We start from the raw sequence: 57,671 nt of genomic DNA on the forward strand, positions 1-57,671 counted from the left end.
AGGCCATGGGCAGCGTCAATTTTGTGGATTTGACAAAGGTGCCTGATGTCGTCACCAATACATTGGCGATGCTGGCACGAAACACCGCACATCTTGCCAATCTTCTCAAAACCAATGCATATCCAGGTGAAAAAACCGAGGCATAACCGGCTTGTTGCTTTTCGCATCGGCAGATGGGGTTTCGTGTGGCTTACCAGAAACCTTGTCTTGCTAATGCGAAGCCAGTTGATACTGTACCGAAGCTGACCATTGCATGTTCTGGCTGATCTTGTGGAGAATGGATAAGTGAATGCGGACGAAGAACACCATCTGGTAGCCGCCAGATTAGCTGCCATCGTTGATAGTTCATTTGATGCAATCATCAGCAAGGATCTAAACAGTATCATTACGAGCTGGAACCCGGCGGCCGAGCACTTTTTCGGCTACAAGGCGGAAGAGGTCATCGGCAAGAGCATTCGCATTCTCATCCCCGAGAGTCATCAGAGCGAAGAAGACGAGATAATCTCCCGTGTCCGGGCTGGTGAGGTGGTTGAAAGCTTCGAAACTCTTCGTGTCAGAAAAGACGGCTCGTTCATTCCCGTCTCGCTCACTGTTTCACCCATCAAGGACGAGAATGGTAGGATTGTCGGCGCTTCAAAAATCGCGCGTGACATCACTGTTTCGCGGGACAATGAGCGGCGCATTCGGCTTTTGCTTCGCGAAGTCAATCATCGCGTGAAGAACCAGTATGCGGTCATGATGTCCATCATTCGTGAAACCGCAAAGCGAACGCAGAGCGTTGAGGAGTTTCAACGCCAGATAAATGAACGCATAGCATCGCTCGCCAGCTCGCATGACGTTCTGGTTTCAACGGATTGGAAAGGCGGCGATCTGAGAACGCTGATCAATGATCAGCTGAAACCGTTTAAACATGATGGGCTCATAACCGTTGACGGGCCTCAATTAATCCTCGCAGCGCCCGCAGTCTTGCATATAGGAATGGCCATGCACGAGCTGGCGACGAACTCAGCAAAATACGGCGTCCTCGCATCCTCGCAGGGCAAGATCACTATTTCCTGGGCGATTGAGGGCAGCGTCGACGAAGAGCTTTTAAAACTCCGTTGGGACGAAACCAACAATGCGCCCACTGTTAAAGTCGAACAGAAATCCGGCTTTGGATATGTTGTATTGCAGCGTGCCACGCCGCTGGCGCTGCGTGGCACTGCTCAAATTACGGTGAATGACGAACGCCGCATGTGGGAGCTGGTCGCCCCGCTGAAGGAATGCGTTTCGGATATGGTAGACAACGAACTTTAGACCCTACGGGGCGGCGATCAACTCCACTCGGCTCCCCACTCCTGAACCATATGGTCAGGCCCCACTTGCTTGAATTGGCGGATCGGAACCTGATAATCGACAGCGCGGATCGGGCTCTTCAATTCATCATTGACCAACCGCTTTTTGCCGGCGCGCCGGCTTGGATCAGCCATGGGCACCGCAGAGAGCAACCTGCGTGTATAGGGATGCTGCGGATTGCCGAACACGCTTGCACGCGTTCCGATCTCCACAATCTCGCCAAGATACATCACTGCCACGCGGTGACTTATGCGTTCAACCACGGCCATATCATGTGAAATGAACAGGAAGGCCAGTTTCAACCTTTCCTGCAGGTCCAGCATCAGATTGATCACCTGTGCCTTGATGGAAACATCGAGCGCGGAAACCGCCTCATCGGCAATGATGAGCTGCGGTCCCAAAGACAGGGCGCGGGCGATGCATATGCGCTGGCGCTGGCCGCCGGAGAATTCATGCGGGTAGCGGTCATAGACATCGCCGCTCATGCCGACGCTCTTCAAAAGCTCGCTCACGCGTTCGCGCGCACGTTTCGGCGTTTCGGTGCCATGGGCAATCATTGGTTCGGCTATGCTCTCGCCGATGCGCATACGCGGATTAAGGCTGGCATAGGGGTCCTGAAAGATCATCTGCATGCGCTTGCGCATGTCGCGGAACGAGGATTTTTCGATATTCAGAATGTCATCCCCGGCAAGCCGGATCGAGCCGCTTGTCGGCGCGGTCAGCCGTACAATCGAGCGGCCAGTTGTTGACTTGCCGCAGCCGGACTCGCCAACCAGAGCAAGGGTTTCGCCGGGATATATATTGAACGAGACATTCTCGACCGCATGCACGCGGCCAGCCAGCCCACGCAAGACGCCTTTGCGGATGTCAAAATATTTGGTCAGGTTTTTTACTTCTAGAATTGGCTTTGTAGCCTCAACCGTATCAATGCCCTCTGGCGGCTCAGCTGCAATACCTGTCTGCTGATCGACCAGGGGAAAGCGAAGCGGCCGTGTCTTGCCGATCATGGAGCCAAGCTTCGGCACGGCAGACAAAAGCGAGCGCGTATAGGCATGCTGCGGATTGGCAAAAATATCGGCGGTATCGCCGCTTTCGACAACATCGCCGCGTAACATCACGATAGTGCGGTCGGCGATTTCGGCAACCACACCCATATCATGCGTTATGAAGAGGACGGCCATTCCATCCTCATCCTGCAAGTCCCGGATGAGTTCGAGAATTTGAGCCTGAATGGTCACATCCAGCGCGGTGGTAGGCTCATCCGCAATCAGCAGTTTCGGCTTGCAGGCGAGCGCCATGGCAATCATGACGCGCTGGCGCATGCCGCCGGACAGCCGGTGCGGATAATCATTAGCGCGCGATTTTGCAGAAGGGATGCGCACACGATCCAAAAGCCGGATGACTTCAGCCTCGGCTTGGGTCAGGCTCATATTGCGGTGGCGCATCAAGGCTTCAGCGATCTGAAATCCAATGGTCAGGCTTGGATTGAGGCTGGTCATCGGCTCCTGAAAGATCATGGCAATTTCGTTGCCGCGCACATTGCGCATCTCCCGCTCCGGCAGGTCCAGAAGCGATCGCCCTGCCAGTGTAATATTGCCCTCGACCTTGCTGTTGCCACCCGGCAGCAGTCGCATGATCGACAATGCGGTCATGCTTTTGCCCGAACCGGATTCGCCGACGATAGCCACCGTCGTCCTCGGCGCGATGTCAAATGAGATGTCGCGAATGACCGGCGTCCACGCCCCATCATTGTAAAAGGAGGTACGCAGCTTGGTGACGGAAAGAATGGGAGGGGTCATTTTGTATCTCTCGTCTGAAGCTTAGAAAAGAACACTGGCAAGGAAGCGAAGGCAGATCAGCAGAAGGAAAATGCCAAAGGCCATTTCCAGCTTTGACTTGGACCAGGAATGCGCAAGCCTCACTCCGATCGGGGCAGTCAGAACCGTGGTCGGGATGAAAAGGGCAAGCCCCAGCAGCGAAACATAGCCGATGGCAATGGGGAATTGCAGGGCGACGACATCTGGAAACTCCGACGCGCGCGGCCAGCCTGCATACATATAGCCAAGCGTTCCGGGAATTGAGATCAATATGCCGAGGCCTGATGATGTCGCCACCGCCTGATGAATAGGGCGGCCATAGAACGTCATGAACAAATTTGACAATTGTCCGCCGCCAATACCCATGAGTGATGAGAGAACGCCAATCAAAAGCCCGTAAAAGCGCATGAGCCAGCCAGCCGGAAGGTCATCGGCAAGACGCCATTTATCATTGCCGAACAGCAGGCGGATCGCCGAAGCGCCTGCAACCACCACAAAGACGATCTTGAAAAGATCGGCGGGAGCATAGCGCGCGATAAAACTGCCAAGAACCACGCCGAGCACGACCGGAACAGCCCATTTGCCAAGGATTGTCATATCCACGGCGCCCTTGGCCTTATGGGCATAAAAGGAGCGCAGCGAGGTCGGGATGATGATGGCCAGAGACGTGCCGATGCATAGCGGCATGCGGACTTCTTCCGGTACTTCCATGAAACGGAACAATTCATAGAGAACCGGAACGGCAACCGCCCCGCCACCGACACCGAACAGACCGGCAAGCAGGCCGGTCACTGCGCCGGCAACCAGTAGTCCGACCACCAGCAAAGACAACTCAAAAACAGGAATACCGAACATATTGTTTCCTTAACTGGAGACCGCCAAGTTTCGACGCCGGAACGCCGATGTTTCAGCGCCCGATTGCATAAGCCTGCATGAGGCGCGGCGTTGCGGCTGCCCGCAAAATGCCATCCGGGTCCCGCTCGGCGGCGGTCAACCGCCCGACCGACCATTGGGGAACAATTTCGACATCGTGGCCACGTGCTTTGAGCGCATCGATTGTTTCCCGGCCAAAGCTCTCCTCAACGACAAGGCGGCCCGGGATTGCCTCGCGCGGATAGAAGGAGGAGGGGAAATGCATGGTATGGAACAAGGGCAGGTCAATACTTTCCTGCAAATTGAGGCCGTGATGGACCCGGCGCAGGAACATTGCCAATTGCCACTGGTCCTGCTGATCGCCGCCCGGCGTTCCGAAAACCAGACGCGGCTTTCCTTCATAAAGCGCCAGCGATGGCGTCAATGTGGTGCGGGGACGTTTAAGCGGGGCCATGCTGGCTGGCAAGCCCGGTTCTAACCAAAACATCTGCGCCCGCGTATTGAGCGCAAAGCCAAGCTCGGGAATAACTGGTGATGATTGCAGCCAACCACCCGACGGCGTGGCGGAAACCATATTGCCCCATTTGTCGATGACATCGATATGAACAGTGTCGCCGCGCTTTTCAGTGCGCAAATGCGCCATTGTCGGCTCGCCCGCGCCCGGTGCAATATCACCGCTGGCACCGGCATAGCGAACTTGTGACATTGCCGTCTTGAGCTGTGCCTCAAAACCCGGAATCGTGCCGGGCCGCAATTCCATCGATGCTTCATTGGTGATGAGCGCACGCCGCTGATCGCTATATGCATCAGACAGAAGCGCTTCCATTGGAACATCCACGAAGTCCGGATCGCCGTAATAAACCTCCCGGTCAGCGAAGGCGAGTTTCATGGCCTCGGTTACGGTATGTATGAATTCGGGGCTGTCCGGCTTCATGGCGGCAATATCAAGCTTTTTGAGCAGCGCCAATGTTTGGAGGAATACCGGGCCTTGTCCCCAAGGGCCTGTCTTGGCAACAGTCCAGCCGTGGTAATCATAGGTCAGCGGAGTTTCATAGGTAGCGCTCCAGCCTGCCATGTCCTCGCCGGTCAAAAGACCCTTATGGCGGCGACCGCTGGTATCCATGGCTTCGGTCTGGCGGCAGAAGCGATCGATCGCCTCAGCGACAAAACCACGATAAAATGCATCGCGCGCTTTCTCTATCGTGGCTTCACGATTTCCGCCTGCTGCTTCAGCCTCATCGACAATGCGTTGATAGCTATCGGCAAGGACAGGATTGCAAAACAGTTTCTTGGCTTCAGGAGCTATACCGCCGGGCAGCCAGGTTGCCGCTGAAGTTGGCCATTCCTTGGCGAAGAAATCGGCATTGTCCTTGATGGTGTTGGCAACGCGCGGAAGCAGCGGATGCCCGTGCCGGGCATAATGGATCGCAGGTTCCATCACATCCCGCAGTTTCATGGAGCCGTGATCACGCAGAAGAACCATCCATGCGTCAAACGCGCCGGGCACAACGGCGGCCAAAAGTCCGGAACCAGGGACGAGATCAAGATCCAGCGCCTTGTAAGCTTCGATGGTTGCCGCTTGCGGCGTCACGCCTTGCCCGCAAAGGACTTCCGTCTTTTGTGTCTGCGCAGAGTAAAGAATGATAGGCACTTCACCGGAAGGCCCGACAAGATGGGGCTCTACAATCTGCAACACAAAGCCAGCGGCTACCGCAGCATCGAAGGCATTGCCGCCGCGTTCCAGCATGGCCATTCCCGCTGCCGAGGCGAGCCAATGCGTCGAGGTCACAACACCAAAGGTGCCCAAAATTTCCGGTCTCGTCGTAAACATATGTGTCGTTCCTGCTCTGTATAGATATTCAGTATTCGCGCGGGTCGATTGCGTCGCGCAGGCCATCACCAAGAAGGTTGAAGCCCAAAACGGCGAGGAAGATTGCAGCCCCCGGCCATAGCGACATCCAGGGTGCCTGCGAGATGAAGTTCTTGGCGGTATTCAGCATTGAACCCCAGGAAGGATTGGGTGGCTGCTGGCCAAGGCCGAGAAAAGACAGGCTGGCTTCTGCGATAATAGCCGCCGCGATCGTCAGCGTCGCCTGCACAATGACGGGAGGAATTGAGTTCGGCAGGATATAGCGCAGGATGATGCGTGGATGCCGCAGGCCGATGACCTGCGCTGCCTCCACATATTCCTCCGCCTTGACCGATAGAACCTGTCCTCTTGTGAGGCGGGCAAAGATCGGCGCGGCTGACAGGCCAATGGCGATCATGGCGTTGGTCAGGCTGGCACCCAGAAATGCGGCCAGTGAAATCGCAAAAATGAGGAAGGGGATGGCCAGCATTGCATCGACCAGACGCGAAATAACGCCATCGATCCAGCCGCCGAAATATCCGGCAAGCAGGCCAAAGGGCACGCCGACAATGACCGCAATCACGACCGATACACCGCCCGCCATCAAGGATGCGCGTGCGCCATAGATCATGCGCGAGAAAATATCGCGTCCAAGCTCATCCGTCCCAAGCCAGAATTGCGCGGAAGGCGGCTTGCGTATCGTTGTGAAGCTCGTCTGAAAAGGATCATAGGGAGCAATCAGGGGCGCAAAGATCGCGAGCACCACGAAGATGCCGACAATAATGGCCCCGGCAACGGCTGCCTTGTTGCGCGTGAATTTGGACAATTGGCGGCTGAAAGAGCTGCTGCGATGGGAAGTGACGGCACTCATGATGCATCTCTCAGGCGTGGATTGACAACGATATAGAGAATGTCCGCGAGAAGGTTCATCAGGATGAAGCCGACGGCCGTGCAAAGCACCACGCCTTGCACCACGGCATAATCACGGGTGAAGACGGCATCAACGATCAGTTTGCCGAAGCCGGGAATGGTGAATATCTGTTCGGTCAAAACAGCGCCCGCGAGCAATTCACCAAACAGCAGCGTCGATAGGGTGATGATCGGAACGAGCGCGTTTTTCAGCGCATGGCGCAGGATCACTGTCTTTTCATTGAGCCCCTTGGCTCGCGCCGTCCGCACATAGTCGGAGCGCAATACACCGAGCATGGCGGATCGGGTGTGGCGCATGAGAACACCGGCAAGTCCGGTTCCCAGAACAAAGGCCGGCATTATCATGGTGCGCAGGTTCTGGCCGAGATCTTCCAGCGGCGAGGTGTAGCCGGAAGCCGGAAGCAATTGCCATTGCACCGATACCAGCAAAATGAGCATGAGGCCAAGCCAGAAATTGGGAATTGAAAGGCCGGACAACGCCACGACATTGATTGCATAGTCCGTGGCCGTGCCCTTGCGTATCGCAGAAATAATGCCTGCGGGCACGCCGATTATAAAGGCTATGACCATGGCAAATGCGGCCAGCTGGATAGTGACAGGAAGTTTCTGCGCAATCAGACTAAGGACGGGCTGCTCGGTGCGCAAAGAAATTCCAAGATCGCCCCGCAGGATTTGTCCAAGCCAGGCGACATATTGGACGGGGATCGGATCATTGAGACGATATTTCTCCTGCAGATAGGCTATCGTTTGCGGATCCCGGTCCTCGCCTGCCATGGTGAGGATTGGATCGCCGGGTAGAAGCTTCTGCATACCGAATACTATAATGGACACGAGAAGCAGCGTGGGCAGGACGACGATGCATCGTCTGAAAACAATCTCGATCATGGGGCAACACTTTAAAACTGGAAACGGGAAGGCAAGGGAGCGGCCGCGGATGGGCCGCCCCAGGCCATGAAGATCAACCTTCGGTTGAAACGCCCTTCAGGCGGATCATGCCATCAGGATAGGCCGTGAAACCCTTTACATTGGCACGTGCCGCAAATGGCCATGGCTGGTAATAAAGGTAGACGATGGGCAGTTCGTCCTGGGTAATCTCCTGGACCTGATCATAAAGTGCCTTCCGCTTGACCGGGTCGGTCAGGCTGCGGGCTTCTTCAAGCAGCGCATCCACTTTCTCACTGCAAAAATGAGCGTCATTGAGATTGCCCTTGCAGCTTACAAATGCGTGGATATTACCATCCGGATCGGCGCGACCTGACCAGCCGCTCTGACCGGCTTCAAAGGAGCCGTCCTTCAGCGCCGATTGCAGCGCGGCAAATTCTGTGGGACGCAGCGAGATATCAAAACCGACCTCGGCCGACATCGCCTGAATCAGCTCATAGATTTGCTGCGAGGCGGTGTTATTGCCGAAAGCGATCTCCAGCTTGACGCGCTCATGACCAGCTTCGGCGAGCAAAGCCTTGGCCTTGGCCACATCGCGCTGGCGGCTTTCGAACTTCTTGTCATAGGCAAAGCTGGTTGGTGGAAATGGCTGATAGGCAGGCTGGAAGATGCCCTGACCGACGACCTCGTTGATGACGTTGCGATCGATAGACAGTTCAAAAGCCTGACGAATGCGTTTGTCATGACCGATCGGAAACGTATCCTTGTCGCCCTTCTTCATGTTGAAGGTCAAAGCCTGATAGCCGGTTCCGGTGACTGGATAAAATGCCAGATTGGAATCGCCCTTTACGGCTTCGATATCAGAAGGGGCAATACGCTCGATAAGATCAAGATCGCCCGAGCGCAGATTTGCCAGGCGCACTGTCGAGTCCGAGATCGGAATGAAGGTCAGCTTGTCATATTTGTAATTTGCCGCGTCCCAATAATCCGGGAATTTCTGAAGAACGATGCGGTCATTCTGAATGCGCTCGACGAACTTGTAAGGACCCGAGCAAACAGGGTTTTCGCCAAAATCGCCACCCTCGAAAGCTTTGGGTGACAGGATCATGCCCGCACGATCCGAGAGCTGCGACAGCAGCGATGCGTCCGGCTTGACCAGGTGGATCACGAGCGTTGTCGCATCGACCGCATCAACCGAAGCGATGGAGGCGACTTCACTCTTGCGCAGTGATTCCGGCAGCGTCTTCGCCCGTTCGAGATTGGCTTTTACAGCGGCGGCGTCAATTGTTGTGCCATCATGAAATTTGCCATTGTCGCGCAGCTTGACGGTAAGCGCCTTGCCGTCTTCCGACCAGGACCATTCCTTGGCGAGTTGAGGCTGGATCTCCAGCTTTTCGTTAATGTCGAAAAGCTTGTCGCACATCGAGGTGAAGACGATGCGCCCGACGAAAGTGCGGGCGCGGTGCGGATCCAGAATATCCGCATCATCCTGCAGACCTATGCGCAGGTCGGCAGCAAAGGCTGCGGAGGCCGAACCAACAATGGCGGCGGTTAAAAGGAGTTTCTTGATGCAGTTCATTGGATTCCCTCTGTAGTTGAACTTTTTTTACTGCTGATTTTATCATTGGGCGCTACGTCCCAAACTGGCGCCACGCTGTCTGTAAGCTGCATGGCTTCAATGACTGCGCTGCGAATGGAGAGCAGGTGCTTGCGCATGGCAGCCTCTGCCTCGGCAGGGTCGAACCGGCGGATAGCCTCGATCACCGCGTCGTGCTGCTCTACTGAAAGGGTTGTGCGACCCGAGGACCGGGTCCGTTCACGAAAGTGACGCCAGGCATCGTTCTGGCGAATCTGGTCGATCATTCCCATGAAGAGAATGAAAAGTTGATTGCCCGCAGATTCCGCGATCTTGCGATGGAACGCGCCGTCCCAAAGCTCCCAGGAATCAATGTCGGTGGCATCTTTTGCCTTGGATGCGAGCCTTTCCAGCTGCTGTATAAGAACGGGTGTGGCCTTCGTGGCAGCGATGCGTGCGAGAACCGGCTCGATTTCAATGCGCACCTCCATCACCTCAAGCGGATTGGTAAATTCTGCCAGATTGCTGACCCGCAGCGTGCTTGAGACCTGTTGGGAACCGGCAAAAGTTCCTTTGCCCTGCTGACGCCAGATAAGGCCTTCATCTTCCAGAACCTCAAGCGCTCGGCGAAGAGCGCGCCGTCCCACACCGATTTCCTCGGCCAATTCACGCTCCGGTGGAAGGCGCAATTCGCCACCCAGCGGAACAGAACTCAGCAATATGCGCAGACGCTCAAGGGCGTGCCCGGAATTTGCAGCAGGTTTGGCACGAACGGGCATGGGAAACCTTCAGAAGCGGATCAATATGAAGAATGGTTCACAAATGTGAGACGCATGCCTTGGTGTATAAATGAGAATATAAAGCGCGTCTCCAAGGCTTGTCGCACTTTCCCCTAAAATTTAGCCTATTTAACAATAAACAGCGACGCAACCAATTTCTTTTATGGTTCACTTTATTTGCGGCAATAGGGTTAAGGTAGGTCAAACCAAGATTTGTTCGCCGCGAAAGAACTGCCGGAATGGTATAGATTCGAGCAGCGGCTTTGCTCCCAACCAAGACGCGCCCGCTCAACGCGATGCTCTGGCTTGTCAATCATATTGGTGCCAATCCCTCTTAAAATTGTCGACAATATCGTTGACAAAGAGAAATCCTTATGGCCCTATGCTTTCAATAAATCGCGGTCAAGCTTGCAAAAGGCACTCGCGGAAGAGGGAAACATTGATGATGCGAATGCGAAAATCCATTCTGATGGCGGTGACATCAATCCTGTTATTGGGAACAGCCGCAGAGGCGGCGACGCTTAAATGGGCTGGGCAGCGGGACATATTCTCCCTGGATCCCTATTCCTATGGCTCGACCTCAAATCTCGCCTTTCTGAACCATATTTACGAAGGTCTGGTGCGTTACACGCCGGAATTTGAAGTCGTTCCGGCATTGGCCACGGAGTGGCAGCTGATCGACAATAAATATTGGCGTTTCAAGCTGCGCCAAGGCGTAAAGTTTCATGATGGTTCGGATTTTGACGCCGATGACGTCATTGCCTCGCTCAAGCGGGTCAGCGCGCCATCATCGCCCTTGAGAGGAAATATCCCGCTCTATGCCGGCTCGAAGAAGGTCGACCAGTACACGGTCGATATCGAGGTTTCAGCGCCATCGCAGTTGTTTCTCAATGATATGACAAACATCTTCATGTTCGACGCGAAATGGCTTGCGGATAATAAGAGCGAGCAGCCCACCGATGTCGGCGCTAAGGTTGAAGGTTATACAACCTACCACGCCAATGGCACCGGGCCTTTCAAGCTGGAAAGCCGCGTGCCGGACAGCAAGACGACGCTCGTCGTGAATGAAGGCTGGTGGGACGAGAAGAAGCACAATCTCGATCGCATTGAATTCACCCCGATCACTTCAGCGGCAACGCGTGTCGCAGCGCTATTATCCGGCGAGGTCGATCTGGTGGATGCGGCCCCCATTCAGGATATCAGCCGCCTTGAAGCAACGCAGGGCATAAAGGTCGACAAGCGCTCCGATTTGCGCACGATTTCGATTGCCTTTAACCGCCGCGAAAAATTGACCGATGGCCGCGACAATCCATTCAATGATTTGCGGGTCCGGCAGGCATTTGATCACGCCATTGACCGGAACCTGATCAACAAGAAGGTCATGCGCGGACTGGCGCATCCGGCAGGCGTTTTGGTTGCACCCGAGATCCCCGGTTATGATGCCACGCTTGACGTGCCTGCAACCTATGATCCGGAATTGTCCCGCAAGCTCCTTGCCGAAGCCGGGCAGACTGATCTGGCCTTTACCTATCTTTGCATGAATGACGAAAGCGTGAACGAGGAGGACGTTTGCTCAGGTGTCGTCAACATGTTGAGCCGGGCAGGATTCAAGCCAACGCTCGATATAGGACCGCGTGCTGTGCAGACGCCCAAGCGTTCGAGCGGCAAGTCCGATGTTTATATGGTCGGCTGGGCAAATGAGCCTACGCTTGATGCCTATTCAATATTGGTTCAGGTGCTTTCCACCCGCAACGGCGCCGATGGCGTGGCGAATTACGGTGGCTGGTCCTATCCCGAACTCGACAAAATGGTGAAAGACGCCGCCTTGGAGCAGGACCGGGAAAAGCGGCTGGCAATTGAAACTGCGGCACTGAAATTCGCCAAGGATCAGGCAATCATGATCCCTTTGCATCAGCAGCCAATGGCATGGGCCACAGGCAGCAAGATTGAGAGTGTCGTAATCCGGGCTGATAACAAGCCACGGCACTGGCTGACGCGCATGAGCGAGTAATTGGTAGCGCTTCGGCGCTATCCGATAAGCAAGGGAAGACCTCCGTTCAAGGGGGCGACCAACATCCAGAAGCGGAGCACAACCAGAATGTTTAAGCAACTAGGCCTAGCGGCCACGGTGGCATTGACCCTCATTTTACCCAGTCATGCCGAAACTTTGAAATGGGGCGCGCCCCGTGATATCTACTCGCTCGATCCCTATTCCTACGGGGATAGTTATACGATCGCCTTCCTGAACCATGTTTATGAAGGCCTCGTCAGATATGACGCGAAATTGCAGATTGAGCCTGCTCTTGCGACCTCATGGGAAGTTGTCTCGGATAATGTCTGGCGCTTTCATCTGCGTCAGGGCGTCAAGTTCCACAATGGCGCAACGTTTACATCTGCGGATGTGCTGGCCTCGTTGACACGCGTGAGCGACAAGACATCGCCGCTTCGCGGTAATCTGCCGGCCTATAAAGCAGCCAAGGTAGTTGATGACTATACGATCGATATTGAATTGACGGGGCCTTACCCGCTGCTCCTTAACGATCTTACCAATATTCACATTTTCGATGAGACTTGGCTGACCGACAACAATTCGCTGAAGCCAACCGATGTGGGTGCGAAGCTGGAAGGCTATGCAACCTACCATGCGAATGGAACCGGACCCTTCGTCGTCGAGAGCCGGGTGCCCGACAGCAAGACCATTCTGGTGAAGAATACGCAATGGTGGGACAAGTCCGACGCCAATGTCGACCGCATCGAATTTACACCCATCGTTTCGGCAGCAACCCGCGTTGCGGCGCTGCTTTCAGAAGAGATCAATTTCACGGACAATGCTCCATCGCAGGATATTCCGCGCCTTGCTGCTCAGCCAAACCTTAAAGTCATGGAGCGCACCGATCTTCGGACCGTGATGATCGGTTTCAACCGCAAGGCCAAGCTCGACAATGGCACGGAGAACAAGTTCAACGATCTGCGCGTGCGTCAGGCATTTGCTCATGCGCTCGATCCGCAACTGATCCAGAAGCGTATCATGCGCGGCAAGTCCAGAACTGCCGGAGCAATCATTGCACCGGAAATTCCAGGCTATACGGAAGCGCTCGACAAGCCGGTGGCATTTGATCCGGAACTGTCCAAGAAGCTACTGGCAGAAGCTGGCGCGACCGATTTACCCTTTACCTTCGTTTGCACCACGGATGCCTATGTCAATGAGGAAGAACTGTGCCAGGGCATGATCAATATGCTCAGTCGCGGTGGTTTCAAGCCTCAGCTTGATATTGCGCCAGCAGCCGCACAAACGCCAAAACGCGCAAATGGCAAGGCGGATGTTTACCTGATCGGCTGGGCAAATGAGCCAATGCTCGACAGCTATTCCATCCTGCTTCAGATGATCCAGACAAAGACGGATAATGCCGGGGTCTTCAATTGGGGTGGATGGTCTTATCCTGAAATCGACAAGCTGATCGTCCAGGCGTCGACCGAGATGGACAGGACCAAGCGGTTGGAACTCCAGACCAAGGCCCTGCAAATGGTCAAGGATGAGATCATCATGCTTCCTCTCCATCAGCAGCCCATGGCTTGGGTAATGACGGGCAAGGTCGATAGCATCGTTCAGCTGGCGGACAATAAACCTCGCCATTGGCTGACACATATTGCCAAATAAGTCTGGCGGTCGGCTTCGTTAGTTGCGAGGCGGACGGATTAGGGAGCGCACTATATGCTGGTTTTTATTGTGAGGCGTTTAGGAAACGCAATTCTGGTTATGCTCGCAGTAGCCATGCTCGCCTTCCTGATTTTCCGGCTCGCAGGTGATCCGGTTGAGTTGATGGCGAACGAACAGATGACGCAGGCAGACAGGAACGAGCTGCGCGAGCGGCTTGGTCTTAATGATGGTTTGCCAACGCAATATGTTCGCTTCGTCGTCAATGCAGCGCAGGGCAATTTCGGAATCTCCTACCGCAACGGACAGGATGTTCTGACACTGATTGCGGACCGTTTTCCAGCAACGCTTGAGCTTGTGCTGGTGGCAACATTGATATCGCTTGTTCTTGGAATACCACTTGGCGTGCTCACCGCAATCAAGCGCGGCAAGTGGTATACTGAAGGATTGCAGTTCATTTCCATTGTAGGCGTGTCGTTACCGAGCTTTGTTGTCGGTATCCTGCTTATTCTGGTCTTCTCGGTCAGTCTGGGCTGGCTGCCCGCTTTCGGTCGCGGCGACGTGGTCAAGCTTGGCTGGTGGTCGACGGGGCTTCTTACTCCATCGGGGCGTCTGGCACTTATCCTGCCTTCAATCGCGCTGTCGCTTTACCAGATTACACTCATCATGCGGCTGGTGCGCGCCGAAATGCTGGAAGTGCTGCGTTCTGACTTTGTAAAGTTTGCACGGGCGAGGGGTATCCCCCGTTGGCGGATCTATTTCCGGCACGCCTTGAGAAACTGCCTGATGCCCGTCGTCACCATGACCGCCATGAATATTGGTTCATTGATTGCTTTTGCCCTGATCACCGAGACCGTGTTCCAGTGGCCGGGAATGGGTATGCTGTTTATTCAGGCGGTGACATTCATCGATATACCGGTCATGGCCGCATATCTGTGCATCATTTCTTTCATTTTCGTTGTTCTGAACATGCTGGTGGATATTGCTTATGCAGTGATCGATCCCCGCTTGCGCAGCACACGCTAGAGCAGAGACCGGATCAATGACCATTGATGCAACCAAGCCACCCAAATTGCCAAGACCGGCGCGACCGCCTTTGCACAAGCGCATTCGCAACAGTGACCTGTGGTGGTCGTTCAAGCATAGCAAGGTTGCGATTGTGGGCGCGGTCATATTGGCAGTGCTCATTCTGACAGCGGTTTTCGCGCCGCTGATCGCCATGCAAAATCCCTATGATGGTGCGCAGCTCGACATGTGGAAAGCAGAGCTTCCACCCTATTGGCAGGAAGGTGGCGAGTGGCCCTATCTGCTGGGAACCGATACGCAGGGCCGCGACATGCTTTCGGCAATTTTATACGGGACGCGCATTTCCATTTTCATCGGCATAGCATCCGTGGCGCTCTCCTTGCTGATCGGCATGAGTGCGGGTCTGGTAGCCGGTTATTTCGAGGGTTTCATAGACAATCTTCTGATGCGCATAGGGGACATAACGCTGTCCATTCCTACTATTCTAGTTGCCATACTGGTTTCGACAGTGGTGAGGCAGATGTTGCCAGCGGACCTTCGCGAGATGGGCGCCTCAGCCGTGCTGGTATTTGCGATAGCTCTGTCGGCTTGGGTGCAATATGCGCGAACCGTACGCGCCCAGACGATTGTGGAATGCGGCAAGGACTATGTGCATGCGGCACGGCTGATCAAGGTTCCTGCGCGCAGGATCATGGGCAAACATATTCTCCCAAATACGCTCACGCCCGTGCTCGTCGCCGCCACCTTGAATTTCGGCATGGCCATTTTGACGGAAGCCACGCTGTCCTTTCTGGGTATCGGCATGCCGCCAAGCCAGCCTTCACTCGGAACTTTGATCCGTATCGGCAATCAGTTTCTGTTTTCCGGTTCGTGGTGGATCGTGCTCTTCCCGGTGCTTCAGCTGTGCCTGCTCGTCGTTGCAGTTAATCTGATCGGCGATTGGCTGCGTGACGCCCTGAATCCAAAATTGAGGTAGATGATTTATGACCGATTTGCTGCTGCGCAATGTGCGACCCATGGCTGGCGAGACCTGCGATATCCTTATCGAGAACGGTGAAATTTCCGGTTTCGGTCGTTTCGAGCCCAAGCCTGGCATGGCGGTGGAAGATGGGGGCAACTCTATCGTTATCCCCGGACTTATCGATGCGCATACACATCTCGACAAGACCACATGGGGCATGCCCTGGCATGTGAACAATCGCGCGGCGATCCTGCGCGAGCGTATCGACTTTGAGCGGGAAAACCGCAGCGATATCGGGATTGACCCGCATCGCCAATCCATGCGCCACGCGATCGGACTGGCGGCCCATGGCGCCACCCATATTCGCAGCCATGTGGATATCGACCTTACTCATGGGCTTTCAATTGTCGAAGGCGTTTGGGAAACCCGCGAAAAACTGCGCGATATTATCGATATCGAGATTGTCGCATTTCCGCAGTCCGGCCTTATGGTCATGCCCGGAACGAAGGAACTGCTTGACGAAGCGCTTGCGCAGGGCTGTGAAGTTCTGGGCGGCATCGACCCATGCGGCATTGACCGCGATCCCAAGGGGCAGCTGGACACAATATTTGCTCTGGCCGTCAAGCATCAGCGGCCAATCGATATCCACCTCCATGAGACAGGCGATCTTGGCGCCTTCACGATGGAGCTGATTTTCGAGCGTATCCGTGCCAATGGCATGCAGGGAAAAGTGGCCATAAGTCATGCTTTCGCGCTCGGCATGAATGATTATCTGCGCGTCAGCAAACTGATTGATGAGCTAGCCGCGCTGGATGTGGCAATCCTTACAACCGGCGCGCCATCGGCGGCAGTGCCATCCGTCATGAGGCTCAAGGAAGCAGGCGTTCGGGTTGGCGGCGGATGCGATGGCATTCGTGATACATGGGGGCCTTGGGGTCAGCCTGATATGCTCGACCGTGCCAAGATCATCGGCATGAAAAACGGAATGCGGAAAGATCACGAGTTGGAGCATGTCCTGCACATTGTCTCGCAGGGTGGTGCTGATGTCATGCGGATCGAAGGATATGGCCTGAACATTGGATGCAATGCGGACATGACATTGCTTACGGGCGAGACGCTTGCCCATGCTGTTGTTGACGTGGCGCCGCGTCCATTGGTTATCAAGCGCGGGCGCGTGACAGCCCGCGCCGGTCAAGCCATTGTGGATATGCCATGACAGGAAATCTGGATAGTTTGCAACTCGGCGTCAGGTCGGCAGGCAGGACATTGCTGACCGCCGATTGGGTGCTTGGTCACAGCGATGGCACTCATCGCCTGTTCCGCAAGGGAGAGGTTGTGTTCGAAGATGGCAAGGTGCTTTTCGTCGGCCATAATTTTGCGGGCGAGGTGGCTCGCCGCGCTGATTTTGGAAAGGCTTTGATTAGCCCCGGTCTTATCGATCTCGACGCCTTGTCCGATTTGGATACGACTATTCTGGGTATCGACAACCATCCCGGTTGGGCGAAGGGCCGTGTCTGGCCGCGATCCTATGTTGAAGCCGGCCCCTATGAAATGTACACCCCGGAGGAACTGGCTTTTCAAAAGCGGTTTGCCTTTGGACAATTGCTTTTGAACGGCATAACGACGGCGGCTCCCATCGCTTCGCTTTTTTATCGTGAATGGGGCGAGACAGTTGCCGAATTTGAAGCGGCAGCGGATGCAGCGGAGGAAATGGGTCTGCGGGTCTATCTCAGCCCTGCCTATCGTGCTGGCGGCATGGTGCTGGAAAGTCCGGGCCAGATCATTCCCGTCTTTGATGAAGAACGCGGGCTACGCGGTTTGGACGATGCAGTGCGATTTATCGCAGAGCATTCGGGGCGGGGCGGCGATCTTGTGCGCGGCATGCTTGCGCCGGATCGGGTGGAAACCTGTACAATAGAATTGCTCAAGCGCACGGACGCTGCTGCGCAGGAACTTGGCTGCAAGATACGCCTGCATATGGCGCAGGGCATAATGGAAGTTGAAACAGTGCGGGCGCTGCATGGCACGACGGCACCCATTTGGCTTGCCAAGCATGGATTGCTGAGTGAGCGGCTGATTGCGCCGCATGCGACCAACGCAACTGAAGAAGACTTGCGCCTCTATGCGGAAAACAATGTTTCCATCGTTCATTGCCCGCTGGTTTCAGCGCGTGGCGGAAACACGCTCAATTCCTTCTCTGCCTGCCGCAGCCGAGGCATCAATATCGCAATGGGTACCGATACGGCCCCGGCGGATATGTTGATGAATCTGCTGGTCGGTTTGATAACCTCCCGCATCAATGATGGCGTGCCGGACCGCGTGCGTTCTGCTGATCTTTTTGATGCGGCGACCCTTGGCGGGGCAAAGGCATTGGGCAGAACGGATCTTGGCCAGCTATCGCCGGGGTCGCGGGCGGATATTGCGGTGTTTGGCCTTGATGATGTGATCATGACACCGGCAATTGATCCGATCACAACGCTTGTCACAGGCGGATCAGGCAAGGTGACACGCGCGACGTTTGTCGACGGACGACTTTCAATGCTTGGCGGCAAGGTTGCCGGTATCGACATGGAATCCGCGCAGATACAGGCGCAGGAACAGTTTGACCGCCTTGTCGCAAAATATCCGGAACGAAGCTGGGCGCATCCGCCGCTATCCGAGATATTTCCTTCCAGCTATCCAGTGGAGAGCAACGCAAATGGGTGAAGCAGCCGGTCAACTCATTCTTGACGTTCGTAACCTCAGGGTGGAATTTCCCGGCCGCCATGGCACGGTCACCGCGCTTTCGGATGTCAGCCTCGACATAAGGGCTGGCGAAATCCTTGGTGTGGTAGGCGAGTCCGGCGCAGGGAAGTCGATGGCCGGTCTGTCCATATTGGGACTGCTGGAACGGCCCGGCCATATTAGCGGCGGCGAAATCTGGCTCGAACAACGGCGGATCGACACGCTCGACGATTATGAGATGGAGAAGATTCGGGGGCGCAAGATTGGCGCGATCTTTCAGGACCCGCTGACCTCGCTCAATCCTCTGTTCACGGTCGGCGCGCAGTTGACCGAAACAATCCGTCAACATCTGGATATGTACAAGGCACAGGCGAAAGCACGGGCGATTGAACTGCTGGGCGAGGTGGGCATTCCTTCACCTTCCGAGCGTGTCGATCATTATCCGCATCAGTTTTCCGGCGGCATGCGGCAAAGAGTGGTTATTGCCTTGGCGCTTGCCGCATCGCCCCGGCTGATCATTGCCGACGAACCGACAACGGCGCTTGATGTTTCCATTCAGGCGCAGATCATTTCCCTGTTGCGCCGACTGTGCAAGGAAAAGCAAACCGCGATCATGCTTGTCACCCACGATATGGGCGTCATTGCTGAAGCCGCGGACCGGGTAGCGGTCATGTATGCGGGGCGGCTGATCGAGGTCGGTCCGGTGGAACAGGTGCTGCACGCGTCCAAACATCCCTATACGCGCGGCCTTATGGCCTCCATTCCGGCGCTTGCTGCCCGGGTCGAACGGCTCAACCAGATCGATGGCTCCATGCCACGGCTTGATGCCATTCCTGATGGCTGCGCCTTTAACACACGCTGCAAATCGGCTGGTCCGCGCTGTACCCGCGAGCAGCCGGTTCTGATTCCGGCCGGTGCTGGTGCGAGCGCCTGTTGGCTGAATGCGGGAGGAGTTGCATAATGGATATTCAACAAAAAATGCCGGCCTTTACCGCAGAGCGCCTTGTCAAAACATTCGATGTTTCCGCGCCATGGCTCAGCCGGGTTCTGGAGAGGAAACCGCGTCAATATCTTCATGCCGTCAATGATATCAGCTTTACCGTGCCTGCCGGCGGATGCCTGAGCATTGTCGGCGAAAGCGGTTGCGGCAAATCCACCGTTGCGCGCCTTGTTACGGGACTGCACCGGCCAACCAGCGGCGCGCTTCGCTTTGCACCCGGAGCGCAGGGCGCGCCTCTTTCCGTGCAGATGATTTTCCAAGACCCGTTTGCATCGCTCAATCCGCGTTGGCGCGTCAAGAACATTGTCGCCGAGCCCCTGCGTGAATTGAAACTGCTGAAGACACGGGCAGAGATTGCGGATCGCGTTGAGGAATTGCTTCAGATTGTCGGCCTGTCGATCTCCGATGGCGAAAAGTTTCCACATGAGTTTTCGGGCGGACAGCGACAACGCATATCGATTGCGCGCGCGCTCGCCAGCGAACCGGAATTTCTCGTATGCGATGAACCGACTTCTGCACTCGATGTGTCTGTTCAGGCCCAAGTTCTCAACCTCATGCGCAAATTGCAGGACGAACTTGGCCTGACTTATCTTTTCATCAGCCACGATATGAGTGTCGTCCGGCACATGTCGGATCGCATTGCCGTTATGTATCTCGGCCGGATCGTGGAAGAGGGTGATACGGAAAAGCTTTTCGCCGACCCCCGCCATCCCTATACGCAGCTTCTGCTGCAAACGATCCCGAATGTGCAGAACCCGAACAGAAACCGCGCACCCGCCAGCGGTGAAGTGCCAAGCCCGCTCAAGCCGCCTTCAGGCTGCACATTTCATCCGCGCTGTCCGATTGCAACAAAGCGATGCTCAGTGGAAATTCCCGAAGTGCGCATGTTGAGCAATGGTACCCGCATTGCCTGTCATCTGGTCGATGAACGCGAAGCCGCCGTGGCGCTATGAGACAGGGTATTTATGCCAGGGCGGACTTCAGATCATGAGGCTGGTCGCGAATCTCGCTCAGGTCAAGCTCGGTTTCGACATGTTCCAGATGATGCTCCATAAGCTTTGTCGCAGTCTCTGGATCGCCACGGGCAATCGCTTCGACAATATCCGCGTGCTCGTCCGGGCCGCAATTGAAGCGATTGGTATTGCGGTAGACCGCCGTAATCAGCGAGCTTCTGGAAATCAGATCGCGCATCGTAGCAAAGAGGAAGTCGGAACTGGCAACTTCGGCAAGCAGCAAGTGAAAGCCGCCGGACAATTTGATAATATCGGTCGTGATGTTCTGGGCGTTGGCGGTTCTTTCCTTGGCAACGTGGGTTCGCAGTCTTGTGACATTGGCCTTGGAGATGGATTTGCAAAGCCGGTCTACGATGCACCTTTCGACCGCTCTTCGTACGAAGAATACGTCGCGTGCTTCCTCGACGGATGGCTGGCAAACGAAGGCACCGCGATTGGGGATGATTGTCACAAGGCCATCACGCTCCAGCGCGGCAAGAGCCTGGCGGACGCGTGCGCGACTGACATCAAAAATCGCTGCGAGCTGGCCTTCTTTAAGCTGGACGCCTGGACGAAGCCGCCGCTCGGCGATGGAAAGCCAGACACGTTCAACAATATCCTGTGCAGAAACCCCTGTTTGTTCAGTCATTTGCGCGCCTCCTCTTGAACACAGACATTCGCGATCAAACGAAAAATGTCAACTTATTTTGTCTGCATAATTGTAGACAATTACTACTAGAAATTGTACACGATAATTATAGAGAGGGGAGGTTGCAATGCAGTTTGACTTTACAACATTGGAACCGGACAGCCGGTATCGTCTGTTGACCAACTTTATCGGTCCACGGCCAATTGCATTGGTCACCACCCGCTCGCAAGCGGGGCACAGCAATGCGGCTCCGATGAGCTTCTTCAATGTTTTCTCCCATGATCCGGCTATCGTGGTTCTTGGTGTGCAACCGCGCCAATCGGGTGAAGAAAAAGACACCATGATCAATATTCGCCGCACCGGCGAGTTCGTCGTCAATATGGTTGATATGACCATTGCCCAGCAAATGCTTGTTTGCGGCTTGGGCTTTGACAGCGAGATCGATGAATTGGAAATGGCGGGCCTTCAGGCAGAAAAATGCGCCAAGCTCGATGCCAATTATGTGGCCACCGCCCCATGCTCACTAGAATGCCGTGTGGAACGCCTGATCGAATATCCGCGCCGCGTGCTCATTCTGGGCGAGGTGGTTCACATGCATGTCCGCCGCGATTGTCTCGACGCCGAAGGGCGTTATGTCAATCCTGAAGTCTATCAGCCCATCGCCCGCCTTCACGCTGATAATTACATCACATCTGACCGACAGTTCGTTCTCGAACCCCCGTCAATCTCTGATTTCATTAAATCCCGGCGCGGCTGACGCGGTGAAGGAACTGAACCATGCATATTCATCTGATTAATCCAAATTCAACGGCCTCCATGACTGCCCAGGTGCTTGAGAGCGCAATGCGGGTTGCCAACCCGACAACACGCGTGACTGCCGTCAATCCGCTGGATACACCCGTCAGCATCGAGGGCGGCACAGACGAGGCAATGGCGGTTCCGAGCATGTTGTCGGAAATTGTCAAAGGCGAAGCGCAGGGTGTCGACGCCTATGTCATCGCGTGTTTTGATGATCCGGGGCTGCATGCGGCACGGGAAATTGCGCGTGGTCCTGTTGTTGGCATTTGTCAGGCTGCGGTGCAGGTGGCAATGACGATCAGCCGCCGATTTACAGTCATTACCACCTTGCCCCGCTCCATCCCCATCATTGAAGATCTCGTTTCAGCCTATGGCGCTGATCGCCATTGCCGCAATGTTCGTGCAATCGACCTGCCGGTGCTTGGGGTGGACAGTGATCCTGCCGAGGCAGAGCGGCTTTTGACCATCCAGATTCATAAGGCGAAGCTGGAAGATCGCGCCGAAGCGATTGTGCTTGGCTGTGCCGGAATGTCAGCCTTGTGCGAGCGGCTAAGCACTGCGACCGGTCTTACCGTCATTGATGGCGTGACCGCTGCGGTCAAGCTCGCCGAAGCATTGGTGGGGGCGGGATATGCGACCTCGAAAGTAAACGCCTATGACTTTCCCCGGATCAAAACACCATCTCCAGCCAAGATTGTCGAGCAAGCCTTGACCAGGTGATGAATTGCTCATTGTTGACAATATATCGATAAAATGATGATATAAAGTCATTAAAAGAGGGCAGATATGATGGCCGGGCCGCAGGATAATGATGACGCAGAGAAAGAGCAATTTGCGACAGCACTGCCAAAGCATCTCAAGCCTGTAACGTCAATCGGCCCCATCGTGTCTTCGGCACATCTTGCCGATGGCGGTTCCCCTGGTCTTTCCGAAGTAGAATATGGTTTGATCCTCGCTTCCCATGCCTTTTCGCGCTGGATGGTTCGATGCATGGCCGCTGCCGGACTGCCGGGGCTTTCAGCAACAGAGATTCTCATACTCCATTCGGTACGCCATCGAGACCGGGAAAAGAAGTTGGCGGACATTTGCCTGGTGCTCGATATTGAAGACACCCATGTCGCCACATACGCCATTCGCAAACTGGAAGCGGCCGGCTTGGTCAGCACCGGTAAAATTGCCAAAGAAAAAACTATCAGGATTACGGAAAAAGGCTCCGACGCCTGCGCGCGTTATGCCCAGATACGGGAACGCTTATTTGTAGCGTCAACGATCAATGCGCGCCCTGCAGAAGAAACCCTTTCGGAGATAGCCGCAGTTCTGCGTTTCCTTTCAGGCGCCTATGATCAGGCATCGCGCGCTGCCACCACGCTGTAATGCTTCCTGTTTTGCGGCGGACGAATCTGATCCGGCCGGGTTGATGAAAAAGGTCGTAACCGGTCGCCCGCGTGTTTTGCCCGAATGGATGACCCGGCCCACGACCAACTCCTCATCGATCAATCTGCGAAGAAGCAACCCAATCGATACGGGATGCAATGACAATCGGTCGGCCAGTTGTTGGCGGGTAAGGCCATCGCTGCTTTCCAGAGCCTTCAAGCATTCCAGAAACCGGCCATGATGCAGGGTATTTGCTACTCTCAATAGTCTTCTCGTTACATTGATGAATCACAGGGAAGGGCGGAAAGGAGGCATCAGTGCCTTACAACGCGTTCCCGCTTTCGGGTCAGGCATCGTTCGGACAAGTTAAACGCTTGTCTGTGAAGTCCATGTGACAGGCCGCCAAATTCGCGGCGCTTCAGACGCGCAAAACACCCTGCCGGACCTTTAAAAAAGCGGAACCTGTGCCAATCCCCAAAAAGTATACCACTACTGTCCACTTATAGTTGCAAACTCAACCGGCTTGTCTTAACGAAAAGATGAGTGGAAGAGTCAAGATTACATTGCGCTTCCAGTGGACGTGGAAAAGGCGGGCAGTGCCCGCAAGACGTGAATGATAAAGGGTCCTAGATGACTGATATGAACGATAAGACGGGATGCGGCTGGCTCGCATCAACCGCCCTTGGCAGCGTGCTGCTGCTGGCATCCGGTGGTATGGTGCAGGCACAAACGACGAATGCGGCACCCGGAACGCAACCGACGGCCAATGGCTCCATCACGCTGGATACGATCGTCATTGATGGCAGCGCCGAAGGCGTCAACGGCATTATCGAATCCGATGGTTATGTGGCTAAGTCTGGCCGAACCGCGACAAAAACCGATACGCCCGTGGCGCAGGCACCGGTTTCACTTTCCACAGTCACCCAGAAGCAGTTGCAGGACATCAAGCCGCAAAATCTCGTCGAAGCGCTGAATTATACGCCCGGTGTACGCGGCGGCCTTTTCGGCGCTGAACCGAGATTCGATGCTTTCAAGATTCGCGGCATGGATCTGACCTATACGGGTGTATTTCGCGATGGTTTGCGCCAGATCAGCAGTCCCAATGGGCTGTTCCGGCTCGAACCCTATGGTTTGGAGGCGATCACGACCTTGAAGGGGCCGGCAGCTTCAATCTATGGAGCGAGCAGTTCGGGCGGGATCGTGGATGTTGTTTCGAAACGACCGACAGAAGAAAGACTGCGCGAGGTCGAGATCCAATATGGTTCCTATGGCCGGGTGCAGGGTGCCTTTGATTTTTCAGGGCCGGTCAATGCGGACAATACGCTTCTCTACCGCCTGACTGGCGTTGCCCGTGACGCGCGAAATGAGATCGATGCGGTCAAGGACGACCGGCTGTTCATAGCGCCTGCTTTGACATGGCAACCGGATGACGGCACGAAACTGACCGTTCTGGGCGAATATATGGATAGCACGACCGGTGGAACGTGGGGCTACATCAATAAATATGGTCCGGGCGGCACTTCCATAGGCGCGACGCCTGAATATGGCGGCGATGCCCGGTTCAATGATTTCAGCCAGAAGCAATGGCGCATAGGCTATGAGCTGGAACAGGCACTCAGCGATTCGGTGACACTTCACCATAAGCTGCGCTACTCGGACCTTTCCATGCGTCAGGAATGGGTCTTCGAGAATTTTCCCGGTCTTGGCTATGAGAACAATAGTGGCCTCGCGACCGACACTTATCTGAAGAGCGATTTCGACACCGGAGCGCTCGAGCATCAACTGGTTACCGGTATTGACTACAGCTATATGAAATATACCGCCCGGCAGGGCAGCGGGCCGGATAACTTCACCGACGATCATACCTATGTTCCGGAAATCACCTATGAGGAGATGCAGCGGCAGCGGTCCGTCGGCATTTATGCCCAGGACCAGATCGCTTATGATGCCTGGCGGCTGACAGCCGGAGTGCGCCATGACTGGGTGGACAGCGAATATACACCCGGCGGCGACAGCTATGCACGCGACGACAGTGAAACAACCGCACGTGTCGCGCTTGCCTATGTCACACCATTCGGGCTGACGCCCTATGTCAGCTATGGCACATCATTCGTGGCCAATCCCGGCGTGATCCAAACCGTCGGAAGCGTTGCACAGCAGGCGCGCCCGACATTGGGCGAGCAGGTGGAAGTCGGCGTAAAATATGCCGTGCCCGACACCAATATCCTGCTGACCGCTGCGGTGTTCAACATCGACCAGAAGAATGCCACGGTTTACGAAACTTCGTCGGGCACCAATCTCCTCAGGCAGCTTGATCTCAAGTCCCGCGGCTTCGAGCTTGAGGCGACAGCGTCGATGGATAATGGGCTGAGCTTCATCGCCGCCTATTCCTATAATGATGTCGAGATAACCCGGCTGACGCCGGAGACGGAGGGCAAGACTCTTAATTCCTCCCCCTATCACACAGCCTCGCTTTGGGTGAATTACGACTTCCAGGATGGGCCGCTGGACGGGCTCGGAGTGGGGGCAGGCGTGCGCTATGTCGGTTCGAGTTTCGGCGATAATGTCCATACGCCGGTGCTCGACAACAAGGACCGAACCTTTGTCGATGCCTCCATCCGTTATGATTTCGGCAAGCTGGATTCAGCCCTCGAAAATGTTCGCCTGCAGGTCAATGCGACCAATCTCCTCAATGAGGTCAAGCAAATCTGCACCACCGGTTTCTGCTATTTCGATGAAGGCAGGAAGGTTGTTGCCAGCATGCGGTATCGTTTCTGATGGCGAAATTATCCAATCCTTCTCCGGTACTGGTCTTTGTTGCAGTTGGCGGCCTTTATGTGGCGCAGAGCGTTATTGGCGGGTTGACGATGCTGGGACTCCCGGCGGTGTTGCGGGACCAGGGTCTGCCGCTTGACCAGATCGGACTTTTATATCTGACGGTCCTGCCATGGGCGTTAAAATTCCTCTGGTCACACTATGTAGAGCGATACAGACTGCCGCCGGTCGGGCGCAATCGATCGCAATTGATCGTGCTCGTCGGAGGACTCCTCTGTGCGGCCGGTCTTGCCGCCATGGGGTTGATCGGACCTTCACCGTTGATGCCGGTATTGTTCTGCCTGACATTCATTGCCTTCATAACCTCAACCGTGGACATAGCCTGCGATGGCTATGCGGTGGAATCGCTGGCAAAGGAACATCATGGCTGGGGAAACGCCGCCCAGGTTGGCGGCGCCTATCTCGGTTCCGCAATCGGAGCAGGGCTGTTTCTCGTTCTCGTTGACAGGATGGGCTGGAGCCCAGCGGTATATCTTATGGCGCTTGGGGTGCTTGTTCTCGGCCTGCCTTTCATTTTCGGGCCACCCGCGCGTTCGGTCGTCGAGATTCGCGATCATGCTCCGTCATTGATGGTGGCGCTGCGACGCCCGCAGATTAGAAAGGGCCTTCTGATCGCGGCGATTTACGTTGCCGCACAGAAATGGGGACTATCCATGCTTGGTCCCTTCCTCATCGATTATGGTTTCGATCTTGCGACGATAGGAGTTTTGAATGGCCTTGGGAGCATGCTGGTTGGTTTCGGCGGGGCTCTTCTTGGCGGCGCGCTCGTCCGACTATGGGGAGCAAGCTTTGTGCTGATCCTGACGATCCTCGTGCAGGCCGCTCTGCTTTTCGCCTTCGCTTTCTTCAATTTCGATGGCACCGCATCAAAGCCCGTTATCATCGCGGTTGCCATTGCCAGTTCCTCCGGCGTGATGTCGGTCGGTTTCGTTGCCCTCTATTCGCAGTTCATGGGCTGGTCTGATCCGAAACAGGCCGGCGTCGACTTTACGCTTTTCCAGTGCATGGACGGGATGGTCAGTATGGTAGGAGGCCTCGGTGCCGGTTGGATCGCCGAGCATCTGGGCTATACGGTCTTCTTTTCGATCGCAGCGGGGATTGCCGTCGCTTCTGCTCCGGCCATATTCTGGCTGATGAGCAAAAGCGACGTGGCTATTCCAAGGCTCGCCTTCAAGTCGTCCGGGTCGACGTGATGGCCAATTCTGTCTCGTAGTCAAAGAGGTGGAGATTGTCCGCAGAAATATGCAGGCGGACTTTCTCACCTTTGCCGTTTCCGGGTCTGCCGCTATGGGCCATGATTACCGGCTGGTCAGCAACATCGAGGACGACGAAAGTCATGCTGCCGGTGGATTCGATACCGGTTACAACGGCATCAATTTCCACATCGTTAGAACCGGCCTGAAGCGAGAGATGTTCGGGTCGCATACCGACCCATAACTTCCGGCCCGCCTCGATATGGAAGTTTGACTGGATAGACTGCTTGCTATCCTTGTTGAAGACGATCTTGCCATCAGCCTCTGCCGTCGCCGGCAGGAAATTCATGGCGGGCGAACCGATGAACCCGGCAACAAATTTATTGCCAGGGTGATCGTAAAGATCCAGAGGGCTGCCTTGCTGTTCGACCACGCCGGAGCGCATCACCACAACATGATCGGCCATTGTCATTGCCTCGACCTGATCGTGGGTGACGTAGACAGATGTCGCCTGCAGCCGCTCATGGAGCTTGCGGATTTCCCCGCGCATATGGACCCGCAATGCGGCATCAAGATTGGAAAGCGGTTCGTCGAACAGAAAGACCTTCGGATTGCGAACGATGGCCCGGCCCATGGCTACGCGTTGCCGTTGTCCTCCCGACAGCGCCTTGGGCAAACGATCCAGAAGACCGCCAAGCCCCAAAGTATCGGCGGCAGCGCGTGTCCGCTCCGAAATTTCATCCTTCGGGCGGCGTTTCAGGCGCATCGAATAGTTCATGTTGCGCTCGACATCCATATGCGGATAGAGCGCGTATGACTGGAACACCATGGCGACATCGCGTTCGCGCGGCGGTTTGCCGACAACGCTGGTTCCAGCAATGCGCACATCGCCGGAGCTGATCTTTTCAAGCCCCGCCAGGGTGCGCAGCAATGTCGACTTGCCGCAGCCGGATGGCCCGACCAAGGCGACGAACGAACCTTGCTTTATGGCAATATTGATGTCCTTGAGTGCATGAAACCCGACATAATGCTTGTTCAGGTGGTCGATCTCGATCTGGAGCATGGTGGTTGACCTCACTTGAGCGCGCCGGCGGTGAGACCGCTGACGATACGTCGTTGCAACAGCATGAATGCGATAAGGATCGGCGTCACATAGATGGCCGCATATGTCATGATGCCGTTCCAGTCATTGGCCTCCGGACCCATGAAGGTCTGCAAACCCACGGTCGCAGTCTGTAGCTCATTCTTGGCGATCAGCGAGCGCGCATAGACATATTCACCAAAGGATTGCAGGAAGATCAGCACGGAGGTGATCAGGATACCGTTGCGGGCCAATGGCAGCATGATGCGGAAGAAGGCACCGATGCGCGATGACCCGTCGACGAGCGCGGCTTCTTCCAGTTCTCGTGGTACCTGCACGAAGGTTGCGCGGCACAGCACGATATAAAGAGGTAGCATCTTGGCGGTCTGCGCAAGAATGACTGCAAATCTTGGACTGGCGAGAAGCCCGATCTGGTTGAACATCACGAATATGGGCGTCACCATCAAGGATGAGGGCAGGACCTGCATCATCAGGATCGCAAACAGAGCCAGATCCATCCAGATATTGCGTACCCGGGACAGCACATAGGCGCAGCCCGTTCCAAGCATTGTAACGAGAAACGTCACGCCCATGGCGATCAAAAGGGAATTCCAGATATAGCGGCCCATATCACGGCTCTTCCAGACATTCAGGAAGTTCCATTGCGGATCGCTCGGCCAGAAGGTTGGCGGATAGCGGAAGATTTCCGTACCGCCTTTCAGCGCTGTCAGATACATCCAGTAGAGCGGGAAGAGATAGATCGCCGTTATAAACAGGCCAATGAGGAGGAGGATCGTGCGTTTCATCTTTCCGTCCTAATAGCTGTGTTCGTGACGGGTGGAGCGGACATAGACTGCCGCTACGATGATGACGAAAATGATCATGAGGACGGAGACGGCGCTGCCGAGCGAGATTTCATAGGTCTGGAAGGAAAGCTGCCAGGACCAATATTGCGCGACATTGGAACTGTCTGCGGGGCCGCCCTGCGTTAGTGCCGCGATCAGGTCGAATTGTTGCAATGTGAAAATGACACCGAGAGAAATGACTGCGCCGAGCTGGGCACGCATCAGCGGCAATGTGATGGATCGGAACCGCTCGAAAGGTCCCGCGCCATCAAGTTCGGCGGCCTCGTAGACATCACGCGGTATGCTTGCAAGCCCCACCGAAAGCAGCAGCATGTTGAATGGGATACCGAGCCAGACATTGGCAATAATAACGGCATAGAGAGTGACATCCGGGTCGGAAAGCCAGAAGATGCGCTCATCCGCAAGCCCCAGCGCGGTTAGCGCATAGTTGATGACGCCGAAGTCACCAGCGAAAAGCCATTTCCAGATGGCACCGACGACGAGCGCCGGCATGATCCATCCGGCAAGAAACAAGCCGCGCAGATAGGTAGCACCGGGAAAATCCTGCTGGAAGAAGAGGGCGAGGCCGAACCCGATGGATAATTGGAAAACAATCGACAGCACCACAAATTTCAGAGTGTTCCAGAAGACAGAACCGGCGATGGGCTGCGAGAAAATATCGTAATAATTTTGCAGGCCGACAAAAGGCCGATTGAAGGACGTGATCGTGAACATGTCCACGGTCTGCAGCGACATGATAATATTGTAGATGATCGGAAAAGCCGAGAAGGTGATCAGATAAATGAGGGCTAGCCCGAGCAGCAGGATATCAAAACCGCTGCCGTCCCGGATGGTTCTCATAATGCCTTGCATAGCGTCCTCCGCTCGCCGCCGAACAAATAGGCTTCGCTCTTTCGCATGAAGGAAAAAGCGAAGCGCAATTTATCAGTTCAAAATACTGTCGATCTGGGTTTGCGCAGTATCGAGCGCCGTCTTTGCATCGCTTTTCTTGGTCAGCGATGACTGGATTGCAGTGTAGATGGCCTTGGAAATCTTTGGCCATTCAGGGTGCGGTCCGCGATTGCGAGCATATTTCATGCTCTCTTCGAAGACCCCGTAAATCGCAGGCGTATTGGGATTGTTGGACTTGATATTTGCTGCCGGCAGAAAGCCGAAACGGTTCCAGACATCGGGCATTTTGCCATAGAGGAATTCGAGGAGAATGAATGCTTCTTTCGGATGATCGCTATTGGCAAGGATGACATTGTCGCCTTCACCCAATGCAGATGCGCGTGTGGCGCCTTCCTGCGGGACCGGGAGCAATGCCGCCCGATAGTCAAACTTGGCGTCGCGGCTCATGCGCGGCAATTCCCATGGGCCAGAGATCGCCATGGCCGCGTTGCCGGAATTGAATGTGCCGGTCGAGTCATATTGGCTGCGGATCAGCGTATCCGGCGAGGCAAGTTTTTCATCAAGCAGCTTGCCCCAAAAGTCGAGAACCTTGACGCCGCCTTCAGTATTCACCTTGTTGTAGTCGCCGCCCGCCATTTGCAACCAAGGCAGAAACTGGAACGTGCCTTCCTCGGTGGCCACGGCCGAAAATGCCAGACCGTAGACGTTCTTGGCCGGGTCGCTCAGCTTCTTGGCTGCATCGTAAAGCTCATCCCACGTTTTCGGCGGATTATCGGGATCAAGCCCCTTGGCCTTGAACATGTCGGCATTGTAATAGAGCGCGATTGTATTTGCGCCGCGCGGCACACCATAGATTTTCCCGTCCCAGCTGACCGAGGAAAGCGGCCCGGGGAAAATATCCTCCTTCTTGATGACTTTCGATTCATCAAGCATCGGCGTGAGATCCAGCAGCAGACCGCGGGAGGCAAAGAGAGCAACCTCGGGATTGTCGATATAGGTCACGTCCGGAGACTCGCCCGTTGCCGTTGCCCGCGCCAGATCATTGACCATGTCGCGGAACTGGACTGTCTTGACGTTCAGCTTGATATCGGGATGGGATTTTTCAAACTCATCCTTCACCAGATACATATACTGGTCCGGACGGTCGATGGTCCATACATCCAGCGTTACCGGCTCGGCCCCGGCTGCGCCGGTCATAAGCAGGGATGCAGCTGTTATCCATTTTAGAATAGGCTTCATTGCTTCCTCCTCTTGGGGTTGGTCCGGCTTCCCTGCTTCTCAATGGCAGGGTTGGCCAGTCGAATTCAGGGATTGGCGATATATGAACCGCCACGGCTCTGTTTCAGATAATTGAGCGAATGGACCTGGCCGGTCATTTCCAGCGCATCGCGATATACGGGATCATGCCAGCCTTCGATGTCGATGGAACCCGACCAGCCGGCCAGGCGCAATTCGGAAATGACGTCCACCCAATTTGTGTCGCCGAAACCCGGCGAGCGCATGAAGACGAATTTTTCCTTGCCGAAAATGCCGTGCTCACGAATGACTTCCCAGCGGATCGTCGCATCCTTGCCGTGCACATGAAATATCTTCGATGCCCATTTGCGGATTTGCGGCAATGGGTCGATCAGATAGACCATCTGGTGGCAGGGCTCCCATTCAAGTCCGATATTTTCCGCGGGCACTTCGTTGAAAATCATTTCCCACGCATCAGGATTATGGGCGATATTCCAGTCACCACTTGCCCAATTGCCATCCATGGCGCAGTTTTCAAAGGCGATCCTAACGCCTTTATCGGCTGCTCGCCTGGCAAGCTCAGACCAGACCCGCTTATATTGCGGCAGGCTTTCCTCAATCGGCTTTCCACGAATACGACCCGTAAATCCGGCAATGGTCGTTGCGCCGAAATGATGGGCATTATCGATCAATGCCTCCCAGCCCTTGAGCGTTTCCCGGTCTATTTCCGTATCTTCCAGCGGATTGCCAAACATGCCCAGCGTTGAAATGGTAACATCGGCATCACCGATGGCGTCTTTCAATTGCGCCGCCAGCGTTGGCAGGTCCTTGTTCATGACTTGCCAGAAAAACGGTTCGATACTCTCAAAACCATGCGGCAAGATATTTTTCACATAGGCCGCAGGGTCGGGCGCATTGCCCTTGATCATTGTACCGATGCGAATGGCTGTTGCTGGATTACTCAATTCTCATATTCCTTCAGAACGTAATTTCGACGCGCCGCCCGGACTCGGCGCTATCGATAGCGCCGAAGACCATGGCAAGGCTTTTGATATTCTCTTTTCCGGCGGTTTCCGGTCGCGGGCCACCGCGGGTCGCCGCGATGAAATCCTGCATCACTCCGAGGTGACCGCCGACGCGATCAGACGTATCGAGGGGAGGTATCTCGACTGCGGTCACCCCGGAAAACAGGCCGTCTTTGCCGGAGGTGACGGCTTCGGCCCGTATGTCATCATGTCCATCCCAGACAATTGATCCTTTGCTGCCAATGATGCGCCAGGCACTTTCCCAGCTTGTGCGCATGCCATCGGCGCACCAACTGCCGCGATAGGTGAAAACGGCTCCATTGGAGAATTCAAAGATTGCGGCAGCGGACGATCCCTGAGCGTACCAGGAATTGCTGGGCTCCCATTCGCGCGCATAGACCGCATCGGCGGCGTCATCGGCAAGAAAGCGTGCTGCGTCGAAAGTATGGATTGCCATGTCAAGAAACAGGACATGGCGCATTTCCTCGCGGAAGCCGCCAAAATGGGGAGCAAGAAAGAAGTCGCAATGAAGGCTTGTCACTTCGCCAATAGCGCCGGATTGGATCAACCGGCGGATGCGGCGAATTTGCGCGAGATATCGCCTGTTCTGCACGATGGCATGGATGCGCCCGGCGGCCTCGGCGCGATGAACGAGATCGCGTGCCTCGTCCATGGTTTCCGCCATGGGTTTTTCGGAAAGCACGTGGCAACCGGCTGCAAGTCCCGCTGCTACGGTGGCATGACGGGCGGCCGGAACAACAATGTCGAAAAGCAAATCGGGTTTGGTGCGCGCAAGCGTGGCTGCCAGATCGCTGGATGCATTTGCCGAGGTCAGGCCAAATTCTGCGATACGTGCTTGCGCACGCTCTGCAGCAAGATCCACCACGCCGACGATCTCAATGTCGCCGATGGTGCGAACCGCCTCGAACCACGCTTTGCTCATGGCTCCGCAACCGACTAAAACGGCACTTTGCATTCCTGCTCCTCCCTACAGAAACTCGCCATAAACCGAGAAAATCGGTTGTAAAACGCTTCCGTAAACGTTTACGATCTAAGAATGACGAATTATTTTTGTCAATCCCTTATTTCGGTGTTTTATGTGGGAAGGAACCTCACATCGAATCGTTGGTGGAGTAAATTTGACATTTGCATCCGGTGCGTCTGCAGGCACTTGCGCCAATGTCAGGCTCGCAAACTTCACCGAAAAATATATGCCTGCCAGGGGTCTTGTTAATTTCTTTAGCCGGGAGAAAAGCGTGAGCATTCGGGACCTTGCCCGCCATCTGAATATTTCCATCGGGACGGTCTCGCGCGCGCTGAACGGCAAGAGCGATGTCAATCCGGAAACCCGTCAGCGCGTGCTTCAAGCTGCCAAGACGCTTGGCTATGTGCCGAACCAATCCGGACGCAGCCTGCGGCAGGGCACGACGAACACAATCGGATTCATGATCGAATCGACGGTTGAAACAGTGGAAATCGGCGATAGCTTCTTTTTCATGCCGGTATTTGGAGGCGTGCAATCGGTGTTCCGGCGGCATCAGCTCGATCTTGTCGCGCTGTTATGCGGGACAGATGAAGATCCGGGCGTTTATCTCAACCGGGTGGTCGGACGGCGCTTCGTCGATGGCTTGATCATATCGGCAACGATGCGGGAGGACCCGCGCATCCCATTTCTGCTGGAGCGGAAGATTCCATTTGTGGCGCTGGGGCGCAGCGCTGCCGACGGCTCATTTCCGTGGATCGATCTTGATTTTGAGGGCACGGCCATCACCGCAGTTACGCGTTTGGTGGGCTTTGGACACAAGCGCATCGCCGTTGGCGTTCCCAATAGCGATGTCAATCTTGGCCATGTATTTCTGAGCGGCTACAGGCAAGGGCTGGCAAAGGGCGGCATCGAGTTCAATCCGGATCTGGTTCTGGCCGCGCCCAGCAATGAGGAAGGCGGCTATCAGGTCGCCTGCGCTATGCTTGAGCAAAAACCCATGCCGACAGCCGTCGTTCTGGTCAATGAAAACATGGCGATAGGGCTCTACCGGCGCTTTTACGAGATGGGTATTCATCCGGGGCGGGATATTGCTGTCATAGGATTTCGCGAAAGTACGCAAAGCCGCTTTCTATCGCCAACGCTGACCTGTTTCCGCCTGTCGCTTCGCGATCTTGGCATCAAGCTGGCCGAAACATTGCTTTCGACAATGCCTGCTTTTGAAGACAATTATCCCGCGGTCAAATCTGGCATCATATGGCCAATGGAACTGGTGGTTGGAGAAAGTGACCGCCCAGCGCCGTAAGGTTCGTCACGCGATCTGAGAGCCAACCATTTTGTCAGGCAGCTCTAGGTTCCTTGCGCTTCTGCTTGCGTATGCGGGACTGATATTTGGTTCCCACGCGCAGCAGCTTTTGAAATGTGGGGCATTGCAAATGTGACGGGGCGGAGCATTCTGCCACGTGGCGCATGATCCCCGCCAAAGCCTTTATCTCCTGCGCCTTTTTATCCAGAGCATCGGCGCGCGTTCGCAATTCGTCACGCGGGATCGCAAGTTCGCTGTTGCGGCCCAGAATATCTGCCACATCACTAAGCAGAAATCCCGCTGTGCGGGCCATATTGATCAGAGCAAGCCGCTTGAGCACGTCCGGCTCATATTGGCGTCGCAATCCGTGTCTGGCTACGGAAGCGATAAGGCCCTGTTCCTCATAATATCGTAGCGTCGAGGCGGGCAATCCGCTTGCGCTGGCAACCTCGCCAATGTCGAGAAATTTCATGCTTGACCTCAAGTTGACTTGAATTCGTATGATGCGCGTTCCTGATTAAAAAGACAATGGAGACGATAAAAATGCAGCTGACAAATGAACTTGAAGAACGGCCGATCCGCCGCGATCCGCGCGCTGTGGCCTTGATGTTGGTTGCATCGCTTACAGTGATGACCGCCGCCACGATCAGCCCCGCCTTGCCCGGTCTTGAAACGCAGTTTGCGGGGGATGAAACTTACAGCTTTTTGATCCGCCTGCTGGTTCCCGCCCCATCCCTGGCGGTCGTGCTCTTCGCGCCGTGGTGCGGTGTAATTGCCGATAGAGCGAGCCGGCGATCAATGCTTCTGGCGGGGTTGATCCTGTTTATCATTTCGGGAAGCGCCGGACTGTTTCTTCCGACACTGCCATTGATCATGGCCAGCAGATTGTGCCTTGGTATTGCACTTGCCATGATCATGACCGCGCAATCGGCATTGCTGGGCGATTATTTCTCCGGCAAAACGTTGCATATTGTTACGAGCGCCCAGGTTTCTGCCCGCAATCTTGGTGGTTTTGTCTTCATCATGATCGCTGGCCTGCTTGCCACAATGGGACCAAGGTTTCCCTTTGCGGTCTATGCGCTGCCCGTACTGGTCATGCCATTCTTCTGGCGGGTCATTGTCGATCCACCGTCCAGCATGCCGGCTGAACAAAACCTTTCTTCGATCAACGCAGGCAAGACCCAGCCGCTTATATATCTGCTTGCTCTTGGTCAAATGGTCGTGACCATGCTGTTCTTCGTCATGCCCACGCAATTGCCCTTCTTTTTATCAGGGCAAGGTTATTCATCGCCCGCCATGACCGGGGCTGCGCTGGGGACGCTCATGTTGGCGGGCGGGGCGGCGGCTCTCTATTATCCGCGTCTTCGTGAGGCGATTGGTTATGCTGGCAATTGGGCCTGCGGCTTTGGTTTGATGACTATGGGTTTTGCCGCCCTTGTGACAGTTAAAGCCGGAGTGGCAGTCTTTTTCGGCTGTGCAGCCATTGGCGCGGGCTACGCCCTGGCCATTCCAGGATTCGTGGCGATTTCCTTAAGCGCAACCTCTTCCAATAAACGGGGAAAAACCGGTGCGCTGCTGACGGGATCGGTCTTCCTTGGCCAATTCCTGTCGCCACTGATCAGCACCCCGGCAATATCGGCATGGGGCTGGCGCGCCAGTGGCATCGGACTTGCCGTAATATTGGGTGCCCTGGCGCTGATTTCAGGGCTGGCATTCCAGCGGTCGCGGCTCGTTGCGCTAAGGAAGAATTGAGGAAACCGCCTGGGATTTCGCAACCTAATGGCATCACGCACCTTCGAGCGCGACTGCCCTTAAACTTTAGTGCTGCGTCCTAATGTCAGACTTGCACAATTTTCAAGCATGCGCAAAATTCAGGCATGATTGCCGCTTTGTCCATAATGATCTTCGACGAGAATCGCATCCGCGCCTCAATTATTGAGGAAGGATTGCGCGAAGCCGGGCATGATAAGGTTGTTGTTTTGCATGATATTGTCGGTCTTGCCCGGCAGATCGAGATTATCGGGCCCGATGTTATTGTTATCGATATCGAGACGCCGAACCGTGACATGCTGGAGCATCTTTTCCAGCTGACCCGATCCGTTCGCAAGCCTATTGCCATGTTTGTGGACCGGTCCGATAGCTCCTCCATTGAAGCAGCGGTAGAGGCGGGTGTTTCCGCCTATATTGTCGATGGGCTGAAGAAAGAGCGGGTAAAGCCCATTCTTGATATGGCGGTCAGCAGGTTCAAGGCATTCAGTCGATTGCAGCAGGAATTGGCTGAGGCCAGGAGCGCCCTTGAGGAGCGAAAGATCATTGATCGCGCCAAGGGCATTTTGATGAAATCCCGCTCAATGTCGGAGGATGAAGCCTATTCATTGTTGCGGCAAACCGCGATGAACGAAAAGCGGAAGATTGCTGATATCGCGCAGAGCGTTGTCACAGCGGCCGCGCTGTTAGGATCTTAGGAAGGGTTACAATGAGTTTCATCCGCACCGGTATTGATAATGGCGGCCTGGCAGCGCCGGCTGCTATCGCCAGTCCGGGTTCGAGGCTGGTTCGCGCGGGGTTCATCCCATTGGTTGACGCTGCGATCCTGATCGCGGCAGCCGAATTTGGTTTTGCTGCGCGCGAAGGCATTCAACTCAGCCTGATCAAGGATGTGTCATGGGCCAACATCCGGGACCGTCTGGCCTTCCGGCAGTTCGATGTTGCCCATATGCTGGCACCGATGCCGGTGGCGGCCAGTCTGGGCCTGGGTTCCAATCCATCTCCTGTCATAGCGCCCTTTATTCTTGGTCGCGGAGGAAACGCCATCACGCTTTCGCTTGGCTTGTACAGGCGCATGCAGACTATGGCGGACCTGTCCGGCAAGCAGGACGCTCTGGTCAATGCAAGGGCGTTAAAGCGCGTGATCGAGGTTCGCAGGAATGAAGGGCTCGACCCGATTACGCTGGGCATAACATATCCCTTCTCATCGCATAATTACGAACTGCGATATTGGCTGGCGGCCGGTGGCATTGATCCTGACCTTGACGTGAAGCTTGTTGTGGTGCCGCCGCCCATGACTTCGGACGCATTGTCGGCGGGCGTTATTGACGGGTTCTGTGTCGGTGCGCCCTGGAACATGGTGGCGGTCTCGCGCGGCGTTGGGTGTATTGTTGCAGTCAAAGAAGACATTTGGGCACCCAGCCCGGAAAAAGTCATCGGCATGCGCCCGGACTGGTTTGAACAAAATTCTGAGACGGGTTCGCGCCTGATCGTTGCGCTGGACCGTGCCGCCCGCTGGTGCGATGACGGGGAAAACCGGCGGGAACTGGCGCAACTCTTGTCGGGCCCCAATTATCTTGATGTGCCGTTTGATCTTTTGCATCGCGTGCTGCTTGGGCAATTCACAATTGATCCGGATGGCGCCGAACGTACGGTTCCTGACTATTTCAATTTCCATCGGGATGCGGCGAACTTCCCATGGGTTAGCCAAGCGCAATGGATTTACAGTCAAATGGTTCGTTGGTCCCAGGTGGACTATAGCCCATCGCTTGCCGGTCTGGCGGGCGCAGCCTTTCGCCCCGACCTTTATCGCAATGCCATTGGGGTCCGCCCTGATACGCCCGTTAATGATACGCGCGTGGAAGGAGCGGGCACTGCGGATGCATTCCTTGACGGAGCAGTTTTCGACCCTGCAAATATCACGCGCTATCTGCAAAGTTTAGGCTCAACCAAGGGAGATGAATAGATCGGGTAGCTGCTTATTTCTTGTGCATCGCACAAAATATCCGCAGAAACTGCACTGACAACGACAATGTTCTTGTATGTGCATGCATTCAGAAGAATAACAGAAATTAAAAAATACATTTAAATTCAATAAGATAATAAAATAACTCTCTAATTGGCACGCTTATTGCTTTGATAAATATGTTCCGTCAATGAAGACAGGAACCGCGAGCACCGCATCGGGTGCTTTCAAAAGACACAGACGTCGCTTGGCTCAATTCATTCCAACGGTTCTACCGGGAGTGAATGTGATCCGGCGGCGTTTTTTTTTGATCAGCCTTTATGGCCAATATTGCAGGGAAGCTTATGGATCAGAAACGTTCGAATGGCATAGCGAGACGCAAATTCCTGAAGGCGGGCGGTGCGCTGACCCTGCTTGCCGCTGCAAAAGCGGCGTTTCCCGGCGGGGCTTTTGCTGCCGCTGCAGGTCCCGAAACGACCAAAGCCGTCCTTGGCTTTATCGCCCTCACAGATTCGGCGCCGCTCATCGTTGCGAAGGAAAAAGGTTTCTTTGCCAAACATGGGATGCCGGATGTCGAGGTCGTAAAACAGGCGTCATGGGGAACAACGCGCGACAATCTCGTCTTGGGTTCTCAAGGAAACGGCATAGATGGCGCGCATATTCTGACGCCTATGCCCTATCTGATAAGCACGGGCAAAGTTACCCAAAACAATCTGCCTTTGCCGATGGTTATATTGGCGCGGCTGAATCTCGATGCTCAGGGCATTTCTGTCGGTTCGGCCTATGCGCAGAACAAGGCGGGTGTCGATTCCGGAGTGTTGAAGGAAGCATTCGCCAAAAAGAAGGCTGAGGGAAATGCGGCCAAAGCCGCAATGACATTCCCCGGTGGAACGCACGATCTCTGGTTGCGCTATTGGCTCGCTGCGGGCGGTATCGATCCCGACAAGGACGTTGAAACAATCGTCGTGCCACCGCCCCAGATGGTTGCAAACATGAAAGTTGGAACGATGGACTGCTTCTGCGTGGGCGAACCGTGGAACGCCCAGCTTGTCAATCAGGGCATCGGGTATACTGCCGTCAACACGGCTGAAATCTGGGCGAAACATCCGGAAAAATCTTTCGCCATGCGCGCAGATTGGGTCGAAAAAAACCCGATCGCCACCAAAGCCCTTCTCATGGCGATCATGGAAGCCCAGCAATGGGCCGACGAGATGGCCAATAAGGAAGAGTTGGCCGAAATGGTGGGCAAACGGGCATGGTTCAACGTTCCTTCGAAAGACATAGTGGGACGCTTGAAGGGCGATTACGACTATGGCTCCGGACGGCAGGAAACAGCTAGTCCGCACCTCATGAAGTTCTGGAAGGACAATGCTTCCTACCCGTTCCAGAGCCATGAAAAATGGTTCCTTACAGAAAATATCCGGTGGGGGAAATTTGCCCCGGATACGGATATTTCAGCGCTGGTCGGACAGGTGAATCGCGAAGATTTGTGGCGGGCGGCTGCCAGCGAGCTTGGTGTCGCGGCGGCGGATATTCCCGCCTCCAAATCGCGCGGTATCGAAACATTCTTCGATGGCAAGGTTTTCGATCCAGACAATCCGCAGACCTATCTCGCCAGCCTCAACATCAAACATTCTGCGTGAGGAAAACGAATGACCGCCAATCCTGTCCGCCTGAAATCCATGGAGCCTGTTAAACCACAGGCCGATATAGTTCCCCTTGCGGTTGCCAGGCGAAATCCTGCGGGCAGGGCACTGCGTAAATGGTTTGCATCGGCGATGTCGCACGTCCTACCGCCGCTCGTGACGCTTCTGTTTCTGCTGATCTTCTGGGAGATTGTCTGTTCTTCCCCCACTGCAAGCGTACCGCCACCCTCGCGTGTCGTTTCAGAAACCTGGGAGCTTATTGTTCACCCGTTTTATGTGGGGCAGGGCGTCGATCAGGGATTGTTCTGGCACATCTTTGCAAGTCTCAAGCGCGTTGCACTTGGCTATTGCCTGGCCGCATTTGCGGGCATCGCGCTTGGAGCACTGGTCGGCCAAAGTGAATGGGCCATGCGCGGTCTCGACCCGATCTTTCAGATTTTGCGAACGGTCCCGCCACTTGCCTGGCTGCCTCTGTCTCTGGCCGCTTTCAAGGATGGCAATCCATCTGCAATCTTTGTGATTTTCATCACCGCGATCTGGCCGATCATCATCAATACTGCGGTGGGTATCCGCAATATTCCGCAGGATTACCAGAATGTGGCGAAAGTGCTGCGGCTTAATCAGCTGGAGTATTTTGGAAAGATCATGATCCCCGCTGCAGCACCCTATATATTCACGGGCCTTCGCATCGGTATCGGACTTTCCTGGCTCGCTATTGTTGCCGCTGAAATGCTGATCGGCGGGGTCGGTATCGGGTTCTTCATCTGGGATGCATGGAACTCATCGCGCATCAGCGACATCATTCTCGCGCTCATCTATGTCGGCATCGTCGGATATCTCCTTGATCGCCTCATTGCCTTCATCGCCAAGGCTGTCACCCGCAACACGGCAAGTGCCTGAGGAGCTCATCATGGCAAAACCTTATCTTTCGCTGGAACAGATCGACATGGTGTTCAGCCGTGGCGGTGCCACCACGCAGGTTCTCAATCAAGTATCGCTGACCGTCGAGAAAAACGAGTTCATATCGATCATCGGCCATTCCGGCTGCGGAAAGTCGACACTGCTCAATATTGTTGCGGGGCTTACACAGGCAACGCGCGGCGTTGTTTTTCTTGAAGGCAATGTGGTCGACAAGCCCGGACCGGACAGGGCCGTGGTCTTTCAAAACCATTCGCTTCTGCCATGGCTGACAACCTATGAGAATGTGAAGCTGGCGGTCGACAAAGTATTCTCGTCAACCAAGAGCCGCGCGGAGCGGCATGAATGGACTATGCGCAATCTTGAACTTGTGCAGATGGTCCACGCCAAGGACAAGCGCCCTTCGGAAATATCGGGCGGCATGAAGCAAAGAGTGGGCATTGCTCGTGCATTGGCCATGGAGCCGAAGGTGCTTTTGCTTGATGAGCCGTTCGGGGCGCTTGATGCGCTGACGCGTGCGCATCTTCAGGATCAGGTGATGCAGATTCATGCGGAACTCGCCAATACAGTTTTGATGATTACGCACGATGTCGATGAGGCAGTTCTCCTTTCAGACCGTATCGTGATGATGACCAACGGACCCTCGGCCAGGATCGGCGAAATTCTCGACGTGCCATTGGAGAGGCCACGTCGCCGCATCGAGCTGGCCTCGGATGCAACCTATATTCGCTGCCGCTCGGCAGTCATGAAATTCCTTTACGAACGTCACCGTCTTGTGGAGGCCGCATAAATGGCAGAGCAAAAACAAAAGCTGGTTGTTGTCGGCAATGGTATGGCTCCGGGCCGCGCGCTGGAGCATTTGCTGGAACTGGCGCCGGATGCCTATGAAATTGTTATCTTCAACGCCGAGCCACGGGTAAATTACGACCGCATCATGCTTTCTCCAGTCCTTTCGGGTGAAAAGGATTTTGAAGAAATCATCATCCATGGCGATGGCTGGTACATCAAGCACGGCATTACCCTCTATAAAGGCCACAAGGTTATCAATATTGACCGCGAGGCGAAGACGGTTACCTCCGATGCTGGCACGACGGAAAGCTATGACAAGCTTCTCATCGCCACCGGCTCGGTGCCTTTCATTCTGCCACTTCCGGGCAAAGACCTTCCGGGCGTTTTGACCTATCGTGATCTTGATGATGTCAACGCCATGCTGTTGGCCGCGCAGTCACGGGCAAAGGCAATCGTTATTGGCGGTGGTCTGCTTGGGCTGGAAGCGGCGGCGGGTCTTGCTTCACGCGGCATGGAAGTGACCGTGCTGCACGTCATGCCGACACTGATGGAGCGGCAGCTTGATCCGGCGGCAGGCTACCTGCTTGAAAAGGCTGTAGAGGCACGCGGCATTAAAGTCATCACCAAGGCCAATACCAAGGAAATTATCGGCGACGGCAAGGTTGAAGGCGTTTTATTGGCCGATGGCACCACATTGCCAGCCGATCTCGTTGTCATGGCAGTCGGCATCAGGCCGAACGGAAATTTGGCGAAGGATGCAGGATTGGAAATCAATCGCGGCATCGTCACAAATGCCGGCATGCGGACTTCGGATCCTGACATTTATTCCATAGGCGAATGCGCGGAAGTGGGCGGCCAATGTTACGGGCTTGTCGCGCCATTATATGAAATGGCACGCGTGGTTGCCGCGCAACTTGCAGGCGATACAAGCGCAGCCTTTGTTCACAGCGAGACGCCGACAAAATTGAAGGTGACAGGGATCAATCTGTTCTCGGTGGGTGATCTTGCAGAGGGTGACGACCGGCAGGAGATCGTGCTGCGCGACGCTGCCGCCGGTGTCTATAAGCGCCTTGTCCTGAAAGATGACCGCATCATCGGAACCGTGCTTTATGGTGAAACCTCCGATGGCGCATGGTTCCATGACCTCACCAAGAAACGCACCAACATTTCGGAGATGCGAGAAACCCTGATTTTTGGCCAGTCCTATCAGGGAGGGTCCCCGCTGGACCCTATGGCGGCCGTTGCAGCATTACCGGATGATGCGGAAATCTGCGGTTGCAACGGCATATGCAAGGGAAAAATCACCGGCGCGATCACATCCAAGGGCTTGAGTTCGCTTGATGATGTTCGCGCCCATACCAAGGCATCGGCCTCATGCGGCAGTTGCACGGGTCTTGTCGAGCAGCTGCTGACGTTGACGCTCGGCGATAAATACAATCCCTCAGCCGTGACACCCATGTGCGGTTGTACTGATCTAGGCCATGATGATGTGCGCCGCCTGATCAAGGCAAAGGGGTTGAAGTCGATCCCCGCGGTCATGCAGGAGCTTCAATGGAAGACATCCTGCGGCTGCGCCAAATGCCGCCCGGCATTGAACTATTATCTCGTTTCCGATTGGCCGGATGAATATGCCGACGACTATCAGTCGCGTTTCATCAATGAGCGCGTGCACGCCAATATCCAGAAAGACGGCACGTATTCGGTCGTTCCTCGCATGTGGGGCGGCATGACCAACTCATCGGAATTGCGCGCAATCGCCGATGTTGTCGACAAGTTCGAAATCCCTGCGGTCAAGGTCACAGGCGGCCAGCGCATCGACATGCTGGGCGTCAAGAAGGAAGACCTGCCCGCCGTTTGGGCCGATCTCGGCAAGGCCGGTTTTGTATCGGGCCAGGCCTACGCAAAGGGCCTGCGCACGGTCAAAACCTGCGTCGGGTCCGATTGGTGCCGCTTCGGTACGCAGGATTCAACGGGCCTCGGCATCCGCATTGAAAAGTTCATGTGGGGATCCTGGACTCCGGCAAAGCTGAAAATGGGCGTATCCGGCTGTCCGCGCAATTGTGCGGAGGCCACCTGCAAGGACATCGGAATTATCTGCGTGGATTCCGGCTATGAAATTCACTTCGCCGGTGCAGCGGGTCTGGATATCAAGGGAACGGAAGTGCTTGGTCTCGTCAGGACAGAAGACGAAGCGCTGGAGCACGTTGTTGCTCTGACGCAAATGTACCGCGAGCAGGCGCGCTATCTGGAACGTATATACAAATGGGCCAAACGCGTTGGTCTCGATGAAATACGCCAGCAGATCATGAATGACACGGACAAGCGCAAAGCGTTTTTCGAGAGGTTCGTTTTCAGTCAGAAATTCGCACAGGTCGATCCGTGGTCGGAACGTGTATCAGGCGTGGACAAGCACGAGTTCCGGCCGATGGCGACGATCGGCTATGCGCAGGCAGCGGAGTAAAGGCGATGAGTGATTGGATTGCGATAGGTTCGATACACGATATTCCACGTCGCGGCGCCCGCTGCGTCATGACTCCGCAGGGAAAGATCGCAGTCTTCCGCACGATGGAAGATCAGGTCTTTGCCATTGATGATCACTGCCCGCACAAGGGCGGCCCTCTGAGCCAGGGCATTGTTCATGGCGCATCGGTGACATGCCCTTTGCACAATTGGGTCATTTCGCTGGAAACAGGAAAGGCGCTTGGCGCCGATGAGGGCAGCGTCAGAACCATTCCGCTCAAGCTGGATGGGGACAGCATTCTGGCTCATCTGCAAATCACGGCTGTTGCGGCGGAATAATGCAGACAGCGACTGCAACAACTCGCACCACATGCCCCTATTGCGGGGTGGGGTGCGGCGTTCTCGCCACCAGGGAGGAGAGCGGAGCCATCGGCATCAAGGGTGACCCCTTGCACCCTGCCAATTTCGGGCGTCTTTGCTCGAAAGGTTCCGCTCTTGGCGAGACCGTTGATCTGGAAGGGCGGTTGCTCCAGCCCAAAATGTTTGGCGAAGAAGCGGGCTGGGATGAAGCATTGGGGCTGGTGGCGAGCCGCTTTTCCGATGCGGTTCGCCAGCATGGGCCGGACAGTGTTGCATTTTATGTTTCGGGCCAGTTCCTGACAGAGGATTACTACGTTGCCAACAAGCTGATGAAAGGCTTCATCGGCTCGGCCAATATTGATACGAATTCGCGCCTGTGCATGTCTTCTTCAGTTGCAGGTCATGTGCGCGCTTTCGGTTCAGACACAGTTCCCGGGACCTATGAGGATTTGGAGCTGGCCGATCTGGTCATCCTCACCGGCTCAAACCTCGCATGGTGCCATCCCGTTCTCTATCAGCGGTTGATTGCAGCCAAAACAGAACGACCGGAAATGAAGATCGTCGTTATTGATCCGCGCCGGACAGTGACCGCCGATATTGCTGATATGCACCTTGCCATCAGGCCCGATGGCGATGTTGCCCTGTTCCTTGGCCTGCTCGGTTTTCTGGCGGATTCGGCAAATCTGGATCATGATTATATTGAAAGGCACACATCCGGCTTTGCGATGGCTGTCGCTGCCGCGCGTCAATTAAGCATTGATGAGCTGACCCGAAAGACGGGTCTGGATGCGCAGCAATTGGAGGCTTTCTACACACTCTTCGTTGCCACGCAAAAAACAGTCACTTGCTATAGTCAGGGTGTAAACCAGTCTTCCTCGGGGACAGACAAGGTAAACGCCATTATCAACTGCCATCTGGCAACGGGCCGTATCGGCAAGCCGGGCATGGGGCCGTTTTCGCTGACAGGCCAGCCAAATGCCATGGGCGGGCGGGAAGTCGGCGGACTTGCCAATATGCTCGCTGCCCATATGTCCATCGCCAGCGATGAAGACAAAGACAGGGTGGCGCGGTTCTGGGGCGCGCCACGCATCGCTTCCAAACCCGGCTTGAAGGCGGTTGACCTGTTTCAGGCCGTTGCCGATGGCCGGATCAAAGCCATCTGGATCATGGCGACCAATCCCGTTGTCTCCATGCCCGATGCGGATTCAGTCAAAGCCGCGATCAAGGCCTGTCCATTTGTGGTCGTGTCTGATGTGACCCAAACCGATACAAGCCGCCATGCGCATGTGTTCCTGCCCTCGCTCGGGTGGGGCGAGAAAAACGGAACTGTCACCAATTCCGAACGCAGAATTTCACGGCAAAGGTCATTCCTGCCCATTCCCGGCCAAGCGAGGGCGGATTGGTGGCAATTGACCGAAGTGGGCCGGAGAATGGGTTTCGAGGCCGCTTTCCCATATAATTCGCCCGATCAGATATTTGCAGAACACGCCGCTCTTTCTGCTTTTGAGAATGACGGCACGCGCGATTTTGACATTGGCGCCTTTGCGCAAATTGACGGGCAAGCCTACGACGCGCTTTCTCCCGTGCAGTGGCCACAGCCACAATCAGGGCCAGGTGGGACAGAGAGGTTCTTTGGCAATGGCGGTTTCTTCCATGCCGACCGGAAGGCGCGTTTCATCGCAGTAGAGGCTGGAAATGTGGAACGGCCAGCTAGCGCCTTTCCGCTGGTCCTCAATACGGGCCGTATCCGCGATCAATGGCATACAATGACAAGAACCGGCAAAAGCGCTCGCCTTGCAGCGCATATTGCCGAGCCCTTTGCGGAAATTCATCCCTTTGATGCAAAGGCGATCGGAGTTGAAAGCGCCGATCTGGTGGAGCTGGAAAGCCCCTATGGCAAGGTTATCGTCAGAGCATCGGTGACGGATCGGCAGGCGAAGGGCAATATCTTTGTTCCCATGCACTGGAATGACAATTTCGCCGCAAAAGCCCGTATTGATAGCCTGGTCGCTCCTCTCGTGGACCCGGTTTCGGGGCAACCCGCCTTGAAAAGCGCAGCAATTGCCGCGAGAAAATTTGCCGTTGCTAATTATGGTTTTGCTGTCTCCATCGCCAAGCCGGAAAGCATCGACCTGCCTTATTGGGCGATGGCAAAGGCGCAAGGTGGCTGGCGCGTTGAATTTGCCGGAAACGATGTTGCTGACTGGACCGAGTGGGCGCGGGCGAAGTTCGGCATTCCGGCAGGAATAGAACCATTGGGCTATCATGACGGGCAATCGGGCGATTATCGGCTGGCGTTTTTTGACGAGGGCAAATTGTTGGCGGCCTTGTTCATCGCCCGTAAACCCGTAGCAGTTGCGCGCAGTTGGATGATTGAGCAGCTCTCCTGCCATCATGTCGATCTATCAAAGCGTTTTTCCATCATAGCAGGCCGTCCTGGAGACAGAAGCGCGGATCGGGGTGCTATTGTCTGCTCCTGCTTCAGTGTTGGCCTGAACCAGATTGTTGCAGCTGTTCGCAGCGGCTGCGGCAGTGTCGAAGCTGTGGGAGCGACCACGAATGCGGGAACAAATTGCGGTTCCTGCCGCGCTGAAATCAGAGGGATCATCGATGGATGCAACGTTGTCGCCGCTGAATAAGCGGCAGGGAAAACAAATGAATGCGCGGGTTGCCGATTTGGCGAAACTGCCGGTTTTCTGGGATTTGAAAGGAAAGCGTGTCGTTATTGCCGGTGGGTCGGACGCAGCGGCATGGAAGGCCGAGCTTCTGGCGGCATGTGGCGCAATTGTGCATATTTATGCGGAAGAGCTATCAGGCATCTTCTCCAGTTTGGTTGATGTATCCCAGGCTTCGCAGCGCCGCCGCTATATCCACCATGCAAGGCCTTATACAGCCGCCGATATGAAAGGTGCCTCGCTCGCAATTGGCGATTTTGAAAGCGAGGCCGATGCGGATATTTTCTTTAACGCGGGTGTTGCTGTGGGCACCCCTGTCAACGTGATCGATAAGCCGGCTTTCTGCCAGTTTCAATTCGGTTCGATCGTCAATCGCTCACCCGTGATCGTGTCTATATCCACCGACGGCGCTGCACCCGTTCTGGCTCAGGCAATACGGCGCAGGATCGAGGCGATATTACCCGCTTCGTTGCAGCTTTGGGGACAAATGGCGCAAGGTCTTCGCAGCAAAGTAAATCCCCGGCTGGAATCGGGGCAAGCGAGGCGACGTTTCTGGGAGGGTTTCGTCGACCGTGTTTTCACCGGGGCACCGAATAGCACCGCGCTGGCTGAGCTGCTTGCTGATGCAGCAAAGGGTGACAGCCGCGCAGCGCGCGTCGGCAAGATTACATTTGTTGCTGCTGGGCCTGGAGACCCCGAACTGCTGACGCTGAAAGCGATTCGTGCATTGCAGGCAGCCGATATCGTTCTTTTCGGATCGCAGGTATCAAACGAAATCCTCGAATTCTCAAGACGGGAGGCGCGTCGGATACAAGTTGACCGGTTTGCAGACCAAACGGTCGATAGTATTGCAGCGTTTCTGGATGAGGGAAAAAATATTGTCCGCGTTGATTTGAGCGGCCCTCTGGAAGGCCGCCGGTTTCGCGAGGAAATTACCCGGCTCAAAGCAAGCGGCGCGCGCGTAAGCACGGTTCCTGGCGTAACGGAAAGTGCCGAAGTGCTGCACTATGCGCTTACCGCTGTTCCCTTTGGGGGATACGCCAATGCAGGGCATGGCGAACAGTTTGGGAGCGCAAGATAAGTATGGATCAGTTTGCTCCGTTTCTGCTAAGCATGATCATATGCCTTACCTTACCGGGTGTTCAGGGCATCTTTAACACTGGAACGAATGCGGCATTGCTCACCACTGTTCAAACGACAGTGGCAACCGCTCTGGCCATATCAAGCATTGGCCTGGCTTTGAGCAGCCTCGCTCCGGCGCATGCAAGCATTGTCATATTGCTTGGCATTTTGTCAGCGCCGGTCGCAAGTCAGTATGCGCATAAGCCTTTATTCAGGCTTATGGCATCTTGTTTCATGTTTCTTTTATATCTGCGCCTGGGAGTTCCGCAGGCAGGATTTTAGAGCGTGGCCATATCGATGACGAAACGGTAGCGCACGTCGCTCTTCAGAACCCGCTCATAGGCTTCGTTGATGTCCTTGATGTCGATGGTTTCGATCTCGGCAACAATATTGTGCTTGCCGCAGAAATCCAACATTTCCTGGGTTTCCTTGATCGAGCCAATCATGGAGCCGGCAAGGGTTTTGCGCCCGCCAATCAGGGAGAAGGCATGCACGGGAACCGCATGTTCCGGAACGCCCACCAGCACCATTGTGCCATCAAGCTTCAGCAGCGTGAGATAAGCATTCCAGTCAATCGTGGTGCCGACAGTGCAAATGATCAAATCGAACGTGCCTGCCAGACTTGTAAACGTCTCAGCATCGCTGGTTGCATAATAGTGGCTGGCGCCAAGCTTCAACCCGTCTTCTTTTTTCGACAGGGTTTGGCTTAGGACTGTGACCTCGGCACCCATGGCATGTGCGATCTTGACGCCCATATGGCCAAGCCCGCCCATGCCGACAATCGCGACTTTTTTGCCGGGGCCAGCTTTCCAATGATGAAGCGGCGAGTAAAGGGTGATACCCGCGCAGAGCAAGGGCGCAGCTGCATCCAATGGCAGGTTCTCGGGGAAGGAAAGAACATAGCCTTCCTTTACAACGATCGAGTCCGAATAGCCGCCATAAGTCGGGGTGGTACCGTCTGCTTCGTAATCATTATAGGTCTGGACGAGACCGGGCATATACTGCTCGAGATCGACGTTCCGTTCGGCGCATTTCGTGCAGGAATTGACAAAACAACCAACACCGACGCGATCACCAGTCTTGAATTTTGTCACTTTGGAGCCGACCGAAGTTACAATACCTGCCACCTCGTGGCCGGGAACCATGGGGAATATGCCATTACCCCATTCGCTGCGAGCCTGATGGATATCGGAATGGCAAACGCCACAATATTTTACCGATATGACAACATCGTCTTCGTTTGGCTCACGGCGTTCAAAGGTGAAGGGTGTAAGAGGTTGTGACGCATCCGTCGCAGCGTAGCCTTTTGCAATAGCCATGGGTATTTCCTTTTTGGGGATGTAGAGCGCTACTATGCAGCCCATCGGAATTGGAGCGGTAGAGCAATCCTGCAAGCTTATTGCACAATCCTGCAAAAGTGATGGGGCGGCATGATGCGGAGCCGCTCAAGCGTGGTATAAGTTCTGTCTCTTGGCAATCCGGAACCCAACACTATATGACACTACCATTCTCTCCCTATCAGGAAATTGCTGCGATCATTGATCGTTTTACCGGCGCGGACGGTAATTTTTCGACAGCGATCAGCAATCTCAGTTTTTATCGACACAGTGCCCCGACGATGCCCCACCATAGTGCTTATCGACCCGGCTTCGCCATTGTCGTGCAGGGCGCAAAAAGCTTGACCGTAGGGCAGGAGATTTATCGCTATGGCGCGGGTCAATATCTTTTGACCTCGCTAGACCTGCCGGTTGAATCACATGTGACAGAGGCCACCCCGGAAGCGCCTTATCTGTGCCTCACCTACACGATTGACAGCGCCCGTTTGAGCGACATGATTGCTCGTGTCAGTATTCCGCGTCAGGCGACAGCAGAGGGCATAAGGGGCTGGGCCGTGAATATTGCATCACCGGAAATCCTTGATGCGTCAGTGCGGCTGCTGCGGCTTCTCGACAGGCCCGACGATATTGAAGCCGTCGCCCCGTTGATAGAACAGGAAATTCTCTACCGCCTTCTTTCTGGCCCCGACGGGCCGCGACTGCTCCAGATTGCAATGTCCGAAAGTCAAAGCAACAAGGTTGTCCGCGCTATTTCATGGATAAGGGACAATTTTGCCGAAGCATTACGGATTGAGGATCTGGCGGGACGTGTCAATATGAGCGTTTCTTCGCTGCATCACAATTTCAAGGCTGTCACTGCAATGACGCCTTTGCAGTATCAAAAGCAGCTTCGTTTGCATGAGGCGCGTCGGCTTATTTTGGTGGATCGGCTGGATGTCGGCATGGCTGGACACAAGGTCGGCTATGACAGCCCGTCTCAATTCAGCCGCGAATATAGCCGTCTCTATGGCTCGCCTCCATTGCGCGATGCCGAGCGGATAAGGGGCGCTACCGGCGACAGCAAATCATTGCCTTGATCGCTGACGGAAGCGCCCCTCATTCTTTTAGTTGGATTTGGCGGGAACTCTGCGGAGCACGTCGTCATAAGGTGCAAGGTCGAGAAAGGCGGTTACTTCGACGGCCTTTCCATCCCGCATATGGAATATCCAGGCATAGCTATTGCTGTAAGGAACGCCATCTCCCGCCACGGCAACACCTTCCCAATTGATTATCACGTGGTCTCCATCGGCCCATATCTTTTTGCTGACCGGTGTGACCGGTTTGGACAGGCGGGATACGAATGGGCGAACTGCCTGCTCAAGGAATGTTTCGCGCCCCCGAAACAGGCCAGCGCTTGGCCCGGACCCTTCGATCCTCCAATTGACTTCCGGTGACAACACATCGGTAAAGAAGCTTTGTCCACCGGCAGCCCAGGCATCGAATGCCTCGGTTACGATCTGCTTGTTGCGCGAGGTGACATCCTGAGACGCTTGCGCCTGCGTGGTGGGCAGAAGGGGGAGCGTCAGCAAAGCCACTGGCAATGCAGCGCTGCGGATCAGGGATAATATTGATTGCATCATTTTACTCCTTCAGATCTGTCATTAAGCGGGTTTCAAAAGACAATCAGTGGGGGCTGGCTGTCGGGCGGATAATGATTTCGCTCACATCCACCTCTGCTGGCTGGCTGATGGCATAGAGAATGGAGTTCGCGATGGCTTCCGGACTGATCGTGACGGCGCGAAAGCCTTTCATCGCGTCACGGGCAATAGGGTCACTGATTGTGTCCGCAAGTTCCGATGTTGTTGTGCCCGGTGAAATGACGGTAACCCGAATTTTATCGTTCTCTTGCCGCAAGCCATCGGAAATGGCGCGCACAGCAAATTTTGTAGCGCAGTAAACGGCGGCCGTCGGCGACACGGTGTGGCCGCCAATCGAAGAGACGTTGATGATCTGGCCGCTTTCCTGCTGCTTCATGATAGGAAGCGCTGCCGCAATGCCGTAAAGTACGCCTTTAATATTGACGTCAACCATCCGGTCCCATTCGTCGACCAAGAGAGCATCCATTGGTGATAAGGGCATGACACCGGCATTATTGATGATCACGTCGAGACGACCGAATTCCGAGGCGGCAAAATTTACAAAACTGCTGACGTCCTCCCTGTCGGTGACATCCAGTTTTTTCGCCAGAACCGAACCGCCATCAAGCGCGATCTCTTCAGCCAATCTGTCGAGCCGGTCGGCACGCCGCGCACCGATGACAATATGCGCGCCAGCCTTGGCAAGAACCCGGGCCGTTGCTTCGCCAATACCGCTACTCGCACCGGTAATGGCAACGACTTTTCCTTGAATATCAAGCATTTCAAACTCCATGGTTTCTTGAGATTATTGGATATTATTTGCGGCGCAGGATCATCCCGCCGTGGTGAAGCGTGTTTTCGTCCACGAAATCGCCATCGGCGGTAAAGCCTGTGTCGTCCCAATATTCGATATGATTGCCGGTCACTTCGTAACGGCCCTGATAGGCACTTTCGCGATTGCCGCGTGCCTCGTCATAGCGGTTATTGGGAAGCAGTTCATGGCGGACCCGGCCATCCTCGGTGACCCACATGCCAACATATGCGTGTTGCAACATTTGAACCTCTTTTGTTTTGCTATTTTCTGTGTCGACGGACTTTTGCATCTTTTCCGATGCCCCACTGAAAGAACCAGACATCGATGCAAGAAGAGCAATCATGACGCCTGCTGCTATTTTGGAGCTGTGCATTGGCATGAGTTATTTCCTTTCGAGCCGGTGTGAATTCTATCTGCAGGACGAAAATACGTGGTCGTATTAGGATTATAAAGTTGCCAATAGCGGATGAGTTGGTTAGTAATGCTTACTAATGATGGATGATCTTGAAGGTATCCCGGTATTTCTGGCGGTTGCTGAAGCGAAGAATTTTCGCATCGCAAGCGAGCGGCTCGGCGTTACGCGCTCTGCGGTCAGTCAGGCGCTTCAACGTCTCGAGGATCGTGTCGGCGTGGCGCTGGTACAACGAACGACCCGGAGCGTAAGGCTGACGGAAGCCGGCGAATTATTCTATGACGCAGTGCAGCCGTCTGTTTCGCAAGTCCGACAGGCCGTTGAGGCCGCGCGCGAGATTCAGGGCAAGCCCAGCGGGCTGCTGAGGATTGCTGTTTCGTCAATCGCAGAGAGCTTCCTGTCTGGCCCGCTGCTTGCGGGATTCATAGAGCGCTATCCTGACGTGACGCTCGACATCACTGTTACCGATGAAGAGTTTGATATTGTCAGCACCGGATTTGATGCCGCCGTGCGGCTTGGTGAAGTCATCGAACAGGATATGATCGCTGTTCCAGTATCATCGCAGCAAAGGCAATGTGCTTTCGCCTCTCCGGAATATCTGGAAAAAAACGGCAGTCCCTCGCATCCAAGCGAATTGCCGGATCATATTTGTATCGGCTGGCGACCCCGCCCGGACAGTGCGCCCTATCGCTGGGAGTTTACAGAAAATGGCCGCGACTTTGATGTCGCCGTCAATCCCGAAGTGACCACCAACGACATGCAGTTTATGATACGCATGGCCTGCGCCGGTGCCGGGATTACCTTTGGCATGGTCGATACATTTCAACCATGGGTTTCACGCGGCGAACTTGTGCCGCTTTTGGGAGCTTTCGGACCACCGTTCAACGGCTTTTATCTCTATTATCCAAGACGTCACAGGCAGCCCATCAAATTAAGGGCGCTGGTGGATCATATACGTGCCGCACGTCATGGCTGATCAGATGCGATGCCCATCCTTGTCGAAAAGATGAATCGGAGCGCTGGACAGCGAGAGGTCAATATCCATGCCTGAGGCAAGATCATGCTGTCCGGGGATAACGACCAGGAATTTTTGCCCCGCGACTTCCGTGTGAAGCACCGTTTCGGAGCCAAGCGCTTCAACGAGCTTGATCTTGGCTTGAATGCTCTTGTCACCTGAACCGAGCGTGACATGCTGCGGACGAATGCCCAGGGTGATCCGTGCGCCCTGCTCGAGACTTGTCTCGCGAGCAGGAATCGCAAGCTGATAGCCATCGGCCAGCGCGACCACCAGATTTCCCGATTGGACGGAACTGACAGTTCCTTCCAGAAAGTTCATATGGGGAGCGCCGATGAAGCCCGCTACAAACCGGTTTGCCGGCGTATTGTAGAGTTCAAGCGGTGTGCCAACCTGTTCGATTTTTCCGGCGCGTAGTACGACGATCCGGTCAGCGAGGGTCATCGCCTCCACCTGATCGTGGGTTACGTAAATCATGGTGGATGAAAGGCGGGCATGAAGTGCGGCCAGCTCGGCCCGGGTGGAAACCCGCAGCTCAGCATCCAGATTTGACAAGGGTTCATCCAGCAGAAAGGCGACGGGGCGGCGCACGATAGCCCGGCCGATTGCAACTCTCTGTCGCTGGCCGCCGGAAAGCTGACCGGGCCGCCGGGCCAAATAGGGCTCGATCTCAAGCATGCGGGCGGCTTCCGTTATCCGCTCCTCAATCTCGGCTTTGGGCATCTTGGAGTTCTCAAGGCCAAAGGCAAGATTTTGGCGCACACTCATATGCGGGTAGAGTGCGTAGGACTGGAATACCATGGCGAGGCCGCGATCAGCAGCCGTCACATCGTTGACCGGTTTCCCGTCAATGGCAATCTCGCCGCTGGTGATTTTCTCCAACCCGGCAATGGCGCGCAGCAAGGTAGATTTTCCGCAACCCGACGGGCCGACGAAAACAACAAGTTCACCATCGTTTATGTCGAGGTTGATGCCATGCAGGACATCGATATTTCCGAAGGATTTTTTGACATTGGAGAGTGTGATCTGGCCCATATGAGTTTCCTTATTTTAGGCCCGTGCCGGCGATGCCAGTGGTGATGAAACGCTGCAGGAAGATGAACACAAGCACCACCGGGATCATGGTGACGACGGTCATCGCCAGGATGAAGTGCCATTGCACATTAAGTTCGCCAGAATAGATGCTCAGGCCAACTTGCAGTGTGTAAAGCTCTTTGCGCGATAGAACGATCAGTGGCCAGAGGAAGTCATTCCACCGCCAGACGACCGAGAAGATTGCAAGCACTGCAAGCGCAGGCGCAGTCAGTGGCAGGACGATGCGCCAGTAGATCTGCCACTCGGACGCCTTGTCCATCCGCGCCGCATCGATAAGCTCATCGGGAATGGTCAACATGTACTGGCGCAGTATGAAAACGCCGGTGGGCGTTGCGACTGTCGGTAAAATCACGCCCCAGAGATTGTTGAACAGACCGAGCGCCGAGATAATTGAATAGAGCGGCACCATGATGACCGAAAGCGGGACCATGAGCGTGGCAAGAATGATCAGCATCGCCACCGAGCGGCCTCGAAACTCGTATTTCGACAGGGCGAAGGCCGCCATTGAATTGACGATGAGTGTAATCAGCGTTGCCATGACTGTGACGAACACCGAATTCCACAGATAGCGGAAGAAGTCGAAATGCACGAATGGTCCGGTGTAATTCTCCGTGGCGAAGGACAATTCCTGTACAGGTTTGCGGCTATTGATATTGACCCGAATAGTTTCGTCAGGCTTGGCGGGATCAACCATCTGGCTGAACAGCCCAATGCGGCGCACTTCGGCAAGCTTCTTCGTCGTGCCATCTGGCAGCGTCACATCATAGAGAGTCAAAGGCTTGTCATGCCCCTCAACACTGACCTGCTGGCTGGTATAGGGCAGGATTGATGGAGGGAATTCCGCCAGTGCCGCCGGTGTCTTGAAAGAAGAGAACATCAGCCACAAGGCGGGGCCGAACATGATGAACAGTCCGCCTATGAGCCAAACCCAAGTGACGATATCGGTCCAATGCCAACCCTTGCCGCCTCGGCGACGCAGAATGAAAGCTGCGGCTCTTCCCATCAGCGTTTCCCCTTCTTTTCGCCGCGACGGCCAAGGCCAAGCTGCACCAATGTGAGCACGACAAGGACGAGGCCCATGAGTATGGATGCTGCGGCTGCAAGCCCGGGATTGCGTGGCTGCGATACAAAGCCCGTTTCATAAATATACTGGGTGATGAACAAGGTGCTCGTTCCCGGGCCACCGCCGGTGAGTATGTACACCTCGTCAAAGACCTGCACGGAGCGGATCAGCGCGAGCACAATAACGACGACGAGATTGGGCATAAGAAGCGGCAGGGTGATACGCCAGAAGACTCTCGCCGGTTTAGTGCCGTCCATATCTGCGGCTTCATAAAGATCTTTCGGGATTGCCTGCAGGCCAGCCAACAGGATCAAGGCGTAAAAGCCCATATGCGCCCAAAGCGAAACCCCAACCGCGGCGGCGAAGGACCAGGTGCGGTCTGTCAGCCAGGTATAGGGATCAACGCCAAACGGATAGAGAATGAAATTCAAAAGACCTTGCCGCTGAAGAATCCATCGCCAGATGAGCCCGACAACCACGGGCGAGAGCAAAACCGGAAAGAAGAATACCGCGCGCCAGAAAGAACGGGCTGCGAGGTTGCGGTTCAAGATCAGCGCAGTCACCAATGCTGCGCCGATCATCAGGGTTACCTGCAAAACCACAAACCAGAATGTATTGCTGACGGCAGTCCAGAATGCATCTTCCTGACAGGTGAGAGGGTCAAGATAATTGCTGCAGTCGAAAAGACGCTGATATTGATCTGCGCCGACATAAGAGCGCTCCGGCAGAAACAGCGCGGAGCCGCCAGTCGTTGAATAGACGAAGTTGATGAACAGCGGCAACAGCACGAAAATGCCGAAAATCAGCATATTCGGCGCAAGGAAAAAGATTGCCATGCCGCTGAGACCGGTCATCCTCTGCAATGCACGCAAAGGGCGGTCGATCAGGCCCATGACAAGCCGGACCGGGGCAAGCGCAATAGCGCCCAAGTGCTGGACTGCCGATGGTTTTGATGCAGTTTCAAGCGGCGCCGTCATTGCGCATCTCCCGTGCCGAGGTGTCAGGATTATGCGGCTTGTCTTCCATTATGAAGGGGAGAACAAGCCGCATTGCCAGTTCTGTCAAAGGCCGGAGTCCTTGACCTTGGTCGCAACGTCAGAATCGATACGAGTGAAGGCGTCGTCGAGCGGCAGCTCGCCGGCAATCACCTGAGCCACGCGGGTGACCAAGGCACCATAAACCGTGTCAGCCCAACGCCAGCCGGGCATTTTCTGAGCGGCGGGCGCAGTCGTCTTGCTGGCTTTGACGAATACATCAAGCGCTGCTTTGACCTGTGGGTCCTCGGTCTTGAAGTTGAGATCGCCCTTGTCGAGAATTCCCTTATGGGCCGGGATGAAAAGCGTTCGCTCTGAAAATTCTTTGACGACTGCTTCGCTTGCCAGATAGTCCATGACCTTGGCAACGTCTTTCGGGTTCTTTGTATATTTTACCGCAACCAGACCTGCCCCTCCAGGCATGCCGGTGCAAGCAGCCGGGCCACAAGGGCTGCCGGTTGCAACCCAATCAAAGCCATTGCCGATTTTGGTCGCGAAATTAGGGATCTGCCATGAACCGGAATAGTAATAGGCAAGCTGCGCGTTGATAAAGTCGTCGGCGGCAGCGCGGTAGGTTTGGCCAGCAGCGGAAACCCACACATCCTTGCTCATGACCCCGTCATTCGTCCATCCGACAAATTTGGTGATGAAGTCCTTTGCGCCTTTATCCAGCGGCGCGGGTTTGCCATCAGCTCCGATGTAATTTGCACCGAAAGCAATATTGGGCGCCGTGATGCGATGGCCGGAACGGTCCAATGCCATGGCAAAAGGAATTTGCTGACTGTCGGCGACCTTCTTTGAAGCAGTTGCCCAGTCGTCCCATGTTGCATCAGGGCCGGGCAGGGGAACGCCTGCCTGTTCGAACAGGGTCTTGTTGGCAAAGCCACCGGTCAAAGTGACCTGCGTCATGAAACCCGAAATCTGGTTGGAGCCATCAGGCCGCATCC

52 protein-coding genes (2 of these 52 cut by a window edge) are annotated in these 57,671 nt (G+C 55.1%); 28 read left to right on the top strand and 24 right to left on the bottom strand.

The features are described from left to right. Together AC6CHM_RS19045 and AC6CHM_RS19050 are read left to right on the top strand one after the other, a co-directional pair. A protein-coding gene (locus tag AC6CHM_RS19045; protein ID WP_498174092.1) for a flavodoxin family protein crosses the window boundary here: on the top strand, positions 1–146 show its final stretch. The gene continues 469 nt to the left of window position 1, outside the view; only the last 146 of its 615 coding nucleotides appear in the window; the start codon falls outside the window, past its left edge; its stop codon occupies positions 144–146. Between the two features lie 139 nt (positions 147–285). After that, positions 286–1,296 (top strand): PAS domain S-box protein, encoded by a 1,011-nt coding sequence (locus AC6CHM_RS19050; RefSeq protein ID WP_498174094.1) that lies wholly within the window; start codon positions 286–288, stop codon positions 1,294–1,296. 17 nt (positions 1,297–1,313) lie between these two features. On the opposite strand, the gene AC6CHM_RS19055 is transcribed toward AC6CHM_RS19050, so the two are convergent. From AC6CHM_RS19055 to AC6CHM_RS19085, 7 genes are all read right to left on the bottom strand, one after another. Further along, positions 1,314–3,134 carry an ABC transporter ATP-binding protein gene (locus AC6CHM_RS19055; protein ID WP_115053754.1) on the bottom strand — a complete coding sequence of 607 codons (1,821 nt, stop codon included), beginning with the start codon at positions 3,132–3,134 and terminating at the stop codon, positions 1,314–1,316. 21 nt (positions 3,135–3,155) lie between these two features. Next, positions 3,156–4,007, bottom strand: a complete 852-nt coding sequence (locus tag AC6CHM_RS19060) for a sulfite exporter TauE/SafE family protein (protein ID WP_115053755.1) — start codon at positions 4,005–4,007, stop codon at positions 3,156–3,158. 52 nt (positions 4,008–4,059) lie between these two features. Further along, positions 4,060–5,856 (bottom strand): gamma-glutamyltransferase family protein, encoded by a 1,797-nt coding sequence (locus AC6CHM_RS19065; RefSeq protein ID WP_498174098.1) that lies wholly within the window; start codon positions 5,854–5,856, stop codon positions 4,060–4,062. 28 nt (positions 5,857–5,884) lie between these two features. Then, positions 5,885–6,745 (bottom strand): ABC transporter permease, encoded by an 861-nt coding sequence (locus tag AC6CHM_RS19070; protein ID WP_498174100.1) that lies wholly within the window; start codon positions 6,743–6,745, stop codon positions 5,885–5,887. Beyond that, positions 6,742–7,689: an ABC transporter permease gene (locus AC6CHM_RS19075; protein ID WP_307275822.1), complete on the bottom strand. Its 948-nt coding sequence runs from the start codon at positions 7,687–7,689 to the stop codon at positions 6,742–6,744. Before AC6CHM_RS19075 ends, AC6CHM_RS19070 begins: the two co-directional genes overlap by 4 nt. 73 nt (positions 7,690–7,762) lie before the next feature. After that, the gene (locus tag AC6CHM_RS19080) at positions 7,763–9,265 is read right to left on the bottom strand and encodes an ABC transporter substrate-binding protein (protein ID WP_307275818.1); all 1,503 of its coding nucleotides are present in this window, start codon (positions 9,263–9,265) and stop codon (positions 7,763–7,765) included. Continuing rightward, the gene (locus AC6CHM_RS19085; protein ID WP_115053760.1) at positions 9,262–10,041 is read right to left on the bottom strand and encodes a FadR/GntR family transcriptional regulator; all 780 of its coding nucleotides are present in this window, start codon (positions 10,039–10,041) and stop codon (positions 9,262–9,264) included. Before AC6CHM_RS19085 ends, AC6CHM_RS19080 begins: the two co-directional genes overlap by 4 nt. A gap of 445 nt (positions 10,042–10,486) precedes the next feature. Here AC6CHM_RS19085 and AC6CHM_RS19090 point away from each other — a divergent pair, with 445 nt between their 5' ends. The 8 genes from AC6CHM_RS19090 to AC6CHM_RS19125 all read left to right on the top strand — a co-directional run bounded on the left by AC6CHM_RS19090 (position 10,487) and on the right by AC6CHM_RS19125 (position 20,360). Then, entirely contained in the window at positions 10,487–12,052 is a 1,566-nt protein-coding gene (locus AC6CHM_RS19090; protein ID WP_498174194.1) for an ABC transporter substrate-binding protein, read from the top strand. A gap of 87 nt (positions 12,053–12,139) precedes the next feature. Further along, positions 12,140–13,699 (top strand): ABC transporter substrate-binding protein, encoded by a 1,560-nt coding sequence (locus AC6CHM_RS19095; protein ID WP_498174103.1) that lies wholly within the window; start codon positions 12,140–12,142, stop codon positions 13,697–13,699. A gap of 54 nt (positions 13,700–13,753) precedes the next feature. Further along, positions 13,754–14,722, top strand: a complete 969-nt coding sequence (locus tag AC6CHM_RS19100; RefSeq protein WP_115053763.1) for an ABC transporter permease — start codon at positions 13,754–13,756, stop codon at positions 14,720–14,722. Between the two features lie 16 nt (positions 14,723–14,738). Further along, a complete protein-coding gene (locus AC6CHM_RS19105; protein WP_354345141.1) occupies positions 14,739–15,698 on the top strand; it encodes an ABC transporter permease in 960 nt (319 codons plus the stop codon). A gap of 7 nt (positions 15,699–15,705) precedes the next feature. Beyond that, entirely contained in the window at positions 15,706–16,899 is a 1,194-nt protein-coding gene (locus tag AC6CHM_RS19110; protein WP_498174106.1) for an amidohydrolase family protein, read from the top strand. Next, positions 16,896–18,389 carry an amidohydrolase family protein gene (locus AC6CHM_RS19115; protein WP_498174108.1) on the top strand — a complete coding sequence of 498 codons (1,494 nt, stop codon included), beginning with the start codon at positions 16,896–16,898 and terminating at the stop codon, positions 18,387–18,389. Before AC6CHM_RS19110 ends, AC6CHM_RS19115 begins: the two co-directional genes overlap by 4 nt. Beyond that, positions 18,382–19,368, top strand: a complete 987-nt coding sequence (locus AC6CHM_RS19120) for an ABC transporter ATP-binding protein (protein WP_498174110.1) — start codon at positions 18,382–18,384, stop codon at positions 19,366–19,368. The genes AC6CHM_RS19115 and AC6CHM_RS19120 overlap by 8 nt, the downstream gene beginning before the upstream one ends. Further along, positions 19,368–20,360, top strand: a complete 993-nt coding sequence (locus AC6CHM_RS19125) for an ABC transporter ATP-binding protein (RefSeq protein WP_115053768.1) — start codon at positions 19,368–19,370, stop codon at positions 20,358–20,360. The genes AC6CHM_RS19120 and AC6CHM_RS19125 overlap by 1 nt, the downstream gene beginning before the upstream one ends. Before the next feature lie 10 nt (positions 20,361–20,370). Here AC6CHM_RS19125 and AC6CHM_RS19130 read toward each other — a convergent pair whose 3' ends face one another. Beyond that, complete coding sequence (locus AC6CHM_RS19130; RefSeq protein WP_115053769.1) at positions 20,371–21,048, bottom strand: GntR family transcriptional regulator; 678 nt, start codon at positions 21,046–21,048, stop codon at positions 20,371–20,373. A gap of 127 nt (positions 21,049–21,175) precedes the next feature. On the opposite strand from AC6CHM_RS19130, the gene AC6CHM_RS19135 reads away from it, so the two are divergent. From AC6CHM_RS19135 to AC6CHM_RS19145, 3 genes are all read left to right on the top strand, one after another. Further along, positions 21,176–21,805 (top strand): flavin reductase family protein, encoded by a 630-nt coding sequence (locus AC6CHM_RS19135; RefSeq protein WP_498174114.1) that lies wholly within the window; start codon positions 21,176–21,178, stop codon positions 21,803–21,805. A 20-nt stretch (positions 21,806–21,825) separates the two neighbouring features. Next, positions 21,826–22,566 (top strand): aspartate/glutamate racemase family protein, encoded by a 741-nt coding sequence (locus tag AC6CHM_RS19140; protein WP_498174116.1) that lies wholly within the window; start codon positions 21,826–21,828, stop codon positions 22,564–22,566. Positions 22,567–22,632: 66 nt separating this feature from the next. After that, positions 22,633–23,220, top strand: coding sequence for a winged helix DNA-binding protein (locus AC6CHM_RS19145; RefSeq protein WP_336441995.1), 588 nt, complete (start codon positions 22,633–22,635; stop codon positions 23,218–23,220). On the opposite strand, the gene AC6CHM_RS19150 is transcribed toward AC6CHM_RS19145, so the two are convergent. Beyond that, on the bottom strand, positions 23,176–23,484 hold the full coding sequence (locus tag AC6CHM_RS19150; RefSeq protein ID WP_336441996.1) for a helix-turn-helix domain-containing protein: 309 nt from the start codon (positions 23,482–23,484) through the stop codon (positions 23,176–23,178). The genes AC6CHM_RS19145 and AC6CHM_RS19150 overlap by 45 nt on opposite strands. A 366-nt stretch (positions 23,485–23,850) precedes the next feature. Here AC6CHM_RS19150 and AC6CHM_RS19155 point away from each other — a divergent pair, with 366 nt between their 5' ends. Next, positions 23,851–25,998, top strand: coding sequence for a TonB-dependent siderophore receptor (locus AC6CHM_RS19155; RefSeq protein WP_498174119.1), 2,148 nt, complete (start codon positions 23,851–23,853; stop codon positions 25,996–25,998). Next, the gene (locus AC6CHM_RS19160) at positions 25,998–27,248 is read left to right on the top strand and encodes an MFS transporter (protein ID WP_498174121.1); all 1,251 of its coding nucleotides are present in this window, start codon (positions 25,998–26,000) and stop codon (positions 27,246–27,248) included. Before AC6CHM_RS19155 ends, AC6CHM_RS19160 begins: the two co-directional genes overlap by 1 nt. On the opposite strand, the gene AC6CHM_RS19165 is transcribed toward AC6CHM_RS19160, so the two are convergent. The 6 genes from AC6CHM_RS19165 to AC6CHM_RS19190 all read right to left on the bottom strand — a co-directional run bounded on the left by AC6CHM_RS19165 (position 27,226) and on the right by AC6CHM_RS19190 (position 33,323). Further along, positions 27,226–28,311: an ABC transporter ATP-binding protein gene (locus AC6CHM_RS19165; RefSeq protein WP_498174123.1), complete on the bottom strand. Its 1,086-nt coding sequence runs from the start codon at positions 28,309–28,311 to the stop codon at positions 27,226–27,228. The genes AC6CHM_RS19160 and AC6CHM_RS19165 overlap by 23 nt on opposite strands. Positions 28,312–28,322: 11 nt before the next feature. Then, positions 28,323–29,135: a carbohydrate ABC transporter permease gene (locus AC6CHM_RS19170; protein ID WP_115053775.1), complete on the bottom strand. Its 813-nt coding sequence runs from the start codon at positions 29,133–29,135 to the stop codon at positions 28,323–28,325. Between the two features lie 9 nt (positions 29,136–29,144). Further along, on the bottom strand, positions 29,145–30,047 hold the full coding sequence (locus AC6CHM_RS19175) for an ABC transporter permease subunit (RefSeq protein ID WP_115053776.1): 903 nt from the start codon (positions 30,045–30,047) through the stop codon (positions 29,145–29,147). 72 nt (positions 30,048–30,119) lie between these two features. Beyond that, positions 30,120–31,325, bottom strand: coding sequence for an ABC transporter substrate-binding protein (locus AC6CHM_RS19180; protein WP_115053777.1), 1,206 nt, complete (start codon positions 31,323–31,325; stop codon positions 30,120–30,122). Between the two features lie 65 nt (positions 31,326–31,390). Then, a complete protein-coding gene (locus tag AC6CHM_RS19185) occupies positions 31,391–32,287 on the bottom strand; it encodes a sugar phosphate isomerase/epimerase family protein (RefSeq protein ID WP_307275771.1) in 897 nt (298 codons plus the stop codon). A 13-nt stretch (positions 32,288–32,300) separates the two neighbouring features. Further along, positions 32,301–33,323: a Gfo/Idh/MocA family protein gene (locus AC6CHM_RS19190; RefSeq protein WP_498174127.1), complete on the bottom strand. Its 1,023-nt coding sequence runs from the start codon at positions 33,321–33,323 to the stop codon at positions 32,301–32,303. A 280-nt stretch (positions 33,324–33,603) separates the two neighbouring features. Between AC6CHM_RS19190 and AC6CHM_RS19195 the strand changes: the two genes are divergently transcribed. Next, a complete protein-coding gene (locus tag AC6CHM_RS19195; protein ID WP_498174129.1) occupies positions 33,604–34,635 on the top strand; it encodes a LacI family DNA-binding transcriptional regulator in 1,032 nt (343 codons plus the stop codon). A 34-nt stretch (positions 34,636–34,669) separates the two neighbouring features. Here AC6CHM_RS19195 and AC6CHM_RS19200 read toward each other — a convergent pair whose 3' ends face one another. After that, the gene (locus tag AC6CHM_RS19200) at positions 34,670–35,107 is read right to left on the bottom strand and encodes a helix-turn-helix domain-containing protein (RefSeq protein ID WP_115053780.1); all 438 of its coding nucleotides are present in this window, start codon (positions 35,105–35,107) and stop codon (positions 34,670–34,672) included. Positions 35,108–35,178: 71 nt separating this feature from the next. Here AC6CHM_RS19200 and AC6CHM_RS19205 point away from each other — a divergent pair, with 71 nt between their 5' ends. From AC6CHM_RS19205 to AC6CHM_RS19250, 10 genes are all read left to right on the top strand, one after another. After that, positions 35,179–36,387 carry an MFS transporter gene (locus AC6CHM_RS19205; protein ID WP_498174131.1) on the top strand — a complete coding sequence of 403 codons (1,209 nt, stop codon included), beginning with the start codon at positions 35,179–35,181 and terminating at the stop codon, positions 36,385–36,387. A gap of 146 nt (positions 36,388–36,533) precedes the next feature. Further along, positions 36,534–37,100: an ANTAR domain-containing response regulator gene (locus AC6CHM_RS19210; protein ID WP_498174196.1), complete on the top strand. Its 567-nt coding sequence runs from the start codon at positions 36,534–36,536 to the stop codon at positions 37,098–37,100. An 11-nt stretch (positions 37,101–37,111) separates the two neighbouring features. Next, positions 37,112–38,368, top strand: coding sequence for a CmpA/NrtA family ABC transporter substrate-binding protein (locus AC6CHM_RS19215; RefSeq protein WP_307275757.1), 1,257 nt, complete (start codon positions 37,112–37,114; stop codon positions 38,366–38,368). A 344-nt stretch (positions 38,369–38,712) separates the two neighbouring features. After that, positions 38,713–40,011, top strand: coding sequence for an ABC transporter substrate-binding protein (locus AC6CHM_RS19220; RefSeq protein ID WP_115053860.1), 1,299 nt, complete (start codon positions 38,713–38,715; stop codon positions 40,009–40,011). A gap of 39 nt (positions 40,012–40,050) precedes the next feature. Beyond that, positions 40,051–40,914 (top strand): nitrate ABC transporter permease, encoded by an 864-nt coding sequence (gene ntrB, locus AC6CHM_RS19225; RefSeq protein ID WP_442958600.1) that lies wholly within the window; start codon positions 40,051–40,053, stop codon positions 40,912–40,914. A gap of 10 nt (positions 40,915–40,924) precedes the next feature. Then, entirely contained in the window at positions 40,925–41,722 is a 798-nt protein-coding gene (locus tag AC6CHM_RS19230; protein ID WP_115053785.1) for an ABC transporter ATP-binding protein, read from the top strand. Then, on the top strand, positions 41,723–44,182 hold the full coding sequence (gene nirB / locus AC6CHM_RS19235) for a nitrite reductase large subunit NirB (RefSeq protein ID WP_498174134.1): 2,460 nt from the start codon (positions 41,723–41,725) through the stop codon (positions 44,180–44,182). Between the two features lie 5 nt (positions 44,183–44,187). Further along, complete coding sequence (nirD, locus tag AC6CHM_RS19240; protein WP_115053787.1) at positions 44,188–44,520, top strand: nitrite reductase small subunit NirD; 333 nt, start codon at positions 44,188–44,190, stop codon at positions 44,518–44,520. Further along, positions 44,520–47,180: a nitrate reductase gene (locus AC6CHM_RS19245; RefSeq protein WP_498174137.1), complete on the top strand. Its 2,661-nt coding sequence runs from the start codon at positions 44,520–44,522 to the stop codon at positions 47,178–47,180. Before nirD ends, AC6CHM_RS19245 begins: the two co-directional genes overlap by 1 nt. A 16-nt stretch (positions 47,181–47,196) precedes the next feature. Beyond that, positions 47,197–48,297, top strand: coding sequence for an SAM-dependent methyltransferase (locus AC6CHM_RS19250; RefSeq protein ID WP_498174139.1), 1,101 nt, complete (start codon positions 47,197–47,199; stop codon positions 48,295–48,297). A 319-nt stretch (positions 48,298–48,616) separates the two neighbouring features. On the opposite strand, the gene AC6CHM_RS19255 is transcribed toward AC6CHM_RS19250, so the two are convergent. Beyond that, positions 48,617–49,657, bottom strand: a complete 1,041-nt coding sequence (locus tag AC6CHM_RS19255) for an alcohol dehydrogenase catalytic domain-containing protein (protein ID WP_115053790.1) — start codon at positions 49,655–49,657, stop codon at positions 48,617–48,619. A gap of 176 nt (positions 49,658–49,833) precedes the next feature. Between AC6CHM_RS19255 and AC6CHM_RS19260 the strand changes: the two genes are divergently transcribed. Then, entirely contained in the window at positions 49,834–50,751 is a 918-nt protein-coding gene (locus AC6CHM_RS19260) for an AraC family transcriptional regulator (RefSeq protein WP_498174141.1), read from the top strand. 27 nt (positions 50,752–50,778) lie between these two features. On the opposite strand, the gene AC6CHM_RS19265 is transcribed toward AC6CHM_RS19260, so the two are convergent. From AC6CHM_RS19265 to AC6CHM_RS19275, 3 genes are read right to left on the bottom strand one after another with little or no spacing between them, the layout of a single operon-like run. Beyond that, entirely contained in the window at positions 50,779–51,294 is a 516-nt protein-coding gene (locus AC6CHM_RS19265; RefSeq protein WP_115053792.1) for a nuclear transport factor 2 family protein, read from the bottom strand. A 43-nt stretch (positions 51,295–51,337) separates the two neighbouring features. Further along, on the bottom strand, positions 51,338–52,072 hold the full coding sequence (locus AC6CHM_RS19270) for an SDR family oxidoreductase (protein WP_498174144.1): 735 nt from the start codon (positions 52,070–52,072) through the stop codon (positions 51,338–51,340). A gap of 34 nt (positions 52,073–52,106) precedes the next feature. Next, complete coding sequence (locus AC6CHM_RS19275) at positions 52,107–52,484, bottom strand: Atu4866 domain-containing protein (RefSeq protein ID WP_498174146.1); 378 nt, start codon at positions 52,482–52,484, stop codon at positions 52,107–52,109. Between the two features lie 112 nt (positions 52,485–52,596). On the opposite strand from AC6CHM_RS19275, the gene AC6CHM_RS19280 reads away from it, so the two are divergent. Then, on the top strand, positions 52,597–53,493 hold the full coding sequence (locus AC6CHM_RS19280) for a LysR substrate-binding domain-containing protein (protein WP_337354859.1): 897 nt from the start codon (positions 52,597–52,599) through the stop codon (positions 53,491–53,493). Here AC6CHM_RS19280 and AC6CHM_RS19285 read toward each other — a convergent pair whose 3' ends face one another. The 4 genes from AC6CHM_RS19285 to AC6CHM_RS19300 form a co-directional block, all read right to left on the bottom strand. Further along, complete coding sequence (locus AC6CHM_RS19285; RefSeq protein ID WP_498174148.1) at positions 53,494–54,567, bottom strand: ABC transporter ATP-binding protein; 1,074 nt, start codon at positions 54,565–54,567, stop codon at positions 53,494–53,496. Between the two features lie 10 nt (positions 54,568–54,577). Then, complete coding sequence (locus AC6CHM_RS19290; RefSeq protein WP_115053796.1) at positions 54,578–55,630, bottom strand: carbohydrate ABC transporter permease; 1,053 nt, start codon at positions 55,628–55,630, stop codon at positions 54,578–54,580. Beyond that, the gene (locus AC6CHM_RS19295; RefSeq protein WP_115053797.1) at positions 55,630–56,667 is read right to left on the bottom strand and encodes a carbohydrate ABC transporter permease; all 1,038 of its coding nucleotides are present in this window, start codon (positions 56,665–56,667) and stop codon (positions 55,630–55,632) included. Before AC6CHM_RS19295 ends, AC6CHM_RS19290 begins: the two co-directional genes overlap by 1 nt. Before the next feature lie 84 nt (positions 56,668–56,751). Next, a protein-coding gene (locus tag AC6CHM_RS19300) for an ABC transporter substrate-binding protein (RefSeq protein ID WP_498174151.1) crosses the window boundary here: on the bottom strand, positions 56,752–57,671 show its 3' portion. Its footprint extends 346 nt past the window's final position; 920 of the gene's 1,266 nt are visible here — the last part of the coding sequence; the start codon falls outside the window, past its right edge; it ends in the stop codon at positions 56,752–56,754.

It is taken from the genome of Phyllobacterium sp. GQ127, assembly GCF_059758635.1.

What these genes read in the sequence shown, in the direction of transcription:
- AC6CHM_RS19080 (WP_307275818.1), bottom strand. Translation starts at nt 9,265, where the DNA reads ATGAACTGCATCAAGAAACTCCTTTTAACCGCCGCCATTGTTGGTTCG.
- AC6CHM_RS19160 (WP_498174121.1), top strand. Translation starts at nt 25,998, where the DNA reads ATGGCGAAATTATCCAATCCTTCTCCGGTACTGGTCTTTGTTGCAGTT.
- AC6CHM_RS19070 (WP_498174100.1), bottom strand. Translation starts at nt 6,745, where the DNA reads ATGAGTGCCGTCACTTCCCATCGCAGCAGCTCTTTCAGCCGCCAATTG.
- AC6CHM_RS19265 (WP_115053792.1), bottom strand. Translation starts at nt 51,294, where the DNA reads ATGATGCAATCAATATTATCCCTGATCCGCAGCGCTGCATTGCCAGTG.
- nirB (WP_498174134.1), top strand. Translation starts at nt 41,723, where the DNA reads ATGGCAGAGCAAAAACAAAAGCTGGTTGTTGTCGGCAATGGTATGGCT.
- AC6CHM_RS19130 (WP_115053769.1), bottom strand. Translation starts at nt 21,048, where the DNA reads ATGACTGAACAAACAGGGGTTTCTGCACAGGATATTGTTGAACGTGTC.
- AC6CHM_RS19165 (WP_498174123.1), bottom strand. Translation starts at nt 28,311, where the DNA reads ATGCTCCAGATCGAGATCGACCACCTGAACAAGCATTATGTCGGGTTT.
- AC6CHM_RS19120 (WP_498174110.1), top strand. Translation starts at nt 18,382, where the DNA reads ATGGGTGAAGCAGCCGGTCAACTCATTCTTGACGTTCGTAACCTCAGG.
- ntrB (WP_442958600.1), top strand. Translation starts at nt 40,051, where the DNA reads ATGGAGCCTGTTAAACCACAGGCCGATATAGTTCCCCTTGCGGTTGCC.
- AC6CHM_RS19230 (WP_115053785.1), top strand. Translation starts at nt 40,925, where the DNA reads ATGGCAAAACCTTATCTTTCGCTGGAACAGATCGACATGGTGTTCAGC.
- AC6CHM_RS19285 (WP_498174148.1), bottom strand. Translation starts at nt 54,567, where the DNA reads ATGGGCCAGATCACACTCTCCAATGTCAAAAAATCCTTCGGAAATATC.
- AC6CHM_RS19220 (WP_115053860.1), top strand. Translation starts at nt 38,713, where the DNA reads ATGGATCAGAAACGTTCGAATGGCATAGCGAGACGCAAATTCCTGAAG.
- nirD (WP_115053787.1), top strand. Translation starts at nt 44,188, where the DNA reads ATGAGTGATTGGATTGCGATAGGTTCGATACACGATATTCCACGTCGC.
- AC6CHM_RS19260 (WP_498174141.1), top strand. Translation starts at nt 49,834, where the DNA reads ATGACACTACCATTCTCTCCCTATCAGGAAATTGCTGCGATCATTGAT.
- AC6CHM_RS19135 (WP_498174114.1), top strand. Translation starts at nt 21,176, where the DNA reads ATGCAGTTTGACTTTACAACATTGGAACCGGACAGCCGGTATCGTCTG.
- AC6CHM_RS19205 (WP_498174131.1), top strand. Translation starts at nt 35,179, where the DNA reads ATGCAGCTGACAAATGAACTTGAAGAACGGCCGATCCGCCGCGATCCG.
- AC6CHM_RS19125 (WP_115053768.1), top strand. Translation starts at nt 19,368, where the DNA reads ATGGATATTCAACAAAAAATGCCGGCCTTTACCGCAGAGCGCCTTGTC.
- AC6CHM_RS19245 (WP_498174137.1), top strand. Translation starts at nt 44,520, where the DNA reads ATGCAGACAGCGACTGCAACAACTCGCACCACATGCCCCTATTGCGGG.
- AC6CHM_RS19110 (WP_498174106.1), top strand. Translation starts at nt 15,706, where the DNA reads ATGACCGATTTGCTGCTGCGCAATGTGCGACCCATGGCTGGCGAGACC.
- AC6CHM_RS19180 (WP_115053777.1), bottom strand. Translation starts at nt 31,325, where the DNA reads ATGAAGCCTATTCTAAAATGGATAACAGCTGCATCCCTGCTTATGACC.
- AC6CHM_RS19155 (WP_498174119.1), top strand. Translation starts at nt 23,851, where the DNA reads ATGACTGATATGAACGATAAGACGGGATGCGGCTGGCTCGCATCAACC.
- AC6CHM_RS19295 (WP_115053797.1), bottom strand. Translation starts at nt 56,667, where the DNA reads ATGACGGCGCCGCTTGAAACTGCATCAAAACCATCGGCAGTCCAGCAC.
- AC6CHM_RS19275 (WP_498174146.1), bottom strand. Translation starts at nt 52,484, where the DNA reads ATGCCAATGCACAGCTCCAAAATAGCAGCAGGCGTCATGATTGCTCTT.
- AC6CHM_RS19280 (WP_337354859.1), top strand. Translation starts at nt 52,597, where the DNA reads ATGATGGATGATCTTGAAGGTATCCCGGTATTTCTGGCGGTTGCTGAA.
- AC6CHM_RS19210 (WP_498174196.1), top strand. Translation starts at nt 36,534, where the DNA reads ATGATCTTCGACGAGAATCGCATCCGCGCCTCAATTATTGAGGAAGGA.
- AC6CHM_RS19085 (WP_115053760.1), bottom strand. Translation starts at nt 10,041, where the DNA reads ATGCCCGTTCGTGCCAAACCTGCTGCAAATTCCGGGCACGCCCTTGAG.
- AC6CHM_RS19055 (WP_115053754.1), bottom strand. Translation starts at nt 3,134, where the DNA reads ATGACCCCTCCCATTCTTTCCGTCACCAAGCTGCGTACCTCCTTTTAC.
- AC6CHM_RS19145 (WP_336441995.1), top strand. Translation starts at nt 22,633, where the DNA reads ATGATGGCCGGGCCGCAGGATAATGATGACGCAGAGAAAGAGCAATTT.
- AC6CHM_RS19270 (WP_498174144.1), bottom strand. Translation starts at nt 52,072, where the DNA reads ATGCTTGATATTCAAGGAAAAGTCGTTGCCATTACCGGTGCGAGTAGC.
- AC6CHM_RS19190 (WP_498174127.1), bottom strand. Translation starts at nt 33,323, where the DNA reads ATGCAAAGTGCCGTTTTAGTCGGTTGCGGAGCCATGAGCAAAGCGTGG.
- AC6CHM_RS19090 (WP_498174194.1), top strand. Translation starts at nt 10,487, where the DNA reads ATGCGAATGCGAAAATCCATTCTGATGGCGGTGACATCAATCCTGTTA.
- AC6CHM_RS19215 (WP_307275757.1), top strand. Translation starts at nt 37,112, where the DNA reads ATGAGTTTCATCCGCACCGGTATTGATAATGGCGGCCTGGCAGCGCCG.
- AC6CHM_RS19170 (WP_115053775.1), bottom strand. Translation starts at nt 29,135, where the DNA reads ATGAAACGCACGATCCTCCTCCTCATTGGCCTGTTTATAACGGCGATC.
- AC6CHM_RS19100 (WP_115053763.1), top strand. Translation starts at nt 13,754, where the DNA reads ATGCTGGTTTTTATTGTGAGGCGTTTAGGAAACGCAATTCTGGTTATG.
- AC6CHM_RS19200 (WP_115053780.1), bottom strand. Translation starts at nt 35,107, where the DNA reads ATGAAATTTCTCGACATTGGCGAGGTTGCCAGCGCAAGCGGATTGCCC.
- AC6CHM_RS19290 (WP_115053796.1), bottom strand. Translation starts at nt 55,630, where the DNA reads ATGGGAAGAGCCGCAGCTTTCATTCTGCGTCGCCGAGGCGGCAAGGGT.
- AC6CHM_RS19175 (WP_115053776.1), bottom strand. Translation starts at nt 30,047, where the DNA reads ATGCAAGGCATTATGAGAACCATCCGGGACGGCAGCGGTTTTGATATC.
- AC6CHM_RS19255 (WP_115053790.1), bottom strand. Translation starts at nt 49,657, where the DNA reads ATGGCTATTGCAAAAGGCTACGCTGCGACGGATGCGTCACAACCTCTT.
- AC6CHM_RS19095 (WP_498174103.1), top strand. Translation starts at nt 12,140, where the DNA reads ATGTTTAAGCAACTAGGCCTAGCGGCCACGGTGGCATTGACCCTCATT.
- AC6CHM_RS19140 (WP_498174116.1), top strand. Translation starts at nt 21,826, where the DNA reads ATGCATATTCATCTGATTAATCCAAATTCAACGGCCTCCATGACTGCC.
- AC6CHM_RS19250 (WP_498174139.1), top strand. Translation starts at nt 47,197, where the DNA reads ATGAATGCGCGGGTTGCCGATTTGGCGAAACTGCCGGTTTTCTGGGAT.
- AC6CHM_RS19115 (WP_498174108.1), top strand. Translation starts at nt 16,896, where the DNA reads ATGACAGGAAATCTGGATAGTTTGCAACTCGGCGTCAGGTCGGCAGGC.
- AC6CHM_RS19075 (WP_307275822.1), bottom strand. Translation starts at nt 7,689, where the DNA reads ATGATCGAGATTGTTTTCAGACGATGCATCGTCGTCCTGCCCACGCTG.
- AC6CHM_RS19105 (WP_354345141.1), top strand. Translation starts at nt 14,739, where the DNA reads ATGACCATTGATGCAACCAAGCCACCCAAATTGCCAAGACCGGCGCGA.
- AC6CHM_RS19065 (WP_498174098.1), bottom strand. Translation starts at nt 5,856, where the DNA reads ATGTTTACGACGAGACCGGAAATTTTGGGCACCTTTGGTGTTGTGACC.
- AC6CHM_RS19060 (WP_115053755.1), bottom strand. Translation starts at nt 4,007, where the DNA reads ATGTTCGGTATTCCTGTTTTTGAGTTGTCTTTGCTGGTGGTCGGACTA.